This window comes from Ruegeria sp. BF8 (assembly GCF_056538625.1).
Genome location: NZ_JBQFTL010000001.1, coordinates 1,120,906 through 1,175,704, shown reverse-complemented (window position 1 = coordinate 1,175,704; position 54,799 = coordinate 1,120,906). Strand labels below are relative to the sequence as shown.

Sequence of the window (54,799 nt, the reverse complement as noted above, 5' to 3'; positions counted from 1 at the left end):
GGGTGCACATAGGATTAGCGCCACGGATGCCAGTCAGTCGGGCGCGTTGGAGCAAAACCGATATGTCGCGGGAACGGGAACGCGCTGGGGTCTGACGACCAGCGAAATCGCCTGTTTCGAAAGCCATAGATCGGTTTGGCAACGGATCGTCGATCGGAACCTTCCAGCCGCAGTCGTCTTTGAGGATGATGTGGAAATGTCCTCTGGCGCTGGCCGGGTGATCACCGAAGTGCTGAACCACCCGGAAGCCTATGATTGCGTCAAATTGGATTACTCGCCCCGGTCACTGCGCTTTGGGCCGGAGACCGGGATCGGAAATGTCCGCGTGCGCCCAATGTTGGAAATGGCGCCAAGTGCGGCGGCCTATGTTCTGTCACAGGCAGGCTGCCGCAAATTGTTGGCATGGTCGCAGAGATATTCTGACCATCTCGATGACTTTCTGTCCTTGCCGCGCAGGGATTGGAACATGTTTCAGTGCTTTCCGGCCGTGGGTGTCCAGATGATCTGGTCGGGACGGCAGGAGCAGATCGACGAACCGGTCAAAAGCAGCGAACGAACCCAAAGCGCAGCCACAAACAGCGGATTGGACAAGGGCCCTACGTGGTTTCGGCTGCGGCGCGAGCTTCAGTCGGCCGGCCGAAAACTGAAATGGAAGCTGGGCGGTCAGGAGCGGCTTGTCCAGCGCGGCGGCATGGTGGACTTCATTCCCTGTGCCGACGATCTGATCGTGCGCCCTTGGTCCTGAAGTCTTTGAGCCAGTGGTGAAAAACCAAGCGGTTCCAACCATCCGCGCCAGTCGCAAAGTGCATAAACGTTAACAAAACTCTCGATTTGATATAACCTCGCAGTGTTATTGCGCGATTTTTTGGGGTTTTGGTGTGGGTCAAACGATTTACGAGAAATACGGCGGGTTCAAAACCATCAGCCGGATCGTGATGACATTTTACGAAATGGCATTGGAATCGGACGAGATCGGAGGCTACTTCGAAGATATCGACATGCCACGGTTGATCGATCACCAAACCAAATTCGTTTCGTCTCTGGTGGGTGGTCCCGCGTCTTTCAGTGATGATCGGATCGAGGCCGTGCATCGGCACCTCAACATCAGCCACGATGATTTCGACGAGATGGCTACGCTGTTCGGCGAAGCCCTTTCAATTCATGGAATGACCGAAGATGACGTGCAGGTCGCGCTGGCTGCGATCGAAGGCAAAAGGGCGATCATCGTTGCCCGGGATGCGGCATGAGCATCCTGGCCATCAACGAGCATCTGCTGCGTGCCATCGGGGTCGGTATAGCGGTATTGCGGGCCTCGGACCTGACCTTCGTGTTCCACAATGGTCCATTCGCCGAATGGTTCGGCAAACCCGAGCCCGGCCAGACACTTTTGGATATATTGCCGGATCTCGACCAGCGCGAACTGGATGACGTCAAGCAATCGGGCCTGCGATACTCGGCCGAGCTGCAGATGAAGCCGAAACGCCGCACGCTGATCTTCGCGGTGACGATTTCCTTGGCCAACGGGATGGATGAGCAGGTTCTGGTTGTCGAGTGTCAGAACATCACGAAAATTCGTGAGCTGGAAAGCATGATCGACAGCTATTCGACCATGGTCGAGCGCAACACCCGGGAGTTGGAAAGAGAAAAGGAACGGGTCGAACGGCTTTTGCTGAACCTGATGCCGCGTGCGGTTTATGAGGAGTTCAAAACCTTCGGCGTAGTCACGCCTCAGCTGTATGATCAGGTTTCCGTGGTCATGCTGGATTTCGTCGGCTTTACGGATTTTGCGGCAAAAACAGACCCTACGGTCACCCTCAGTGAGTTGAATGACATCTTCACCGCCTTCGACCGGATCGTCGAACAGTTCGGGTGTGAACGGATCAAGACGATCGGAGACGCTTATCTTGCGGTCTCAGGCATGCCCGACGCCACGCCCGACCATGCCACGGCGGTTGCGCATTGTGCGGTCCGATTTCTGCGGTATCTGGAACGGCGCAACGAAAGTCATCCGCACAAATGGCAGGCCAGGATCGGGCTTGGCATGGGGCCCGCCGTAGGGTCAGTGGTAGGGATCCAGAAATACGTCTATGACGTTTTCGGACCGGCCGTGAATATAGCATCGCGGTTGCAGGTCTTTGCAAACCCCATGAACATCGTTGCCCCGGAAGAGATGAAATATGCACTGATCGATGAATTCCAGGTCTCGGACTTGGGTCCGGTCGACATCAAGGGGATGGGCATGATGGATCTGATCAATGTCACCTCACGGCTGAACGCACCGCATGCCAGCCGGATGTTTTGACGGTCATTCGTCGGGCGGAACCAGCCCCAACCCTCTGAGGTAAATGCCGATCCCGGATTCCAGAAGGTCTTCGGGCGGGAACGGCGAACTGGCCCCCGCATTGCGGGCATAAAGCTCGACTACACCATGGCTCATCGCCCAGATATGCGCGCTGAACATAGACGCCGGTGGTCGCTTTTCCGGCGGAATGTGTTCTGAAAGATCGGCCGCAGCCATTTCCAGAACCTCCTTTGCACGGTTGGCGGCCAGCGCCAGCTCGGGCGTCCGGTTGACCGAGATTCCGCTTTCGAACATCGAGATGTAATGGCCGGGATGCTTGCGCGCAAACGCCAGATATGCGCGCCCGGTCGCTTCGAAAGCGGCCAGCGCCGAGGGCTGCCCTTTGTCATAGGCATACTGCATGAGGTCCGCGAACATCTCGAACCCCTGACGGGCCGCCTCGGCGATCAGATCCTCGCGACCCTGATAGTGTCGGTAAACCGCGGCTGGGGTGACACCGGCCCGTTTTGCGGCCTCAGATAGGGTAAAGCCGGTCGGACCTTTTTCTTCGATCAGTGAGAGGGCGGCGTCGATCAGCGCCTGTTTCAGATTTCCATGGTGATAGCCGCGTTTGGTCATTCCGACGGCACCTGCCTGTGGTTGCGTGCTCTTTTACCAACCAGACATAATGCACGCGGCGCAGCAGGTCCAATCCCCGGGGCATGATCGGAGGGGCCACCGCTTGACCAAAGGCGCCCTAGACTACGCATCCCAGATTTCCGGTCCGCCACAAATCATCGGGTCGGGCTCTCCAACGGCTTCGGTGTCCTTTTCGTCATAGTCCAAGGTCGACAATACCGCCCGGATTGCCGCAAGCCGGGCGCGCTTCTTGTCGTCCGAACGGATGATCGTCCAAGGGCACAGATCGGAATGGGAGCGTGTCAGAGTTTCAGAAATCGACTGCGTGTATTCATCCCATTTGCCCAGACCGGCGATGTCTATAGGGCTCAGTTTCCATTGTTTCAGCGGGTCGTTCTCGCGCGCGAGAAACCGGCTGAGCTGTTCTGCGCGCCCGACGTTGAGCCAGAATTTGAACAGGTGAATGCCGTCATGAACAAGCCCGTTCTCCAGTGGCATGACCTGCCTGAAGAAGCGTTCCCGCTGGTCTGCGGTGCAAAATCCAAAGACGTTTTCGACGACCCCCCGGTTGTACCAGCTGCGATCGAAGAAAACGATCTCGCCAGCCGATGGCAGGTGCTGAATGTACCGCTGGAAGTACCATTGGCTGCGCTCGGCGTCGGAGGGCTTGCTGAGGGCGACATTGCGGGCGCCACGCGGGTTCAGGTTTTCCCGGAACCGCTTGATGGTACCGCCTTTGCCCGCTGCATCTCGACCCTCGAACACGATCGCGATGCGTTGTCCGGTTTCCTTGACCCATGCCTGCATCTTGACCAGTTCGATCTGCAGAGCCTCCATCTGCTTTTCATAGTCCTTGCGCTTCATCCTATCCTGATATGGGTAGCTGGGGTTCAGGATGTCGCCTTTTTCAGCGTCCTCGATGGCCTTTCGCACGCTCTCGGGAGCGTCGTTCCGAAAGTAGCTGTTGATTGCTCGGTCCGCTGCACGGGTCATGAGTTGCCTCGCCATAAAATCCAGTTTCTACTATGGATTACGGGCGGGGTTAACGCAAACCCGCTCGTTCCGCGGCACGTTCGACCGCAGCAGCAACTTCCGGAGCGTCCACCACCTGCGGCATGTGCCCCATGCCTTCAAGTTCGATCAGCTCAGCGCCGGGGATTTGTTCGATCAGCCGCTCGGAATGCCAGCCCAGACCAACTGTCGTATCTGCCGTACCATGCACGATTTCGGTGGGCACCGATATCTCAGGGTAGCGCGGTTGCAGTTCGGCAACTTCGTCAAGGAGGTTGGCCCGTTGCTTTGCGTTGGCATGCATCGACGACCGGCGGAGCGTCAGGGCCGGGCCAAAATGCTCGGCATAGCCTTCGGGTGCGGTCTGGGGGGCAAAGACCGTATCCAGGGCCTTGTTGACGTACCAGTCCGGAACGTAGGCGGTGATCAACGGCAGGACGAGAGCATTTCCCCAGGCGGTCGAGGCAATGCGGTTGAAGGAATCGAGCGGAGTTTCCCATGGCACCGCGGCCGGGGCGATCAGGACCAGAGCCGAGATGTTGTCCGGTCGCGTCACAGCCCAGGCCAGTGATACCGATCCGCCATAGCTTTGACCGGCGACGATGGGTTTGTCGGCCCCCAGCATCGCGGCAGCTTTCTGCAGGATTTCTGCCTGCTCAACGATGTTTTCGCCATCCGCCGAGAAGCTCTGAGAATAGCCCAGCCCCGGCCGGTCGAATACAATGACCCGAAAGGACTTTGCCAGCAACGGCGCCAGAGCAAACGTCATGTCCCGGGTATTGCCGCTGGACCCGTGGATCAGGACGACATCCGGGCCTTCGCCCATGACGACGGCATGTACAGCAACGCCGTCGACATCCAATACCTGACCCTCTGGCGGAAACGCGGCCTCGGCCCGTGCCTCATGGCGTACGGCAAGCCAAGCCGTTAAAGCCCCAAAAAGGGCCGCAAACAGGCCCATGTATATCAACGACTTAATGACCAATTTTCGTCATGTCGAATGGAGTGGTCTGGTAGATCTCGTTGATCCAGTTCCCATACAGGAGGTGCGCATGGCTACGCCACCGGTTCTGAGGCGTGCGGGACGGGTCATCGTCGGGGTAATAGTTGATGGGCACATTGATCGGAGTACCGTTGGCCACGTCCCGGTCGTATTCCTGTTTCAGCGTGTCACTGTCATATTCGAAGTGATTGAAGATATACAGCGCCCGGTTCTGCCGATCTTCAACAAGACACGGACCGACCTCGTCGCTGCCCAGAAGGGTCACAAGCCCTTCGGCAGCGTCGATTTCATCCTGACGGACTTCGGTCCAGCGACTGACCGGGATCACGCAGTCATCCGAGAAGCCTCGCAGGAAAGGCGAGGCCGGTGACAGGTTCCGATGCCGGAAACACCCAAACGCCTTGGCGTCCAACATATACTTTTTGACGTCATGAAAGTGATAGATCATCGCCATTCCACCCCAGCATACGCCGAAGGTCGAATGCACATTGGTTCGGGTCCATTCGAACACCTCGGTCAGTTCGTCCCAATAGGTGACGTCCCGAAACTCCAGATGCTCGATGGGGGCGCCGGTGATGATCAGGCCGTCAAATTTCTGGTCCTTCACGTCCTGAAAAGGGCGGTAGAACTCTTCCATGTGTTCGGCCGCGGTGTTTTTGGTTTGATGCTCAGTCATGCGGATCAGGGACAACTCGATCTGCAGAGGCGTCGCGCCGATCAATCGGGCAAACTGGTTTTCGGTCTGGATTTTTTTCGGCATCAGGTTCAGCAACCCGATCTTCAGGGGCCGGATGTCCTGCCGTGCGGCCTGATCCTCGGCCATGACCATGACGCCCTCTTTCGTCAGAACGTCAAAGGCCGGGAGGTCGGACGGAATCTTGATAGGCATGAGGCGGGTTTTTCCAGTTTCTTCTGAAGCGTTCTAGTTAGGTCGCCGCGGCGCGGGTCTCAAGTGTGCTCTCGATCAACTCATCGAAATCACGCGCATCCCGCACCTTTCCGATTGCGTCGGCGGTAACAGTGACCCCCCAATTCTCAGCCATGGATAGGTATCTGGGCTGACGGTGGGCCAGTGCGCGGGCATAGGTCCAGCGGATGAAGTCGTCGGGATTGACCTCTGCCTCGGCGCAGCCGTGCTGATCAAGGTATTCCTGCCAGGTGCGCGTCAGGAAATCGGCCTGATAAGACATCGGTTTGGGGGCCTTGTCGAACCGTCGGATCAGTTCGGCGGTGTGGTCGTCGTCGCCCTTGATCCAGACCATCAGGGTCTGGCGCGAGAGTTCCGACAAGACGTGGTCGGAAGGATTGTCAGGGTCCACCCATTCGCAGATTGACCCGCCGGTGTCACAGATGAAATGCGGGTACCCGTACAGACGCTGAGCGCGGTCAATGAAATATTCGGTGTCCAGCAGAGCGTGGATTTCGGCCTGCCGGAACTGCTCTTGTCGACGCCGAAATTCCGGCATCGCCAGCCCACCCAGCGCCGGGTTTCCGGGCTTGCCCAGATAGGCGGCGACCGGCGTCAGGTTTTCGAACGAAATGTTGGAACCGATATAGATCGAGTCAGAGAGCAGCAGATCCCGCAGAAAGGGAACCTTCATTGCCTCAGCCTTGGCGTTGTCGGTGATGTATTCACCCATGTAACGCGTGCCAATTCGATAATCGATCGAGTAGTGGAACCAGTCGCCCGAGTCGCGAAGGATGTTCGACACGTAAGTCTTGCCCAAGCCGGACATGCCGAAAAACAGCACCTTTTTGCGCGCCGCTTCGCGCCAGTCCTTTGCCGACCTATAGATCATGTGCAACCGTCCCTTGTTTTGTCCTAGCTAAATCGGCCCGGCGATGGCGTCAATCTCGGCCGCGGGCTCGGCTTAGGATCAATAATCCCAATGCAAGGATTGCAAAGCCGATGAAGGCATTCGGGGCAAGGGTTTCGTGCCGGACATAGGCGCCTAGCAGAATGGCGACCGGAGGGATGATCAGGGTGACCAGCAGCAGGTTGCCGCTGCCGGCAGCGGCCAGAACCCTGTAGTACAGCAGGTAGGCCCCAGCCGTAGCGACGAGTGCGTAATAAGCTACGGCGAGCCAAGTTGTCATAGGCAGGTCGAACGATGGCACACCGTCGACGACCAGCATTACCGGCAGCATGACGATGGTTGACCCGCTCAGCATTCCCGCCGCCGCAACCTGCGGCGCCAGGCCTGACAAGCGCAAACGGGCCCATACAGCCGCCAGCGCATAGGATACGGTCCCCGCCAGAATGGCCAGCTGAGCAGCGCTTTGCAGGCTGAACCCAAGGAAATTGTGCAATCCGATTGCGGTGGAAACTCCGCCAAAGCCAAGCGCAACACCCACGGCTCGGCGTTTGGTCAGTCGCTCGTCGGGAAAGAACGCAGCCGCAACCAGAACACCGAAGATTGCCGTGGCAGCGTTCAAGATCGAGGTCAGACCGGTGTCGACATACAATTGGCCCCAGGCCATCAGCGAGAAGGGCAATACGTTGTTCAACAGACCCATGACCAGAAAAGCGCCCCAAATACGCGGGTCCTTCGGTATCGTTTCTCGGCGGAGGAGAACGACGGCCCAAAGTGCAAGCGCGGCCCAGAAAACGCGATGAAACACGGCCGTCATCACAGGTATCGTGTCCAGTGCGACGCGGATCGCCAGGAAGGACGCGCCCCAGATCAGTCCAAGAAGAATGAGCTCGAACCAAGCAAGGGCGGAGAGGGATTTTTGTTGCGTCATGGCTATTTCTTGCATGTTTCTGTTTGCCTCAGGCGGAATACTTGCATTCGGCAATTCGGTAAGCGACCCGGATCATGCGAAAAACCCCGCCACAAGGGCGGGGTTTTCCAATTCTGTATGAGCGTATCCCTTAGTTCAGGGCGTAGGTCACCTGAATACCAACGCTCCACGCGCTGTTTCCAGAGAAGTTCGCCCGCGCCCCGGGGCCAGCACCGTCAGCGGTTGCGTCGCCCAGATCGGTATAGCGAACGCCGCCCGAAATTTTGGCGCGATCCATCGAGTAGGTGCCGCCAAGGCCGATGCTCCAGAACCCGTCGGTCGGACCCAGGTTGGAAACGGGCTCATTGGTTGCCGATTCATAGCCAAGGGTCACTGCGCCCGAGAACTGTTCGGAGAACTGGTAGCCAAGACCCAGCGAATAGGTCCAGGTCGGATCGTCATAGTCCACCAGCGCGCTGGTCGGCGGATAGTTCGGGGGATCGTAAACCGTTTGCGGCCAGTCAACCCAGCGGATCGATCCGAACAGCAGTGTCCTGGGGGCAACGCCGGTCTGGAAGTCCAGGTTCACCGATTGCGGAGAAACGACCTCGCTGGAAGTGTCGAATGTCGCCACGGTTCCAGGCGGGATCGGCGGGATCGGGATTGGGTTCACCGACTCCGTTTGCGACAGGTCATGGGAAATTTTCGAGTTGTAGGTCAGCGCCACGCGCGCTGCGATCTCGGGCTTTTCCCAAGCCACACCTACGACGTAACCCAGCGCGGTATCCTTGTCGGCATTCACCTCGTAACCAGCCGCCGCCGGCACGGCAACGTCAGCGCTGAGCCGCTGAATACGCAGACCACCGATGGCGCTGAAGCCGCCGTCGAACTTGTAGCGCAACAGGGCAGTAATTGCCTCTGTGTCGGCTTTCGCGCGCAGAACGTCAGTGCGACCACCCGGGATCGGGTTCTGCGAGAGCGGGTAGTTCGAACCGTAGGCGATATCGGCACCGAACGGTTCGTCATAGATCAGCGCAAAGTCGAGTTGGTCGGTGAAGGCGTGCTTGTACGCGAGATGAGGCGAGAAGAAGTCGTTTGCAACGTTGCCCGAGTCCACGCCCAGCATCGTGCCGCTTACGCTTGGGTTGGTGTAGCCCAGGCGAAACTGTACGACGGAACCTTCCTCAAAGATAATGTTGATGCCTTGCCCACTACGGTCGATACCGCCGGCATGAGCGGCGGTCGCCCCTGCACAGAGCACGCACGCCTGTAACAGCGCTTTCTTCATGTATTCCTCCCTTTTCACTATCCGGCGCCACAGTATTGTCTTGTGAGTGTCAGTGGCGGTGATTTCTGTGGCCATTATTCACGGGGAGTTTAAAAAAACGTCAACCACTGACCATACGTTAGTTTCTGCCAGTGACCGAACGTCAGTTTTTGTGTGTGGTTTTTGCCAGAGTGCCCGATCCCGCGCGGCCTTCGGACCAGACATTCAGGAATATGCCCGAGAAAATCACGACGGCGCCCAGCATGGTCCACTGATCCAGGGGTTCGTGATACAGCAGCATCCCAACAATGGCGATCGTCGGCAGGCGCGCGAAATCAAAGGGAATAACGACCGTGGCCGGAGCGATGGCAAGCGCGTTTGTAATGCAGAAATGGGCCAGCAGGCCGGCCAGCCCGACCAGCAACAACAGGGGCACGCTTTGAGCGGTTGGCAGAACGATCTGCCCGTCCGCTCCGGCAACAGCAAGACCCATTGCGGCCTGCATCGTAGTCAGCCAGAAAACGATGCATCCGATGCTGGCGAACCCTGTCAGTTTCTTCGTCGAAATCGTTGTAAGCGCAAAGAAAACAGCCGAGGAGGCCGCTGCAAGAACACCGGGCGTGAGCGGTGTGGCTCCGGGTCGGGCGACGATCAATATGCCTGCGAAACCTATGATTGCCGACATGACCCGCGTGGGTGTCAGGCGTTCGCCCAGCAGAAGCGGAGACAGGAGTACGACCCATATCGGTTGCGTAAATTCCAACGCAAAAACCTGCGCCAGCGGGATGACGCTGACAGCGTAGAACCACAGGTTTTGGCCCGCAAAATGCAACGAGTTTCGAACCGCGTGCAGACCCAGACGTTGTGTCGATACCTGGTGCCATTTGCCGGTTGCCGTCAAAACGGCCGAAACGACGATGACGCCGACAATGCTGCGGTACATCATGATTTCAAACGTGTCGTGCGTCAGGCTAAGCTCGCGCCCGGCAACGGCCATTGACGAGAAAGAAGCGATCGCCCCGGTCATCCACAGCGCGGTTTTGGCAATCATCGATTTGCTATCGCGCATGTTTCGATCCTTGGGCTGAGCGTGCGTTTGGCCACCGAACCAAAACCGACGCCGGTTCACAACAACAAAAAAGCCGGGTCAGCGCCCGGCTTTTGGTGTCATTCCCATTCGATCGTGCCCGGAGGCTTGGAGGTGATGTCATAGGTGCAACGGTTGATGCCCTTGACCTCGTTGATGATCCGGGTGGCGGTTTCGCCCAGGAATTCGTGGGTGAACGGGTAGTAATCGGCCGTCATTCCATCAACCGAGGTCACCGCCCGCAAGGCGCAGGCATAGTCATAGGTGCGCCCGTCGCCCATCACGCCGACTGTGCGCACCGGAAGGATCGCGACGAAGGCCTGCCAGATCTCGTCATACAGGCCGTGCTTGCGGATCTGGTCGATATAGATCGCGTCGGCCTCGCGCAGGATTTCCAGCTTTTCGCGGGTGATCTCGCCCGGGCAGCGGATGGCCAGGCCCGGTCCGGGGAAGGGGTGGCGGCCGATAAAGCTGGGCGGCAGGCCCAGTTCGCGGCCCAGCGCGCGCACTTCGTCCTTGAACAGTTCACGCAGCGGCTCGACCAGTTTCAGGCCCATCTTTTCGGGCAGGCCGCCGACGTTGTGATGCGATTTGATCGTGACTGACGGGCCGCCGGAAAACGACACCGATTCAATGACATCGGGGTACAGCGTGCCCTGGGCCAGGAACTCGGCGCCCTCGATCGTGTCGGCGTGTTTCTGGAATACGTCGATGAACAGCTTGCCGATGATCTTGCGCTTGGTCTCGGGGTCCGAAACGCCTTCGAGCTCGCCCAGAAACAGCTCGCTTTCATCCGCGTGGATCAGTTGGATGTTGTAGTTGTCGCGGAACATCGAGACGACTTCCTGCGCCTCGTTCTTGCGCAGCAGGCCGTGATCGACGAAAACGCAGGTCAGCTGGTCGCCGATCGCCTCGTGGATCAGGATAGCGGCGACCGAGCTGTCGACACCGCCCGACAGACCGCAGATCACCTTCTTGTCGCCGACCTGTTCGCGGATCTTGCGGATCATCTCGTCGCGATAGGCGCCCATGGTCCAGTCGCCCTTGAACCCGGCCAGCTTCACGAAATTCTCGTACAGTTTTGCGCCCTTGGGGGTGTGGTGCACCTCGGGGTGGAACTGAACGGCATAGAAATGGCGGTCGGTATCGGCGGTGATCGCGAAGGGCGCGTTGGGCGAGGTGCCGAACACCTCGAACCCTGGTGCGATTTGGCTGACATGGTCGCCGTGGCTCATCCAGACCTGTTCGTTGCCATCGGTGAACCAGCCCTCGAGCAGGTCGAGCTTGCCGCGCGGCGTCACGAATGCCCGTCCGAACTCGGCCGTGCCGTGGCCGCTTTCGACCTTGCCGCCCAGCTGGTGCATCATGACCTGCTGGCCATAGCAGATGCCCAGGATCGGAACGCCATAGTCGAAGATCTCTTGCGGGACTCGCGGTGATCCCTCGCGGGTCACGCTGTCCGGCCCGCCGGAAAAGATGATGGCGCGCGGGGCCATGTCCCGCACGAAATCCATCGTGACGTTCTGGTAGGGGTGGATTTCGCAATAGACGTTCAACTCGCGCAGGCGGCGGGCGATTAGCTGCGTTACCTGGCTGCCGAAGTCGATGATCAGAAGGCGGTCATGGGATGTCTCGGTCATACCCGGCCTTTAGGTCGGAAGCCTTGCATGTGCAAGCGCCTTGACGTCATTTGGCGGGAAAGAGTGACGCGGAGCGCATTGAATGACCGGAATTTCGCTCAGAAGGGCTGTGGCAACCGATGCGGAGCCCATCCGCCGATGTATCGAAGCGGCCTATGCCGCAGCGCGCCAGTCCATTCCCGACCTGCCGGATGTGACCGAGGGGGTCGAGGAGGACATTCGCGACCGGAACGTCGTTGTCGCCGCGGATGAAACATCCCTGCAGGGTGTCGTGGTTTTTGGTTTCGAAAGAGAAACCGCGATGATCTTTAATCTGGCCGTTTCACCGGATGCGCAAGGGCGGGGCATTGCTCGTCGGCTGCTCAATTTCGTCGCGACAGAGGCTCGCGAAAACGGGGTTCGGAACATGCGCCTGACAACCCACCGCCTGATGGCGGACACCCGCGCGATGTACCGTCATCTTGGGTGGCAGGAGACCGGGCACGAGGGGAACAAGGTTTATTTCAGCAAGCCAACCTGACGCCCCGTAAGGCCTGTTGCTGGTGCTGGATAGCGCGGAATATGTCGCTTTTCCCCCTATTGCGCCGGAATCCACATCTGGTGAAGTCGCGGCATCTTGTAACAAGCAATCCAATCTAAACTTTCACACGGGATCATCGCATGACAGAGGCAAGCACCCGACGCAGAGCGCGTGGTGGCGGAGGCGCCGCCCGCCGGGCCGAGCGTACCGCGGTTCGGATCGAAACGGCGAAGTATATCGAACGCAACATTCCGAACTTCGAGATCCTCAATGACGAAGCGTTGGAGATCATCGAGGCCAATGCGGAAACCGTGCTGGAGGAGGTCGGCGTCAATTTCGTCGACAACCCTGCGGCGCTGGAACGATGGCGCGGTGCCGGGGCCGACATCGATGGTGAGCGCGTTCGCATTCCGCGAGGTCTGGCCCGCGAACTGATCAAGACCGCGCCCAAGGAATTCACGCAGCACGCGCGCAACCCCGAAAAATCGGTGGTAATCGGCGGGCGCAACCTTGTGCTGGCGCCGGTCTACGGACCGCCTTTCGTGCGGGACGCACAGGGTGGCCGCCGCTATGCCACGATGGACGATTTCAACAAGTTCGTGAAACTGGCCTACATGTCCAAGTGGCTGCACCACTCGGGCGGCACGGTCTGCGAACCGACGGACGTTCCGGTGAACAAGCGGCACCTCGACATGCTGATGGCGCATATGACGCTGTCGGACAAACCCTTCATGGGGTCGGTAACCGATCCCAGCCGGGCGCAGGATTCGGTCGAGATGTGCGAAATCCTGTTCGGCAAGGAGTTCGTGCAGGAAAACACCGTGATGACCTCGCTCACCAACATCAACTCGCCGATGACGTTCGACGACGTGATGATGGGGTCGCTGGAAGTCTATGCGCGCAACAATCAGGCCTGCATCATCTCGCCCTTCATCGTGGGCGGCGCGATGGCCCCGGTTTCGGTTGCTGGTACTCTGACGCAGGTGCTGGCCGAGGTGCTGGCCGGCATCGCCTACAGCCAGATCATCCGCCCGGGTGCACCGGCCATTTTTGGCGCATTCGTGTCGTCGATCGACATGAACTCTGGTGCACCGACTTTCGGCACGCCCGAAGCCGCGCACATCACCTATGGCGCCGGTCAGTTGGCGCGCCGTTTGGGTGTTCCATACCGCTCGGCCGGGTCGTTCTGCGGGTCCAAGCTTCCGGACGCGCAGGCGGCTTACGAGACTGCGAATTCGCTGAACATGGGTCTGCTGTCAGGCGTCAACTTCATGTTGCATGCATGTGGCTGGCTCGAAGGCGGTCTGGTTGCGGACTTCGAAAAATTCGTCATGGATGCCGATCAGTTGGGAGCGCTTCATGCGTTGGCCAAAGGGGTGGCCTATGATGAAAACGCGCAGGCCATGGACGCGATTCGTGAGGTGGGGCCGGGTGGTCACTATCTTGGTTGTGCGCACACCCAGGCCAATTTCCAAAGCGCCTTCTGGAAGACCGACCTGCTGGACTACAAACCCTTTGAAACATGGGAAGAAGAGGGTGCGCGGGACACGCGCATGCTGGCCTCGGCCCGGGTCGAGCATCTGCTGGCCAACTACCAGCAACCGCAACTCGACCCGGAAAAACTGGCGGCGCTAACCGCCTATGTCGAGGAAAAGAAAGCGTCCATGCCCGACGCCTTCACTTGACGACATGAAGTTCCGGGGCGCGGCTGGCTTGATGCAGTCGCGCCTCACCAATCAGTGCGATCAGTAGATCAAGGTGGCGCACCAGCGAATACGCGGCGTCGCCCGAGCGTCGTTGGTCGTCGACGCTCCGCTCCATCTCCAACAGTCGCATCAAGGCCACTCCGGTTCCCGGTAGCGCGCCATAGCCAAACAGGCGCTGCAAGTGGCGGTCACGGTCGTATTCCTGTGCTCCGACCTTGGCTGCCCGAGACAGCAGCCGCGGGCGGCGGAGGGCGGTGATCATAGTCATCAGGTCCTGCATTTCGGCTTTCCTCTGTTCAATTTTGCCTGCAGCAATTTTGCACAACCCAAGCGGGTGTTGCCGTGAATGGGTTCGCGCCGAACGATGGTTTCACGACTGTTTATCTTTTTGAATCAATTCTGGTCAGAGCCGTTGGAGGTTAACGAACGAGTAACGAAAGCAACTCTAGGTAGATTTGGTTAACACTTTATCCGACGGCGGACAGTGGCAGTTTGATTGTCGACGAGGGCGAATAACGATGGAAAACAGCACCGCATTCACCGTTCCAGCTTGGGTTCCCGAAGGGGCACAGCGATACCTGGCCCATACCGAGGCGGGACGGTCGATCCGGGATCTGGCGCGGTCGGCAGGGTGTCACGCGTCAACCATTCTGCGACAGATTCGAAGGATCGAAATGCGCCGCGACGATCCCTTGGTGGATGCAGCACTGCAGTCACTTGCCGAAACACACTTTCCCGGTGCGGGGAATGAAGTCGCCTCTGGTCCCTTGTTTAGCGTCGGCGATGATCCTCATCGCATTCCCAATGCCGAAGACGAGGCGTTCGAGCGCGAGGCTTTGCGGGTGCTGCGGCGCCTTTGCGAAACGGGTGCGGTTCTGGCCGTGGCCGAGGACATGGAAAAGGCGGTCGTTGTCCGCGACAGCGGCGAGGGCGGTACAACTCGGACCGCCGTTGTTGATTGCAAGACCGCTCAGGCTCTGGCTCTGAAGGACTGGATCGTTTGTGACAATGCGGGGCGTGTGTCGCGTTACCGGATCACGCAAATGGGCCGAACCGCATTAAGCCAGTTGATTGCCGATGCCGAAAACCGCGCGCGGACACAGACTGAATATGGCATGGCCGAGGCACCGGCGAAGTTCAAAACGCGCAGTCAAGCCGACGAGAAGCGTCCACGGCGCATCCGTTATTGCGCAGCGGAGAGCCCCCTGATTGCCTTGTCGCGCCGGCGCGACCGGGATGGAAAGCCGTTTCTGGACGAAAGCCTGGTACGCGCCGGAGAGCGACTGCGCGAGGATTTCGAGCTGGCCCAGATCGGACCGCGGGTCACGCAGAACTGGGACCGGTTCCTTACCGCTGGCGGTCGTGCGGGTTTCGAAGGCGATGCTCAGGTTGCGCGCGGGTCGTCCGAGGCGCGTGATCGCGTGGCTCGGGCTTTGTCGGATCTGGGTCCGGGGTTGAGCGACGTTGCGCTGCGGTGTTGTTGCTATCTGGAAGGCCTGGAACTGGCCGAGAAACGGATGGGCTGGTCAGCACGTTCTGGGAAGATCGTGCTGCGCATTGCGTTGCAGCGCCTCAAGCGCCATTACGAGAAGCAAGCAGAGTGTGACAGATTGATCGGTTGGTCCAACTTGAGTCCGATTGGCCGGAGTTGCGGAAAACGCAACAGGTGATAATCAAGGGTTATGAATTTTACCCTCAGACAGCTGCAATACTTCCGCGCCGTGGCCGAGCAGCGCAACTTTGGCCGGGCCGCTCAGGTGTGTCATGTGTCTCAACCGGCACTATCGGTGCAGATACGGGCTTTGGAAGACATCATGGGCGGGCCGCTATTTGAAAGGCGCGCCCGAGATGTTCTGCTGACACCGTTGGGGCGCGACGCGCTTGAGCACGCACGGCGCATTTTGGGCGCGGCCGAACGGTTGGATCGGTTTGCGCGTGACAACTCCACCGGGCATCGCAGTCTGTCGGTCGGCTTGATCCCGACGGTCGCACCGTATCTGCTGCCGGGTGTCTTGGCTGGTCTGCGGTCGGCGGATGTGTCCCTGCGCGTACAGGTACGCGAGGCACGCACCGAGCGGTTGCTGTCGATGCTGAAAGCGGGCGAGATCGACGCCGCCGTGCTGGCCCTGCCGGTGGGCGCGCGCGGCCTGGATGAGTTGCCCCTGTTCGAGGACCGTTTTCTGCTGGCTGGCAGCGAGACGCGCCTGAACAGCCTGACCGTCAGCCCCGACGCTCTGCGCCCGATCGACCTGAACGCGGCCCAACTGATGCTGCTAGAAGACGGGCACTGCCTGACGGATCAGGCACTTGAGGTGTGCGGGCAGGACCGGACCAGCGCCCATATCAACATGGGCGCGTCGTCTTTGGCCACGCTGTCGCGGTTGGTGGCGGAGGGGTTCGGCCTGACCTTGATTCCGGAATTGGCGGCGCGTTCCGAGGCCGATGCCGTGCCGGGGCTGAAGCTGCTGCGGTTCGGCGCCCCGGAGCCCGCGCGGCAGATCGGCCTTGTGCGGCGCGATTCGTCGGATGGGGCGGTGTGGTTCGATCAACTGGCCCAGGTGATCCGGCAGGTCGGCGAAAACATCGTTTCAGAAACTCGGAACTGAAAAGGGCCCGCGCGCGGCGAGCCCTTCGAGTGGAGGCGGGTTGACGGCTCAGGCCATTTCGGGCTGTTGCGCTTCTTCCAAGTGCTTCATCAGGTTTTCGGGCGACGAAACGCCATAGGGGTCCTCGGGGCAGTTGTCCATCAGGCCGGGCTCTTCGAACCACGCCTCGACCACACCGTCGTTGATGATGGCTGCATAGCGCCACGAGCGCATACCAAATCCCAGATTGGACTTGTCGACCAGCATACCCATCTTGCGAGTGAACTCACCCGACCCGTCGGGGATGACCTTGACGTTCTTCAGCCCTTGATCCTGCGCCCATTTGTTCATGACAAAGCTGTCATTGACCGACATGCAGTAGATCTCGTCGACGCCCTTGGCCTTGAACGCCTCGTAGTTGTCCTCGAACCCCGGCAGTTGGTAGGTCGAGCAGGTGGGCGTGAATGCACCGGGCAGCGAGAACAGGATGACCCGCTTGCCTGCGAAGTAGTCGGTCGTGGTCTTGTCTTCCCAGCGGAACGGGTTGGGCCCTTCGATCGAGTCGTCGCGCACGCGGGTGTGGAATGTCACGTCGGGCAGCTTGGCGCCGGTTTTCATGGGGCATCTCCTGTGATTCACATTTGTTCGGCCCGTGGGTTAAAACGATTCCAAACCGGCTTCAACACGGGATGTGCTGCGTTTGCGAATATCCTCTTATCTATCGAAATCATGTAGAAATTTGCGTTGATCCCCTAGAAAATCGCCCTCCTATTTTGCATCTGCGAAACGCTGACGCATGGCTGCTATGCACGGCTGGCGTAATACATCCGACCGGTTTATGTTATGCACCAACCAAATTGACCCAAAGTCAGGAAACCGGCCCCGTGCGCGATCTGAAAATCCCTGAACAACGTCACCCGGAAAAGGCGCATAAGCCCGACAATGCGCAGCCGAAAAAGCCCAACTGGATCCGGGTGAAAGCGCCCGGCGGCAAGGGCTATGCCGACACGCGCCGGATCATGCGCGACAACAACCTGGTCACCGTCTGCGAAGAGGCCGGCTGCCCGAATGTGGGCGAATGCTGGAGCCAGGGCCACGCGACCATGATGATCATGGGCGAGATCTGCACCCGCGGCTGCACCTTCTGCAACATCGCCACCGGTCGCCCCGATGCGTTGGATGCGTTCGAACCGGGCCGGGTGGCCCATGCGGTGGAAAAGCTGGGCCTGAACCATGTCGTCATCACCTCGGTCGACCGTGACGACCTGGCTGATGGCGGGGCCGAGCATTTCGCTCAGACTATCCGCGCGGTGCGTCACCGCTCGCCCAAGACCACGATCGAGATTCTGACCCCGGATTTCCTGAAATGCGATCCGTCGGTTCTGGAAACCGTGGTCGCGGCCAAGCCGGACGTGTTCAACCACAACCTTGAAACTGTGCCGGGCCTGTACCCCGAGGTGCGCCCGGGCGCGCGCTATTTCCACTCGCTGCGTCTGCTGCAGAGGGTCAAGGAACTGGACCCGTCGATCTTCACCAAGTCGGGTATCATGGTCGGACTGGGCGAGAACGAACAGCAGGTGCGCCAGGTCATGGACGACATGCGCGCCGCCGATATCGATTTCCTGACCATCGGCCAGTATCTGCAGCCCACGCCGAAACACCATCGCGTGGACCGCTTTGTCACGCCCGAAGAGTTCGCAGCCTATGAAAAAGCCGCCTACGGTAAAGGGTTCCTGATGGTTTCGGCCACGCCCTTGACCCGGTCGTCTTACCATGCGGGCGATGATTTCGCGCGTCTGCGGGCGGCACGACAGAAAAAGCTGGGGCAGGCGTGACGCCCGAACGGCTCGCGCAACTGACTGCGTTGCGCCACGCTTTGCACCAGCGGCCCGAGGTCTCCGGTGAAGAGGCTGAAACAGCGGCATTCATAGCCGAGCAATTGCGCGGTGTGACCGGCCGGGTTCTAACCGCAATCGGTGGGCACGGGGTCGCGGCCGTGTTCGACTCGGGCCAGCCGGGGCCGACCGTGGGCATCCGCTGCGAACTGGACGCGCTGCCGATATTGGAGATGTCGGGCAAACCCTGGTACTCGCAGGTTCCGGGCAAGGGTCATCTGTGCGGGCATGACGGCCATATGGCCATGGTTCTGGGCGTCGCGCAGGACCTGGCGCAAACGCCCGTTCCACGCGGCCGGGTCGTGCTGATCTTCCAGCCCGCCGAAGAGATCGGGAAGGGCGCACGCGACTTTCGGAACGATCTGCAATACGCTGAAATACAGCCGGATTTCCTGTTCTCCCTGCATAACCTGCCGGGGCTGGAGCTGGGCGCGGTCGAGCTGTGCTCTGGCCCGACCAATTGCGCTTCACGCGGGATGCGGGTGCGGCTGACGGGTAAAACCTCGCACGCGGCGGCGCCGCAGGACGGCCTGTCGCCGGCCTCGGCCATGGCGCAGTTGATGCCGGCCCTCACCGCCTTGGGCTCTGGCGGAGAGCTGACCGAGGATTACGCGCTGACCACCGTCACCCACGCCCAACTGGGGGCCCCGACATTCGGCGTGGCGCCCGGTGAGGCCGAGATATGGGTCACGCTGCGCACCGTCTCAGATGCGCGCATGGCGCAACTGGTCGATCGGGCCGAGGCGCTGGTCCGCGAGGCCGCCGCCGACCAGGGGCTAGGTGTCGAGATCACCTTTGACGACGTTTTCGAGGCCTGCGTCAATCACCCTGAGGCCGTGCAGATCTTGGCTCAAGCCTGCGCGCAGGCCGGGGTACAACCGCGCCTGACTACCTTGCCTCAAAGGTTTTCGGAGGATTTCGGGCAATTCGCCAAGGGGTCGAAAACCGCGATGTTCTGGCTGGGGTCCGGGGTTGACCATCCGCAACTGCACAACCCCGACTATGATTTCCCCGATGCGCTGATCCCTGTCGGCGCGGGTATCTTTCTTGCGGCAATCCGTCAGGTTCTGGACGCGCCGGTCACGGTCTGAGCTTGCGCGGCTGGCTGGTTGCCCATTCGGGCCACCAGCCCATGTATTCAACACCGGCAATCACCAGACACAGCACGATCAGGCCCAGCACCAGCTTGACCCGCTGGTCCGAAGGCGGATTGCGCGCCCATCGGGACATTCGCAGAAGGTGGCGCAGGATCATGGGGCCTCGAATCCGCGGCGGGATCAGTCTTCGGTAAAGCGGACCTTGCCGATGAAGGGCAGGTTGCGGTTGCGTTGCGCATAGTCGATGCCATAGCCCACGACGAATTCGTCCGGGATTTCAAAGCCGATCCAATCGGCGCGAAAATCAACCTCGCGGCGGCTGGGTTTGTCCAGCAAGGCAATCGACTTGAGACGTTTCGGCTGGCGGCTGCGCAGCAGGTTGGTGACGTGGTTCAGCGTGTGACCCGTGTCGACGATATCTTCGACCACCAGCACGTCGCGGCCTTCAATTGCGCCGCGCAAGTCCTTGAGAATGCGAACTTCCCGGCTGCTTTCCATTGAATCGCCATACGAGGACGCCTCGAGGAAATCGACCTCGATCGGCAGGTCCAGTTCGCGCACCAGATCGGCGATGAACACGAAGCTGCCGCGCAGCAGGCCCACGACCACCAGCTTGTCGGTATCGCCGAATTCGCGGGTAATTTCGCGGCACAGTTCCTCGATCCGCGCCGCGATGGCCTTGGCCGAGATCATCTCATCTATCACATATGCGCGCTGGCTCATGGCTGCCCCCTTGATCTTTGGCGCGCAACATACGACATGACGCGCCATTGTCACGTTTCAAATGCCCAGGTTGCCATGCCCACTCATTCGGAAACCCGCCACCTCCCATACAGCGCGCAGCAGATGTATGATCTGGTTGCGGATGTGGCGAAATACCCCGAGTTTCTGCCCTGGTGCGCGGCCGCGCGGATCCGGCGGACCTATGCGGCGGGCGAGGCGCAGGTGATGGAGGCCGACTTGGTGATCTCGTTCAAGGTGTTCCGCGAACGGTTCGGCAGTCGGGTGACGCTGTTCCCCGAGCAGAAGAAGATCGACACCGAATACCTGGACGGTCCATTCAAATACATGAAATCCGACTGGCATTTCGAAGACGCCCCCGAGGGCGGCTGCAACGTATCCTTCCACGTGGATTTCGAGTTCAAGAACGCCGTGTTGCAGGGCATCATCGGCGTGGTCTTCAACGAGGCGATGCACCGGATCGTGCGCGCTTTCGAACAGCGCGCGGTCAGCCTCTACGGCTGAGGGTTTACCCGGCGCGGGCGCACGTTAGACTGCGCCGCATGACTGAATTCACACGCACTCTTTCCGAATTCGCCGCAGGCGCGGTCAAGACAACCGCGCAGGCGCGGATCGTTACGTCTTTGTCCGCGCTGGACTGGCTGGCGGTCGGGCGCGCAGGCGTCAACGAACCGGTCTCTCGCCTCCTGCGAGGGATGGTGCTGGACGAAGGCGGGTCCGGACAGGCCACCTTGTTCGGCGGCGGGGCCGCGCCGATGCGCGCGGCGGCTTTGGTCAACGGCACGGTGTCGCACGCGCTGGACTATGACGACACGCATTTCGCCCATATCGGCCACCCCTCCGTGGCGGTGTTTCCCGCCGCGCTGGCCGTGGCCGAATGGCAGGATCAGCCCATCGTCGATTTGCTCGAGGCGGCCTTGGTGGGGATGGAACTGTCCATCCGCATTGGCCTGTGGCTGGGGCGGGGGCATTATCAGGTCGGGTTTCACCAGACCGCGACGGCGGGGGCGTTCGGAGCGGCCGTGGCGGCCGCCCGCCTGCTGGGATGCGATCCGGCGGCCATGCGCCGGGTTCTGGGGCTGACCGCGACCCGGGCGGCGGGCCTCAAGGCGCAGTTTGGCACCATGGGCAAGCCCTACAATGCGGGGCAGGCGGCTTCGGTCGGGGTCGAGGCCGCGCTGCTGGTGCAGCGGGGGTTCGTTCCCAATCCCGATGCCCTGACCGGGCCGTTCGGGTTTGGCGCGACGCATCACGGTGCCGATGACACAGCCACAGCGCTGTCGGGGCTTGGGGATGAGTGGCTGTTCGAAAGCGTCAGCCACAAGTTCCACGCTTGCTGCCACGGGCTGCACGCCGCGCTTGAGGCTGCGCGCGATCTGGACATCGCCGAACCCGAGGTGGCCGAGATCAAAATCCGCACCCATCCGCGTTGGATGAGCGTCTGCAATCAGACCGCTCCGACAACCGGGCTGGGCGCCAAGTTTTCCTATCGGACGGTGATCGCCATGCAGGCGCTGGGATACGAAACGGCCCTGCCTGAAAGCTACACGGACAAGGTCTGCGCCGATCCGCGCCTGCAATCGCTGAGCGACCGGATCACGGTCGAAGCGGACGAAACGCTGTCCGAGACCGAGGCCCGCGTGGCGCTGCTGCGGCGGGACGGAGTACGGCGCGAGGCGACCCACGATTTGGCCGCACCGATAGCCTTGTCCGACCGCGAGGATCGCGTGCGCGGCAAGGCCGCCAAGCTGATCGGCGCGGACGAGGCCGATGCGATCTGGTCGATGCTGCGCACCGGCGGGCGCGCAGCGGATCTGGCAAAACGACTGGTTGATTAGACCACGCGCCAGTGAAGCGGGAAGCCGGGGTCGAACACGGTGACCGGGCCATCGCGTGTTTCGATCTTGTCGGGGTAGGTGACCGGTTCGCCCCTCTGCAGGGTGATGGTCTGATCGTTGACGGGCAGCCGATAGAACCTGGGCCCGTTGACCGAGGTGAACCCTTCCAGTTTGTCCAGCGCACCCGCGCGGTCAAAGACCTCGGCCACCAGCGACATGGTGTTGGTCGCGGTGAAACATCCCGCGCAGCCGCAGGCCATTTCCTTGTTGGCATCCGTATGCGGGGCGCTGTCAGTCCCCAGAAAGAACCGTTCGTCGCCCGAAGTCGCGGCATCAACCAGTGCCGTGCGGTGCTCTTCGCGTTTGGCGACGGGCAGGCAGTAGTAGTGAGGCTTGATCCCGCCCACGAGGATGTGGTTGCGGTTGATGATCAGGTGATGTGCGGTGATCGTTGCGCCCAGGTCAGTTTCGTTCGCGCGCACATACTCCACGCCGTCGACGGTGGTGATATGCTCCATCACCACGCGCAGGCCCGGCGTGGCCTTGCGGATCGGGTCCAGAACGCGGTCGATGAACACCGCCTCGCGGTCGAAGATGTCGATCTCGGCATCGGTGACCTCGCCGTGCACGCAGAGCGGCAGGCCGATCTCGGCCATCCGGTCCAACACGGGGCGCACCTTGTCGAAATCCCGCACGCCCGAGGCCGAGTTGGTCGTGGCCCCCGCCGGGTACAGCTTGACCGCCTTGACCAGACCGCTTGCGTGGGCCGCGGCCATGTCGTCGGGGTCGGTATCCTCGGTCAGGTACAGGGTCATCAACGGCTCAAAGCTCATGCCTTCGGGCAGGGCGGCCAGGATACGGTCGCGGTAGGACGCGGCCTGAGCGCCGGTGACCACAGGGGGCACAAGGTTGGGCATGATGATGGCTCGCGCGAAATGGCGGGCGGTTTCGGGCAGGACGGCCTGCAGCATGGCGCCATCGCGCAGATGCAGGTGCCAGTCATCGGGGCGGCGGAGCGTCAGAGTATCGGTCATGGCGCCGGGCTAGCACAGGCCGGCCGCACGGGAAAGTGACAACAAACCTTGTCAGGCGACCAGATTGCCGCAAGTCCCGGAAAGATCACGGTCTTGACGCGCAGCGGCAGCCATGACCTGTTGTGCCAAGGGAGATTGAGACACATGAGCCAGCCAGATTCCATCGACGCCGTTCAGAAGATGCTGGGCGAACAGAGCTATGTCTGTGGCCGCGCCCTGGCCACCGTGGTGTTCCTGTCGCTGAAACTGGGCCGGCCGCTGTTTCTGGAAGGTGAAGCGGGCGTCGGCAAGACCGAGATCGCCAAGGCCCTGGCCGCTGGACTGGGTCGCCGCCTGATCCGGCTGCAATGCTATGAAGGGCTCGATGCGTCCTCGGCCGTCTATGAATGGAACTTTCCTGCGCAGATGGTGGCCATCCGCACCGCCGAGGCGGTCGGCGGGTCCGACCGGAAGGGTCTGCAGGAGGAATTGTTCAGCGGCGACTATCTGATCCGCCGCCCGCTGCTCGAGGCGATGGAGCCCGACCCGGCTGGCCCGCCGGTGCTGCTGATCGACGAGTTGGACCGCACCGACGAACCGTTCGAGGCCTTCCTGCTGGAGGCGCTGAGCGATTTCCAGGTGACAATCCCCGAGATCGGCACGATCAAGGCGCCCGAACCGCCCATCGTCATCGTCACGTCGAACCGCACGCGCGAGGTACATGACGCGCTCAAGCGCCGCTGCCTGTACCACTGGGTCGACTACCCCGATTTCGACCGCGAGCTGGAGATCCTGCACGCCCGCGCGCCCGAGGCCGCCGAGGCGCTGAGCCGTGAAGTGGTGGCCTTTGTCCAGCATCTGCGCACCGAGGACCTGTTCAAGAAACCCGGCGTGGCCGAAACCATCGACTGGGCAAAGTGCCTGCTGGCGCTGGACGTGATCAACCTCAGCCCCGAGGTGATCGGCGACACGCTGGGCGCGATCCTGAAATACCAGGACGACATCCAGAAACTGCAGGGCTCTGAGGCCAAGCGCATTCTGGATCAGGCCAAAGCCACGCTCGAACCGGTCTGATGTCGTCGCGGCGCCAAAACACTCCGGGGGCCTAGCGATGGCCGAACAGCTTCCGCTGGAAATTCCGGCCGATCCGAAACTGGCGCAGAACATCACCCATTTCGCGCGCGCCTTGCGCAAGGCCGGGTTGCCGATCGGCCCCGGTCGCGTGGTCGACGCCATCCGCGCGGTGCAGGCGGCGGGCTTTACCCGCAAGCAGGATTTCTATTGGACCCTGCACGCCTGTTTCGTGAACCGGCCCGAGCATCGCACCGTGTTTGCCCAGATCTTCCGCTTGTACTGGCGCGACCCGCGGTATCTTGAGCACATGATGTCGATGATGCTGCCAGCCATTCGCGGCGTTCAGGAGGAACGCATGGCCGAGGCGGGCGAAAGACGCGCGGCCGAGGCCCTTCTGGACGGTGTCGAGCGGGATGAACCACAAGGCGTCGAGCAAGAAGGCGAAAGCGAAATCGAGATTGACGCCACGCAGACCGCCTCGTCCGAGGAACGGCTGCGGTCGCTGGATTTCGAACAGATGAGCACTGCCGAAACCGCACAGGCCAAGCGCATTCTGGCGCGGCTGCAACTGCCGGTGGACCCGATCGCCTCGCGCCGGGGACAGGCCAGCCATCTGGGCCAGCGGATCGACCGGGCGCGCACCTTGCGCGCTGCCATGCGTCAGGGCGGCGAGATGCGACAGATCGCACTCGTCAAACCGAAACCGCGCTGGCCCAATCTGATCGCGCTGTGTGACATCTCGGGGTCGATGAGCCAGTACAGCCGGATCATCCTGCACTTCCTGCACACGGTCTCGAACGCCAAGGGGGCTGGCTGGGCCAAGGTGCATGCGTTCACCTTCGGCACGCGGCTGACGAACATCACGCGGCACCTGCATCAGCGCGACGTCGATGCCGCGCTGGCCGCCGCCGGGGCCGAGGCTCAGGATTGGGAGGGCGGCACGCGCATCGGCGAATGCCTGCACCAGTTCAACCGCGACTGGTCGCGCCGGGTGATGGGGCAGGGGGCCGTGGTGCTACTGATCACCGACGGGCTGGAACGGGGTGACCCCGATCTGCTGGAAAAAGAGATCGAACGCCTGCATCTGTCGGCCCGGCGGTTGATCTGGCTGAACCCGCTGCTGCGCTGGGACGGGTTCGCGCCAAAGGCGCAGGGCGTCGCCACCATGCTGCCGCATGTGGACAGCTTCCGTGCCGGTCATTCGATTGCATCGCTTGAGGATCTGGCCGCCGTGATTTCACGACCCGACGACCAGGGAGAGAAAGCGCGGTTGTTGGCCGCGCTTTCAGGCTAACGTTACTGCAGTTGCTTTTCGTTGCACTCGCGCGCCATTTCCATGGCCTTGTAGGTGCCGGTCAGATCGACGGTGAAGCCAAAGGACTTCTCGGGAAACACCGCCATGACCTTTTGCTTGGCCAGGTCGTCGGCGAATTGCGGGTCGTCCGACAGGACATAGCCGCCCGAATACCCCTTGGTGATGTTGCCCTTCATGCCGGTCGCCTCGCCGACATACAGGTTGTCGCCCAACAGGATCGCGACGGCCTCCTTGTCTCCGCGCTTGATGTCGGTTTCCGCCTTGGTAAACACACCGACATATCCAACGCTGCGGTCTTCGGTCAGACCCATCTGCACCACGTTCTCGGCATCATCGACCGCTTCGATCAGGCATGACTTTTTGTCCTTGTCGACAAAGACCTTCCAGCCCTCGACCTCTCCGTAGCGTTCGAAAGTGTCGGCCCAGGCGCTGCCTGCAATCAATGCCGCTGCGCCGATGGTTAGTGTAAATATCTGTTTCAAGACATTGTCTCCTTTACGAAATCTCTTGCGTCAATTCGGCCGCAAGTCGGGCCTGTCCGCAGGCTAGTCGGCGTCCGAAAAACAATCAAATGTTTGATTGTCTGTCGCGGACTTCGGCCGAAACCTGCCTTCTGCGTCACGTGAAGAACCAAGTTGGCAGGGTCGGTGCTCGAGATAATCCACCCGAGAACGCGCTCCTTGCTTTTCATCGCGTCAATCCTGCTTATGTTGATGCGAACCACCGCGGGAGGGTCCGATGGACAGATTTGACAACAGTCCGGAAACGGCATTGGCGTGGTTTCGCGAGGGTCGCGGCGCGGTTCTGGCGACGGTCGTCGAAACCTGGGGCAGCGCGCCCCGGCGGGTGGGGGCCCAGCTGGTCATCGGCGGCGACGGCCGGATCGAAGGCTCGGTCTCGGGCGGTTGTGTCGAAGGCGCGGTGATCGTCGAGGCGCTCGAGGCCATGCAAGAGGGAGAAGCGCGCCTGTTGGAATTCGGGGTCAGCGACGAGGATGCCTTTGCCGTCGGGCTGGCCTGCGGCGGCACGATCCGGGTTCTGGTCGAGCCTGTGGGCTCGGTCCTGCCCGAGCCGATGCTGGCCGAACTGGTGGCAGCGCGGGCGCGGCGAGACCCTGTGGCCTATGAGGTCAATATCGAGACCGGCCACCGTGCGCTGCGGCGCAACGCCTATGCGGACCGGTTGCGCATGGATCGTTCAGGGTTCGAGGAAGACGGTCAGACCTTCGTGGCCGTGCACAACCCGCCCTTGCGGCTGATCGTGGTGGGCGCGGTCCATATCGCGCAGGCGCTGGTGCCGATGGCGCGGATTGCGGGTTATGACCCGATCATCATCGACCCGCGCGAGACGTTTGCGTCCAAATCTCGTTTTCCCGGTGAAAAGTTGCTGACCGACTGGCCGGACGAGGCCGTGGCCAGCATCGGACTGGATGCGCGTACGGCGGTTGTGCTGCTGACCCACGACCCCAAGCTGGATGATCCCGCCCTGCAGGCCGCGTTGAACTCGGACGTGTTCTATATCGGCGCGCTGGGGTCGTCGCGCACCCATGCCAAACGGGTGCAGCGGATGACAGAGGCGGGCTTCTCGACCGAGCAGTTGCAGCGCATCCACGGGCCGATCGGTCTGGACATCGGCGCGGCCGGACCGGCCGAGATTGCCGTTGCGATCATCGCGCAGATGACGGCGGTGCTGCGGGGCAAGGCATGAAATTCGGCTCGGTGCCGGTTGCGGACGCGAAGGGCGCGATCCTTGCGCATTCGGTCATGGCTGGCATGAAAAAGCTGCGCAAGGGACTGATGCTGGACGACACGCATGTCGCCCTGTTGGCCGAGGCGGGCGTGTCCGAGGTGGTCGTCGCGCGGCTGGATCCCGGCGACTGTCACGAAGACGAGGCCGCGCGCCATTTGGCTGCGGCACTGACCCCGGATCCGAAGGGGGCCAATTTGCGCGTGACCGAGCCGTTCACGGGGCGCGTCAACCTGATTGCGGATCAAGCTGGTGTTGCCCTTCTGAACGTTGAGGCTCTGCTGGCGTTCAATCAGGTCAACCCGATGATCACGGTGGCCACCGTTCCTCAACATCAGCAGATGGGTGTCGGTGGCATGGTCGCCACGATCAAGGTCATTTCCTACGCGGTGCCGCTGGCGGACGTTCTGCGCGCGGCGGAGCTGGCAAAGGGGGCCATTGGCCTAGCAGCGCCGATATTTGGCAGCGCCGGGTTGGTGGTGACCGACATCCCCGGCGGGCCGCCCAACGACAAGGGCATCGCTGCGATGCGCGGCCGGGTCGAGGCCCTGGGGCTGAGCCTGGACGACGTGCAGGTCGTTCCGCATGCGGTCGACGCTTTGGCGCAGGCAGTGTCCCGGATGAATACCGATATCGTGATGATCCTGACCGGCTCGGCCACATCCGATGTCGAGGACGTGGCGCCGCAGGCCGTTCGGCGCGCGGGTGGGCAGGTGGACCGCTTCGGCATGCCGGTTGATCCGGGCAACCTGTTGTTTCTCGGAGCTTTGGGCAAGCGGCCGGTCATCGGTTTGCCGGGATGCGCACGTTCTCCCGCGTTGAACGGGGCCGACTGGGTGCTGTCTCGGGTCGCCTGCGGCATCCCGACCACGGGAGCCGATATCGCGGCGATGGGCGTCGGTGGTCTGCTCAAGGAAATCCCGACCCGTCCGCAACCTCGGGCCAAACGCAAAGTGACGTAACGGCAGTTTTGCCCCGTTGGCGACCTGCAATACATGTTGGCAGTTTGCTCCTAAGGGACGGGTTGGAAACGGCCAAGTTTTTTGTTCTCAAACGACTTTTCCCGTGTTTAACTCGGGCCAAGGATAAATACGAAAATGGGAGGAACTTATGACACAGGTCTCAATGACCGTGAACGGAAAGACCGTGAGCGGTGATGTCGAAGGCCGGACGCTGCTGTCCAGCTTTCTGCGCGATCACCTGTCGCTGACCGGTACCCATGTGGGCTGTGACACGGCCCAATGCGGCGCCTGCGTGGTTCATGTGAACGGCGAGGCGGTGAAGTCCTGCAACATGCTGGCGCTCGAGGCGGACGGGGCCGAGGTCGGTACCATCGAAGGGCAGGCCAACCCGGACGGCTCCTTGAATGTGATCCAGCAGGCGTTCCAGGATCATCATGGCCTGCAATGCGGTTTCTGCACGCCCGGCATGGTGATGTCGGCAGCGGCCCTGCTGAAGGAAAACCCGCGCCCGACCGAGGCTGAAATCCGCAAATACCTGGAAGGCAACCTGTGCCGGTGCACCGGGTACCACAACATCGTCAAGGCGATCATGGCCGCGTCCGGCCAAGACGTCAGCCACATCGCCGCCGAGTGATGCCGCTGCGGGCGTGACTGAGAACGCCCGTGGGATGACTGGGATGCACGCAAGCATCCGTTTATGGGAGGAGAACAAGCTATGCCCAAAGACAGTGGCATCGGAGCCAGTTCCAAGCGCCGCGAGGACGTGCGCTTTTTGACCGGAGCGGGCAATTACACCGACGACATCAACGTACGTGGTCAGGCCTATGTGTATTTCCTGCGATCCGACATCGCGCATGGCCGGATCAAAAGCATCGACACGTCCGTCGCCGAGTCCATGCCCGGCGTGGTCCGGGTGTTTACCGGCAAGGATTTCGAAGGCGTGGGCGGCATGCCCTGCGGCTGGGAGGTGACCGACAAGCACGGCGCGCCCATGCAGGAACCGCCGCACCCGATCCTGGCGCAAGGCAAAGTGCGCCATGTGGGCGACCCGATCGCGGCCGTCGTGGCCGACAGTCTTGAGCAGGCCCGTGACGCGGCCGAGGCGATCGACGTGGATATCGAGGAACTGCCCGCGGTTCTGGACATGAAAGCCGCCGCCGAAGAGGGCGCGCCGCTGGTCCATGACGATCTGAAAAACAACATCTGCTATGACTGGCAGTTGGGCGAGGCCGACGATGCCAAGGTGAACGAGGTGTTCGCCAATGCGGCGCATGTCACCACCTTGGAACTGGTGAACAACCGTCTGGTCGCCAACCCGATGGAACCGCGCGTGGCCGTGGCGGAATACAGCCGGGGCACGGATGAATACACGCTCTATACCACGTCGCAGAACCCGCATGTGATCCGGCTGTTGATGTGCGCCTTCGTGCTGGGCCTGCCCGAGCACAAGGTCCGCGTCGTGGCGCCGGATGTGGGTGGGGGTTTCGGCACCAAGATCTTCCACTACGCAGAAGAGGCGTTCTGTACCTTCGCGGCCAAGGCCTGCAATCGCCCGGTCAAGTGGACGGCCAGCCGTTCCGAGGCGTTCATGTCGGACGCACAGGGCCGCGACCATGTCAGCAAGATCGAACTGGCGCTGGATGCCGACAACAATTTCGTCGGGCTGCGGACAAACACTTTTGCCAACCTTGGGGCGTATCTGTCGACATTTTCCAGCTCGGTACCCACTTGGCTACACGGGACGCTGATGGCGGGCAACTACAAGACGCCGGTCATTCAGGTGAACGTGCGGGCGATGTTCACCAACACCGTGCCGGTGGATGCCTATCGCGGCGCAGGCCGCCCCGAGGCGACCTATCAGCTGGAGCGCGTGATCGACAAGGCCGCGCGCGAGCTGGGCGTTGACCCGGTGGCGCTGCGTCGGCAGAACTTCATCACGCAGTTCCCCTATGACACGCCGGTGGCGCTGACCTATGACACCGGCGACTACAACGGCACCATGGACAAGCTGGAACAGGCCGCCGATTTCGCGGGCTTCCCGGCGCGTCGCGCCGAAAGCGAGGCGCGTGGCAAGCTGCGCGGCCTGGGCGTGAACTGCTATATCGAGGCCTGCGGCATCGCGCCCTCGAACATCGTGGGGATGCTGGGGGCGCGTGCGGGTCTCTATGACGCGGCGACCGTGCGGGTGAATGCCACCGGCTCGATCAGCGTAATGGTGGGTGCGCATAGCCACGGGCAGGGGCACGAAACGGCCTTTCCGCAGGTCGTGGCCGACATGATTGGCATCGACGAGTCGATGGTCGAGATCGTGCACGGCGACACCTCGAAGATCCCGTTCGGCATGGGCACCTATGGGTCGCGCTCGCTGGCTGTCTGTGGATCGGCCATGGTCAAGGCGACCGAAAAGGTGATCGACAAGGCCAAGAAGATCGCGGCGCATCTGCTGGAGGCGTCCGAGGCCGATATCGAGCTGAAGGATGGCCAGTTCACCGTGGCCGGCACCGACAAGTCGGTGGCCTGGGGAGATGTGACCCTTACGGCCTATGTGCCGCACAATTTCCCGCTGGAGGTCGAGCCGGGCCTGGAAGAGACTGCGTTCTATGATCCGGCCAACTTTACCTTCCCGGCCGGCGCCTATGCCTGCGAAGTCGAGGTTGACCCCGAGACCGGGCAAGTGACCATCGAACGGTTCACCGCAGCGGATGATTTCGGCAACATCATCAACCCGATGATCGTTGACGGTCAGGTGCATGGCGGCATCGGACAGGGGATCGGTCAGGCCTTGCTGGAGAACTGCGTCTATGACGAAAACGGCCAGCTGCTGAGCGCGTCCTTCATGGACTATGCCATGCCGCGGGCCGATGACGTGCCGTTCTATACCGTCGATCATTCCAGCCAGACGCCCTGCACGCACAACCCGCTGGGTGTGAAGGGCTGCGGCGAGGCCGGGGCGATTGGATCGCCGCCTGCGGTGGTCAATGCCGTGATCGATGCGCTGAACTCGGGTGGCAAGGCGGTGGACCACATCGACATGCCGGTCAGCCCGTCGCGTGTTTGGGCGGCGATGAACAGCTGAGTGGAGAGGTTGGTGTGCGAGGGGCCAGCCCCTCGCGCTCCCTGGTCAATCAAATGCCAGATGAAGGGCGGTTCCGCGCCTTTCGGAAAGGAAAAGCGAAATGTACAATTTCGAGTTCAAGAACCCCTCGACCATTGCTGATGCGGTTGCCGCGTTGGCGGGAGAGGATGCACAGGCGTTGGGGGGCGGTCAGACCCTGATCCCGACGATGAAGCAAAGACTGGCCTCACCCGCGACGCTGGTGAGCCTGGGTGCCATTCCCGAGTTGAAGGGCGTCTGCATCGAAGATGATGGGTCGATTTCGATTGGAGCGGCGACCACGCATGCCACGGTAGCAGCAGAAGTTGCGGGCAAGTATCCCGCGCTGGCTGATCTGGCGGGGCATATCGGTGATCCTGCCGTTCGCAACAGAGGCACGATAGGCGGGTCACTGGCCAACAACGATCCGGCGGCCTGCTACCCCGCAGCTGCATTGGGGTCAGGCGCGACCATTCGAACGAATGCGCGCGAAATCGCCGCGGATGACTTCTTTCAGGGCATGTTCACGACAGCGCTGGACGAGGGCGAGCTGATCACGACGGTCCGGTTCCCGGTACCGCAGGCAGCGAGTTACCAGAAGTTTCTGCAGCCTGCCTCGCGCTTTGCGCTGGTGGGTGTTTTCCTTGCCCGCTTCGCGGACGGGGTGCGCGTTGCCGTGACCGGAGCCAACGAAGACGGCGTGTTCCGTTGGAGCGAAGCCGAGCAGGCGCTGAGCAAGGAATTCCGGCCCGATGCCCTTATGGATCTTCGGGTCAACCCGATGAACATGATCGGAGATCTGCACGGCAGCAAAGACTACCGCGCGCACTTGGTGGGTGTCATGACCCGGCGGGCGGTTCAAGCCTGCATGTAACGCGGTCGCGGTGACTGCTTTGGGCCCCGGACGTGTTCCGGGGCCTATTTCTTTTTCGCGACACGCGGAAGCCTTTTGGGCTGCCAGTAGGCTCCGGCATCCTCGCGCGCTTTCTGATAGTCCTGAACCCGGTGATAAGCCGCGTCGCCCTTGACTGCGAAAAGGTGGCTTAGAAGAACCTCGAGAACGGCCATCGCTCCGGAGAAGCTGGAGAACTGATGCTGTGATCGGGTGCTGACGGTCAAGGTCACGTCCGCCTCGACCCCCGGAGCAATGACATCGCTGTCGGCCAGCAGAACAACACGCATACCCTTTTCCCGGGCAAACCGGATGGCACGTATCGTGTCGGCCGAATAGGGATGAACGGTGATTGCGAACAGGCAGTCGGTTTCGCCCGCGCTCAGAAGATCGTCGATGGCCGATCCCATATGCCTTGGGATCAACTGCATTCCCGGGTGGGCCATACGTCCGGCGTAGTGGAAGTAATAGGCCAAGGCATAGCTTGCGCGGGTTGCGGTGACCAAGCACTGGGGAGCATCGGACATCAGGGTGACCGCGGATCTGACCTTGACCGGATCCAGCTGGCGTAACGAACGTGACACTACGTTCACTTCGTTGCGGGCATAACTGGCCTGTGCCGACGCAAAGGCATCGCCGGCATTCAACTGGGTCAGCCAATCCCGGCTGAGGCGGTCTTCGCTGTCTGTCACAAGATCCCTGCGGAAAGGGCGGCGAAAGGCTTCGAAGCCATCAAAACCAAGATGCTGTGCCAGGCGAACGATCACGTTTGTGCTGACGCCGATCTTTTTGGCCGACACGCGGATGGAGTCGATTCCGAAATCGCCCGGATGGTCGATGATGTATTTTGTTGCGGCCTGCAATTGGGCCGGCAAATGGTCGATCTCTCGGCGCAGCCGATCCATCAGCTGGTGAGTTGAGGGTGTCATGATGGGAGAAAAACAAATGTTATGATTATTACAAGAGAAAAACATCCTCACACGAGCTAAGCACGCAAGAAACCGATAGGATGATTCAATGTCTGACACACAGGCTTCGTCGCTTCCGTATGTTTTGGTCGCACCGAACGGTGCGCGACGCAGTCATGCGGATCACCCCGCCTTGCCGGTTTCGACCGGTGAGATTGTGGAGACGGCCATTGCCTGCCACGCGGCCGGGGCAAACGGGTTGCACCTGCATGTCAGGGATGGGCATGGCGCGCATTCTCTGGATGCAGGGCGCTATCGGGAGGCTATGGCCGAGCTTGCCGGAACCGTGCCCACTATGGATGTTCAGATCACGACCGAGGCCGCCGGTATCTACGACGTTTCTGCGCAGTTGGAGTGCCTGCAGCAGGTGGCCCCGAAATGGGCCTCGATCTCGGTTCGGGAAATTGCGCGCGCGCCCGATCTGGCCCCGCGGGTCTATGCGCTGTGTGCGGAACAGGGAACTCGGGTGCAGCATATCCTCTACGATTCGACGGATGCGGATCTGCTGGAGCGATGGCAGTCGGATGGGATCGTGCGGCGCGAGCAGGAAGACCGCTTGCTGGTGCTGGGACGCTACGCCACCGGGCAGGAATCCGAACCGGCGGACCTCGAGGCCTTTCCCGCTGCTCGTACGCCTTGGATGGTTTGTGCTTTCGGGCGTCTGGAACACGCCTGTCTGGCGGCTGCGGCCGCTCGTGGCGGCGATGTCAGGGTCGGTTTTGAGAACAGCCTGACGAACTCGGATGGAACCCGATGGACGGACAACGCGACCTCGGTCGCGGCGTTGATCGCTTTGCTGAAAGGGAAATGATATGAGCCATGTTTTTCCGCGCCACACCAAGGCGGAATTGCCGGTCGCTGTCGGCGGTGACGGGTGCTATTTGATCGACGCACAGGGCAAACGGTATCTCGACTGCGGGGATGCGGCCGTGTCGTGTCTGGGACATTCAAACCCGGCAGTGATCCACGCGGTGCGGGAGCAGGTCCAGAAGATCGCTTTTGCCCATACTGGTTTCATGACCTCGGAACCGGCCGAAGCCCTGGCGGATCTGCTGATCCAGCACGCGCCCGGATCGTTGGACCGGGTCTATTTCGTGTCCGGCGGGTCCGAGGCGACCGAGGCCGCGATCAAGCTGGCGCGCCAGTACTTCCTTGAAATCGGGCAGCCCGAGCGGTCTCGGGTTATCGCACGGCGGCAGAGCTATCATGGCAATACGCTGGGCGCGCTTTCTGCGGGCGGAAATGCATGGCGACGGGCTCAATTCGCGCCAATGCTGATCGAGATGAGCCATATCGCGCCCTGCTACGAATACGCCGAAAAACCCGAAGGCGAGAGCAGCTATGACTATGGCCAACGCGTGGCGAACGAGCTTGAGGTGGAGATCCAGCGGCTGGGGCCCGAGACCGTGATGGCGTTTATGGCGGAACCGGTGGTCGGGGCCACGTTGGGCGCCGTCCCCGCGGTCGAGGGGTATTTCAAGCGGGTCCGCGAAATTTGTGATCAATACGGCGTGTTGTTGATCCTAGACGAGGTCATGTGCGGCATGGGCCGAACCGGCCATCTGTTTGCCTGCGACCACGATGGGGTGGCGCCGGATATTCTTTGCATCGCCAAGGGCTTGGGGGCTGGATATCAACCCATCGGTGCCACGCTGTGCACCGATCGGATTTATGTCGCCATCCGAAATGGCTCGGGTTTCTTCCAGCACGGCCATACCTATGTCGGACACCCGGTGGCCACGGCGGCAGCCCTGGCTGTTGTGACAGAACTTACCTCGCGCGATTTGCCGGCCCGTGCCCGCGACATGGGTGACAAACTGCAAGCCAAACTCGAGGCGGCCTTTGGCCAGCATCCCAATGTCGGGGACATCCGTGGTCGCGGCCTGTTCCGAGGCATCGAACTGGTGGCTGACAGAGATACGCGGGAACCGTTTGACCCGGCCCGGGGGGTGGCGGCCAAGATCAAGAAAGCCGCCGTCGAAGCGGGTTTGATCTGCTATCCGATGTCCGGAACACGCGACGGCAGGAAAGGCGACCATGTGCTTCTGGCCCCGCCATTCATCATCGAAGAGCCGCAGTTGGACGAAATGGTGGACAAGTTGTCGGTTGCGATTTCCAAAGCAATCTGACACGCCGCCCTGACTTTGACCCACAAAAAAAGCTCCCTCGAACGAGGGAGCTTTGGTCACTCGGATCCATGTGCCGTCACTTCTGGGGAAGCGGTCCGATCATCATGATCATCTGGCGGCCTTCCATCTTCGGCATGTTTTCGATCTTGCCGATTTCCTTGACGTCTTCCGCCACGCGCTCAAGCAGTTCACGTCCAAGGTTCTGGTGCGCCATTTCCCGGCCGCGGAAGCGCAGGGTCACTTTGACCTTGTCGCCATTCTCGAGAAACTTGAAAACGTTCCGCATCTTGACGTCGTAATCATGCGTATCGGTGTTGGGCCGGAACTTGACCTCTTTCACCTCGATGATCTTCTGTTTCTTGCGGGCTTCGCTTTCGCGTTTCTGCTGCTCGTACTTGAACTTGCCAAAGTCCATGATCTTGCAGACCGGCGGATTCGCGTTGGGCGAGATCTCGACCAGATCAAGACCGGCATCGGCTGCCATCTGCATGGCCTTGGCGGGATGAACCACCCCGACATTCTCACCTTCGGCGCCGATCAGGCGAATTTCGGGGGCACGGATCTTTTCATTGACGCGCGGGCCGGTATCACGTTGTGGCGGCGCGTTGTGAGGTCTGCGGGCTATGGGTTCATTCCTTTGATAATTGCCGATTTCCGAGCCGGGAACTTAAACTGAGACGAAGGTTCTTTCAAGCGCCATATAGGTGCTATGACACGAAATTCGCACGTGTCGACGCGGTGCTCGGGCCGGCGGAACGGGCGTTCGCCGGCCCGGATCTCGGCTCAGCCGACAAAGGCTTTTTCGATCACGAATTCCTTGGGGTCCGAGTTCGCGCCTTCGCGCAAGCCGAACTCTTCGAGAATGGCCTTGATGTCGTGGTTGAAGGCCAGGCTGCCGCAGACCATCGCTCGATCGGTCTCGGGCTTGATGCCGCCTTCGATGCCCAGGTCCTTGAAGACGGTTCCGTCCTTCAGCAGGTCGGTGATCCGGCCCATCTTGGGGCTCTGTTCGCGGGTGGTGGTCGGGTAATAGCGGATCTTGTCGGCGAAACCTTCGCCGATCAGTTCGGCCAGCAACTCGTCCTTGCGGATGTTCTCGATCAGCTGGCGGCCATATTCCAGTTCCGCCACTTCGCGGCAGGTGTGGGTGATGATGACCTCGTCGTAGTCCTCATAGGTCTGAGGCTCGCGCAGCAGCGAGGCAAAGGGGGCAAACCCGGTTCCGGTGGCAAAGAACCACAGGCGCTTGCCCGGCAGCAGTGCATCATGCACCAGCGTACCCACAGGTTTGGGCCGCAGAATGATCTGATCGCCGGGCTGGATGTGCTGCAGTTTCGAGGTCAGCGGGCCGTCCTGCACCTTGATCGAATAGAATTCCAGTTCCTCGTCCCACGACGGCGACGCGATCGAATAGGCGCGCAGCAACGGTTTTCCGTTGTCGCCCAAAAGGCCGATCATAACGAATTCGCCCGAGCGGAAGCGCAGCGATTGCGGACGCGTGACCTTGAACGAAAACAGGCGGTCGGTCCAGTGTTTCACTTCCAGAACGGTCTGGGCGTCCGGCAGGACGGGGGCCTTCACGGCGGTTGCTTCGGTCACGGGCTTCATCTCTGTCATCGTTTCACTACCGGTCTGGTAAACCGGCATCTCCGTTTAAGCTTTGATCCAGGTCAGGAAAAGGGGGCAGATTGCCCCGATCGTCGCGTCAGCCGCGCAGGCGGGCCTGATAATCGTTGTCCTGCCAGTTGGCGCGGGCCAGCCAATGGTCCTCGGGCTGGCGGGCGGCAAGGTCCGCGTCAATCTCGACTTCATCGAAGCCGCTGCGCCGGGCCATCGCGTATTGGTCGGCCAACACATGTCCCTTCGCGCGCAGACGGCCATCATAGCCCTTCAGGCGCAGTGCACGGGCAATGGTAAAGCCTCGGCCATCGGCAAAGGACGGAAAGTCGACGCGCACCATGCGCGTGTTTCCAAGCCGTTCGAACAATTCGTCGGGGTCCGTATCCGAGGTGACGTCCAGTGCGATCACATCGTTTGCGGCATCCTCAAGGGTGACAAATCCGTCGGTCCAGTCATCAGGGGCAAAACCCCGGTCATTCACGATCACGTTCATGTTTTCTCTCCGCTGCGTACCATTTTGCCGTCGACGAAATGGATGCCGCATTCTTCCTTGTTCTGATCGCGCCAGCGTCCGGCGCGGGGATCTTCGCCATCCTTCACCGGCGAGGTGCAGGGCGCACAGCCGATCGAGGGATAGCCCTTTGCCACCAACGGATGCCGGGGCAGGCGGTTTTCTTCCATGTAGGCGCGCACGTCCTGAGGCGCCCAATGCGCCAGAGGGTTCACCTTGATCCGGCCGGTGCCGTCCTCGACCTCGAAGAACTCGAGCGTGGCGCGGGTACCGGATTGGAACCGCTTGCGCCCAGTAATCCAGCCTTCATAGCCCGCCAAGGCCCGCTGCAAGGGGAAGGTCTTGCGCAGGTTGCAGCAGGCATCCATGTCGCGCAGCCGCAGTGCGCCATAGGGGTCTTCGCGCTGAATATCCTCGTCATCCGCGCGGATGATCTGGACGTTCTTCAGACCCAGACGCTCGCTGACCTCATGTTGATATTCTAGCGTCTCGGCAAACAGCATCATCGTGTCGATGAACAGGACCGGCGTGGCCTTGTCGACCACGGCAGCCATGTGCAGCAACACCACCGACTCGGCACCGAAGCTGGAAACCAGCGCCAGGTTGCCCGCCTCCTCAAGCGCACCATGCATGACGTCATGTGCGCTGTGGTGGCGGAACCGGGCGTTCAGCGCCTCGACCTTTTCGGTCAGTTCGCGTCGTTCCCGGCCCAGTTCCGTCTGGATCAGGTCAAGCGGCATTGGCCCGCGCCTCGGGGTAGAGGGCCGCCTTGAACGGGGCCATTCCAACACGGCGGTAGGTTTCCAAAAAGGTCTCCTCGGCGCTTGCGCGCTGTTCCAGATAGGTTTCCACGATCCGTTCGACCGCGGGCACGATTTCGTCATAGGCAAAGCCCGGACCGGTGCGGTCGCCGATGGCGGCCGTTTCGGTGGCGTCCCCGCCCAGCGTGATCTGGTAGTTCTCGACGCCCGCGCGATCCAAGCCCAGGATGCCGATGTGACCCACGTGGTGATGCCCGCAGGCGTTGATGCAGCCCGAGATCTTGATCTTCAGGTGGCCGATGTCGTGCTCCAGCTTCAGCTCGTCGAACCGGGTCGCGATCTGCTGGGCCACCGGGATCGAGCGGGCCGTCGCCAGTGCGCAATAGTCCATGCCGGGGCAGGCGATGATGTCGCTGATCAGACCGATATTCGCGGTGGCCAGACCGTGCTCTTTCAGCTTGGCATGGATCGCGGGCAGGTCCGATTTGTGGACATGCGGCAGGATCACGTTCTGCTCGTGGCTGATGCGCAGCTCGTCATAGGAATATTGCTCGGCCAGATCGGCCATCACGCGCATCTGCTCGGCGGTTGCATCACCCGGCGTCTGGCCGTGCTTCTTGATCGAGATCGTGACGATCGCGTGATCCGCCTGCTTGTGCGGCGCGATGTTGGTGTCGATCCACGAGCGGAACACCGGGTCGTTCGAATAGGCGCTCTCGAACGCCGCGACCGAGCCTTTGCGGAAGGCGGGCGGGGCGAAATGCGCCTTGATCTGATCCAGCAGCGCCATGTCGGCACCCTTGAACTGCGGGCGGACCTGCAGGAAGCGCTCGTTCACCTTGGAGCGGATCGCGTCGATGCCATGCTCATGCACGGTGATCTTGATGCGGGCCTTGTACTTGTTGTCGCGGCGGCCAATCTGGTTCCACACGGAAACTGTGGCCTCCAGATAAGCCAGCAGGTCGTCGAAGGCGACGAAGTCAGACAGCTCCTTGCCGATCATCGGCGTGCGGCCCAGACCGCCGCCCACCAAGACGCGGGCGCCCAAAACGCCGTCGCGCTCGATCAGTTGCAGGCCGATGTCATGGGCCTTGATCACGGCGCGGTCATGCTCGGACCCGGTGATGGCGATCTTGAACTTGCGCGGCATGAACTGAAATTCCGGGTGGTCGGTGGACCACTGGCGCAGCAGCTCGGCATAGGGGCGCGGATCGGCGACCTCATCCGCGGCGGCACCGGCGAAATGGTCGGCGGTCACGTTGCGGATGGTGTTGCCGCTGGTTTGGATCGCGTGCAGGCCGACCTCGGCCAGCGCGTCCAGCATGTCAGGCACGTCGCGCAGCTTGGGCCAGTTGTACTGGATGTTCTGGCGCGTGGTGAAATGGCCGTAGCCCTTGTCCCACTTCTCGGCCAGCAGGGCCAGTTGGCGCATCTGGGCGCTGTTTAGCGTGCCATAGGGGATGGCCACCCGCAGCATGTAGGCGTGCAGTTGCAGATACAGGCCGTTCATCAGGCGCAGGGGCTTGAACTCGTCCTCGGTCAGCGAGCCGTCGATGCGGCGTTCGACCTGGGCGCGGAACTGTGCGTTGCGCTCGGCCAGGAATGCTTTGTCAAACTCGGAGTAGCGGTACATCTTTGGCTGTCCTTTGTTGCAGCCCCGGATCCGGGGCCTTTTTACGGGGAGAGAGGGGCCTGAGGTCAGACCCGGGGCTGCGGGGAAGATTCCTGTTTGCCGTGGGCATAGTTGGACGGACCAGTCCGGCGGAAGTCTTCCCGAAAATGGGTGGGTTCAGGACCGTTTTCGCCTGCAACGACGTCGGCGAGATAGGCACCTACGATCTTGTCGACTTGCTTCTGTGCATCCAGAAGACGCAGCTGAGCGTGCGCTTCGTCGGTGATCAGCTCGGCCTCGCGCAGATCGCGCGACCAACGGTCATCGGCGGTCAGATAGATCACGTCGCCTTCCAGCAGGTCATTTGCGGTAACGACTTTGGGGGTGAAAGCGCGGGCCATCAGGCAAGCTCCTTGTTGAATTCGGTGACGGCTTTGGCCGCGTCGCGCGGGGCCAGGCCATAGAATGTGAGTGCAGGACCGTCGAGGCCGGCAGCGGCGAGGTCTGCAGACAGTTGATCCAGCGTCGTGGCGACAACGCGCTGATCAGGTCGCGAGGCGTTTTCGACCAACGTGACCGGCGTGGCGCGATCGGCGCCGTGCATGATCAGGCGTCCTTGAATGAAGCGCGCGGATTTCTTGCCCATGTAGATGGCTGCAACAGACCCCGGTCGGGCCAGCGCAGCCCAGTCGTGATCGGCAAAGCCCTGCATGTCGTGCCCGGTCAGAAACCGGACCGAGGAGTTTCGGCCGCGTCGGGTCAAGCTTTGGCCAATTCCGGCCACCGCCGCCGAGGCAGCCGTAATGCCGGGAACGATCGTCCACGGGATACCGGCTGCGTCCAGTGCATCGATCTCTTCGTCCAGCCGGCCGAAAAGGGTCGCGTCACCGGATTTGAGGCGAACGACCCGTTGTCCCTTGAGCGCGTAGTCAACCAGCAATGCGTTGATGTCATCCTGCTTCCAGGACGGACCAAAGCCGGCCTTGCCCACGTCGACCAGCCGGGTGTTCTGGCCGGCCAGTTGCAAAACCTCTGGGCTGATCAGGCGATCATGCAAAACAACCTCGGCCCGCTGGAATGCGGACAGGGCCTTGAGAGTCAGCAATTCAGGATCACCGGGTCCCGCGCCGACGAAGTCGACCTGTCCCGTTTGTCCTTTTGTCTGCGTGGCCTTCATTGGGTAGCCCTGGCTGTTGTTTGACTTGGCCCTCAATATAGGAAATATTCCCGACCAGATGCCATATTGTCGAATAAATAAGGACAAGCGTTCTGAATTGCGCGGCAGGCGGAACAAGGGTTTTCATTCGGAAGGAAAATTGGAATGTCGGTTCGAATAGACGACACGGATCGGAAAATTCTGGCCGAGCTGCAGCGAGACGCCAGTCAATCGCTGGACGAAATCGCGGCCAAAGTGGGCAGTTCAAAGACACCCGTTTGGAATCGGATCCGCAAGATGAAAGGGGCCGGAATCATCGGTCAGCAGACCGTTCTGCTGGACGCAGAGGCGCTGGGTTTCGAGGCGACGTTCTTTGTTCTGATCCGAACCTCCGAGCATGAGGCGGATTGGCAACGCAAGTTCCTGCAGGCCCTGCGTGATCGTCCCGAAGTTCAAGAGGCGCACCGCCTGGCTGGCGACATCGACTACATTCTGAAGGTTCGGGTCAGGAACGCACGGGCCTACGATGCGTTTTATCAGGCGCTGATCTCGGAAGTGCGCGTGCACAACGTCACGGCGCTGTTGTCGATGGAAGAAATCAAGTCGACCACCATGCTGCCCCTGAACGCCCTGGCAGACACCTGATCGGCGCTCAGGCTTGGACCATTAGTCGTGTCAGCCCGTGGAAGTGGTAGGTGTTCGCATATTCCGGAGATTCGGCCAGTCGCAGGCCCGGACAGCGGTCAAAAAGAACCGGCAGAGCGATCCGCATTTCCAGCCGGGCCAGCGGAGCGCCGACGCAGAAATGCAAACCACCGCCAAAGCTCGTGTTGGCCTGAATGCTGCGGGTGGGGTCGAATTTGTCCGGGTCGGTCCAGACGTCGGGGTCACGGTTGGCGGCCCCAAGCATCAACGCCACCTGATCGCCGCGGGCAAACCGATGGCCAAAAATCTCGACGTCCTCATAGACATAGCGCGTGAACATATGTAGCGGCGGGTCGAAGCGCAGGATCTCCTCGACCGTCATGTCGATTGTGTCCGGGCCCAGGGCATCAGGGCTGGTTCCGGACTCCAAAAGCGTTTTGACGCCGTTGCCCAGCGAATGAACGGTCGCCTCATGGCCGGCGTTCAACAAAAGGATGCAGGTTGCGATCAATTCGTCGCGAGACAGTTTCTCACCGTCTTCCTCTGCCGTGATCAAACGGGTGATCAGATCGTCTTTCGGTTCGGATCGGCGGTGAGAGACGTAGTCGTTCAGAAATGCGGAGAACTCGGCGGAGGCCTGTGCTGCCTGATCTTCGGTCTCACGGGTGCGGCTGGCCTGATACATGGCGACCATGGCGTGGGACCACTGCAACAACTGCGGTGCCATGCTCTCGGGCACACCCAGCAGCCGGCAGATCGTGATCACCGGAACTTGCGTGCAATAGGCATCCAGAAGGTCGAATAAAGCATCGGGGAATGCGTCGATCAGGTCGTGACACAGCCTTTCGATGTCCGGTGCAAGCGCTCCGATAGCCCGCGAGGTAAAAGCGCGCAGAACCAGAGCGCGAAGGCGGGTATGGCGCGGAGGTTCGGCTTCGAGCAGCGAATGCGCTTCGACCGTCAGCCACGGTGCAAGGTGATCAGGACCTTTTGTGGCCATCTCCGGCGGTACTTCACGTCCGAAACGCCGATCCCGCAAAAGCGCCTGAACCGCCGCGTGAGACATCGCCGCGGGCATGTCGTAGTCCTGCCAGTACACCAGGTCACCCTGACCGCGCGCCACCCGGTAGAAAGGGTAGGGGTTCTGAACAAATTCGGGCTCGGTCGGAGATTGGTGAACGGTCTTCATGCGGCGCAGACTTGCCATGCGGCGCTGTGAATGCAAGACCCTGTTTCATGCAAAGGGTTTGGGTCACGATTGGTTTCCTGTTCGCGGTCGCGCTGTTGTCGGCGGCCGTCTGGTCTTATGGGTACCGGCAGGCGCTCTCTCAGCTAAGCGAGAAAGCCGAAGCCGATCTGGAGTTGGCGTCGGATCGTCTGAGCACTCAGTTGCAGGTCTATCAGGAACTTGCAGTGCTGATGGCCGAGCATCCCGCATTGCGGGCGTTGGACACCAGCGACCGGCGGCGGGCGGCGCAGGCGCTTCTGCTGGAGGTCGCGGACAAGACCTCGGCTGTGGATGTGCTTTATGCGGACAAGACCGGGCGCGTTCTGGCCGCTGCGCGGGACGTGGTGAATGGTAACATGGCTGACCAGCCCGCGTTTCAACGCGCGCTACACGGCGCTCTCGGCAGCTCGCACGGGGTTTTGCGCGACACAGGAAACCGCATCTATTCCTATGCGGCGCCTGCGTTTTCCAAAGATGGTCAGGTAACCGGTGCCCTGATGGTCATCGCGGATGTCGAAGATGTTGAAAGCACGTGGCGCGGCAGTACCGAGGCGGTGTTCTTCGTGGATCGTGCTGGCTCGGTCTTCATTTCCAACCGGTCCGAACTGCTGTTCTGGCAACGTCCGCCGGGCCAGATCGGCTTGCAGCCTGCTGATGGCAAGCCGGGCGCGTTTTCGTCTACGCGCATGGGCCCGCACGAACTATGGTCGATCGGCTGGAGCCCGTACCTTCCGGATCGTGCCCTGCACCTGACCCGCGATCTGCCGGTAATCGGAATGACCGGCGAAGTCTTGATGGATGTGACGCCGGCACGACGGCTGGCCGGACTGCAGGCTGCCGCGGTCGCGGCGATCTGCCTAGCCTTTGGCGCGTTGCTGTTTTTGGCGACCGAGCGGAGGCGTACGTTGGCCGAAGCCAATGCGGTGCTGGAGAGCCGGGTGGCCCAGCGGACCCGCGCGTTGACGGCCGCCAACGTGGCTCTGCGCCGCGAGGTGGCCGAGCGGCAAGAGGCCGAAGCGGCGTTGAAACGCGCGCAGGACGATCTGGTTCAGGCCGGCAAGCTGAGCGCTCTGGGGAAAATGTCGGCGGGCATCAGCCACGAATTGAATCAGCCGCTGATGGCGATCCGGCAATACGCCGACAATGGCACTGCCTTTCTGGCGCAGGGCAAGCCCGAAAAGGCCCGCGAAAACCTGGGGCGAATCTCGGACATGGCGGCCCGTATGGCACGCATTATCAAGAACTTGCGAGCCTTTGCCCGCAATGAGAGCGAGCCGATGGGCAAGGTCGATCTGGTTCAGGTGCTCAATACGGCCGTCGAACTGACTGACGGTCGGTTGCGCTCGGACGGGGTCACGTTGATCTGGCAGCCACCCAATGCACCTGTCTTTGCCTGGGGCGGAGAGGTGCGGCTGGTGCAGGTCTTCGTCAATCTGATCACCAATGCCGCCGACGCGATGACAGGTCGCGAAACCCGAAGCCTGACGATCACGCTGACCCGTGGCGAGCGGTTGATGGTCGCGGTGCGCGATACCGGCCCGGGCATTCAGGATCCCGATCGCGTTTTTGAGCCATTCTATACGACCAAAACCGTAGGCTCATCCGAGGGAATGGGCCTTGGCCTTTCGATCTCATACGGTCTGGTCCAGAGTTTCGGAGGAGAGATACGCGGCGCGAACATGCCCGACGGAGCAGAATTCACCGTTGAGTTGGAACCATTTGAGAAGGAAGCCGCGGCATGATCCGAACGGTTCTATTGGTCGATGATGACGCCGCCGTGCGCGAGGCGCTGGCCCAGACTCTGGAACTTGCGGACTATTCCGTAATTCCCGCTGGATCGTTTGTGGCTGCCAAAGACCATATCCGGGAAGATTTCCCAGGTGTGATTGTCTCGGATATTCGGATGCCGGGACGGGATGGGTTTCATCTTCTGTCCTATGCCCGCGAGGTCGACTCGGAGTTGCCGGTCGTTCTGCTGACCGGCGAAGGCGACATACCGATGGCGGTGCAGGCTATGGGGCAGGGCGCGTTCGACTTTCTTGAGAAGCCCTGCGCCGCCGCCGATCTGCTTGCGGTTCTCAGCCGAGCGTTTGCCGCGCGCAGTCAGGTATTGGACCATCGGGCAGCCAAGCGCGAACTGGAGAAGGGCGATCCTGCGGCCCGCTTGTTGTTCGGATTGTCACCGCAGGCTGATGCATTGCGGAACAGGGTGCGCAGCGTTGCCCCAACTCAGGCCGAAGTTCTGGTCACCGGACCGCCGGGCAGCGGTATTTCGAAAGTCGCCGAAGTCATCCATTTGATGTCACCCCGCGCGCAGGGGCCGTTCGTCAAGCGCCCGGCATCAGGTCTGGGGGCGGATGCCCTGCAGGCGATATGCAAGGATGCGGCAGCCGGATCGTTGTTTCTGGATGAAGTCTCGGCCATGCCCGAGTCGACGCAATATGCGGCCCTGGAGATGATCGAAAACGGGCCCGGGGTCCGCATCATCGCCGGAACAACCGCGGATCTGGCCGAGATGGCGGCCGAGGGTCGGTTCAACGCAGACTTGTTCTATCGGTTGGACGTGATGCGGGTGCGCGTACCGTCTTTGGCCGAACGCCCCGAGGACATCCCGGTGATCTTTCGCCACTACGTCGCCCAGGCGGCCGAGCAGGCCGGGATCGCGGTACCTGATGTCTCGTCCGAACACTTGGCGTCATTGATGGCACGGGACTGGCCCGGCAACGCGCGTTCACTGATGTCAGCTGCGATGCGTTTTGTTCTGGGGATGCCCGAGGATGTTGCCGCCGCGGCCGATCTTGGGCTGAACGAACAGATGGCGCGCGTTGAGCGCTCGTTGCTGATTGCGGCCTTGGGTCGTCACAACGGAAGGGCGTCGGATGCGGCCAAGTCCCTGAAACTGCCGCGTAAGACGTTCTACGACAAATTGGCCCGCTACGGCATACGCCCTGAAGACTATCGGCGCTGACGCGGAACGATTCGCCCGATGATTCGATGTATGTGCGGTTTTTCGCACACTCGCGCATTTGGGTGTGCGGTTTCCCGCACAAATGTCTGCGATAACAAAATACTCATTGCGGATGTTCTATTTAAGCCAATGAAAAGTAATTAGAAAATCTGTCTTCTGCCAGTCGTTTTCGAATTGTTGAACGGTGACCGTCGATTCGTTTCACTCTTGCGCATCCGGCATCCGCATGGATGTCAAAGGAAGTTTCTTTGGAAGTCTGGGAGGAAAAGACAGATGAAATTCCTGGCAACAGCCGCCACCGCGCTTGCGCTTTCCGTTACCGCAACAGCGGGCTTCGCTGCCTGCGACGATGGCGAGATCGTCGTCAAGTTCGCGCATGTGACGAACACCGACAAGCACCCCAAGGGCATCGCCGCATCGCTGCTCGAGCAGCGTGTGAACGACGAGATGAACGGCGTCATGTGCATGGAGGTTTATCCGAACTCGACCTTGTACAACGACGACAAGGTGCTTGAGGCGATGCTGCAGGGCGATGTGCAACTGGCCGCCCCGTCGCTGTCGAAGTTCGAGAAGTTCACCAAGCAGTTCCGTCTGTTCGACCTGCCGTTCATGTTCAAGAACATCGACGCGGTTGATGCGTTCCAGGCCTCGGCGGATGGCCAGGCAATGAAAGACAGCATGCAGCGCCGCGGCCTGCAGGGTCTGGCGTTCTGGCACAACGGCATGAAGCAGATGTCGGCCAACAAGCCGCTGATCGATCCTTCGGACGCCAATGGCCTGAAATTCCGCGTTCAGTCTTCGGACGTGCTGGTTGCGCAGATGGAAGCCATCGGCGGCAGCCCGCAGAAAATGGCCTTCTCGGAAGTCTATGGTGCTCTGCAGCAGGGCGTTGTGGACGGTCAGGAGAACACCTGGTCGAACATCTACGGCAAGAAGTTCTTCGAAGTTCAGGATGGCATCACCGAAACCAACCACGGCATCATCGACTATCTGGTCGTGACTTCGGTCGACTGGCTGGACAGCCTGGATCCGGAGGTGCGCGAGCAGTTCCTGACGATCCTGGCCGAGGTGACCGAAGAGCGCAACAAAGAGGCGTTTGCGGTCAACGAAAAGGCCAAGCAGGCCATCATCGACGCGGGCGGAACGATCCGCGAGCTGACACCCGAGCAGCGTCAGGCCTGGGTCGACGCGATGAAGCCGGTTTGGGACAAGTTCTCCGGTGACGTCGGTCAGGACAAGATCGACGCCGCTCAGGCGATCAACGCCGGGTTCTGATCCGACACGCAGGTGTGCTCCGACGGTCGCAAGCCCGCCGGAGCACATACCAGGTGGGCCCAATCGCGCCCGCCACCTCGATAAATCAACAAAAATGGGGACAGAAAGATGTCTGGTGCGAAAACCGGCCCCGGTGGGCTGGTCGACCGAATCGAAGAAACCCTGATCGCGTTGCTTCTTGGCCTGATGACGGCCGTGACCTTTGCCAACGTGATCGCGCGTTTCGTCTTCAACTCCAACATCCTTTGGGCGCTAGAGCTGACCGTATTCACTTTCGGATGGCTGGTATTGCTGGGGGCGTCCTACGCCGTCAAGAAACACGCGCATCTGGGTGTGGATGCCATCCTGAATATGCTGCCTCCGGCACCGCGCAGGGTATTGGCACTGATCGCGGTGGGGTGCTGCCTCGTATTCTCGTTGCTGCTGCTGAAAGGGTCCTACGACTACTGGGCGGTCTTTGCCGACCTGCCTCCGACCTCTGGACGCTGGTTCCCCACGGGCTTTGATTTCGACGCTCGTAGTCAGAGCTTCTACGAGGTGGACGACATCCCCATGGTCGCGCCGCTTCGCTTCCTCGAAGACCTCATCAACTATGGCGAGTACTACGAGAAGCTGCCCAAGGTCGTGCCGTATTTCGTTCTGCCGCTGTCGATGCTGCTGCTGGTGATCCGCTTTGCCCAGGCCGGGCTGCAGATCCTGCGCGGTGAGGCCGACCGTATTGTCGCAAGCCACGAGGTTGAGGACGAGATCGAAGAAGTCCGGGCCCTTCAGGGAGAACACGACTGATGGATGTAGTACTACTTTTTGCCATGGTCGTGGGCCTGCTGCTGATCGGCGTTCCGATCGCGGTCGCCCTAGGGCTGAGCTCGACCCTGTTTCTTCTGATCTACTCGGACAGCTCGCTGGCTTCGGTTGCCGGGACCCTGTTCGAGGCGTTCGAGGGCCACTTTACCCTGCTGGCCATCCCGTTCTTCATCCTTGCATCGTCCTTCATGACGACCGGAGGGGTGGCACGCCGGATCATTCGGTTCTCGATCGCCTGCGTTGGTCACCTGCCTGGCGGTCTGGCAATCGCGGGCGTGTTCGCATGTATGCTGTTCGCCGCGCTGTCAGGATCGTCCCCGGCCACCGTTGTTGCGATCGGTTCGATCGTGATCGCCGGTATGCGTCAGGTCGGCTATTCCAAGGAATTCGCAGCTGGCGTCATCTGTAACGCCGGTACGCTGGGAATCCTGATCCCGCCGTCGATCGTTATGGTTGTCTACGCGGCCGCGGTCGAAGTCTCGGTCGGCAGGATGTTCCTTGCCGGTGTCATTCCGGGACTCATGGCCGGGTTCATGCTGATGGTCACAATCTATGTGATGGCCAAGGTCAAGAACCTGCCGAAAGGTGATTGGAAAGGCTGGGGCGAGATATTTGCGTCGGCACGCGAGGCCGGTTGGGGTCTGTTCCTGATCGTCATCATCCTTGGCGGCATCTATGGCGGTATCTTCACACCGACCGAAGCAGCAGCGGTCGCGGCTGTATACGCCTTCTTCATTGCCAGCTTCGTCTACAAGGACATGGGGCCACTCAGCACCCAGGATGGTGAGCAAAACCTCTCGCTTGTGAAAAAGCCGCTGGCGCTGATCACGGCCTTTTTCCACCCCGACACCAAACATACGCTGTTTGAGGCCGGCAAGCTGACGGTCACCCTGCTTTTCGTCATCGCCAACGCGCTGATCCTCAAGCATGTTCTGACCGATGAGCAGGTGCCGCAACACATTGCCGGCGCAATGCTGTCGGCGGGTCTGGGGCCGATCACTTTCCTGATCGTGGTCAACGTAATCCTTCTGATCGGCGGTCAGTTCATGGAGCCCTCGGGCCTGCTGGTCATCGTGGCGCCGCTGGTGTTTCCGATTGCCATCGAACTGGGCATCGACCCGATCCATCTGGGCATCATCATGGTGGTGAACATGGAAATCGGGATGATCACGCCTCCGGTCGGTCTGAACCTGTTCGTTACGTCGGGCGTCGCGGGAATGCCGATGATGGCCGTCGTGCGCGCAGCACTGCCGTTCCTGGCCGTTCTGTTCGTCTTCCTGATCATGATCACGTACATCCCGTGGCTGTCGACGGTGTTGCCAAACACCTTCATGGGCCCCGAGATCATTACGAACTAAACCGTCGCAATCGATCCGAACCGGGCAACCGGTTCGGGTCACTTTTTGCGCGGTCGGCCGGCATCTGCCAGGCCGCCTCGCTGAATGGCCGGGCTTGAACTCACCATCGGTTCTTCCCACATATTGAACGAGGACGACCTCCCCACCATGGGTGATCATTCGGGACGACCCGAAGTTGATAGAAGTGTCCCCGATGTCCTGGATCTTTCTTCTTTTTGCCGGTTTGCTGGAAATCGTCTGGGCAGTTGCCATGAAGCAGTCTGCTGGATTCACGCGGCTCTGGCCGACCGTTGTCATGGGAGGCGCAATGGTCGGTTCGTTCGGTTTGCTGGCCCTGGCCATGCGCTCCTTGCCACTGGGAACCGCCTACGTGCTGTGGACGGGTATTGGCGCGGTCGGTGCGTTCCTGGTTGGTGTGATGTTTTTGGGCGAGGCACTGACCCCGCTGCGTGTCATCGCAGCGACACTGATCGTGTCCGGCATGGTCGCAATGAAACTTGCGTGACCGGCCCGTTGTTGACGCAGGCACCCGCGGTGGGCAGGCTGGAACCACCCTGATCACCGCAACCAACGAGTGCCGAAACATGCTGACCGATGATGACAAGCGCCTGATGCGCGTTGCCTACCAAGAAGCCAAAGCCGGTTTCGATGAGGGCGGTTGCCCGATCGGATCTGTACTGGCTCGGAACGGCACGATCATCTCGCAGGGTCGAAACCAAAGGGTTCAGCAGGGGGATCCGATCGCCCATGGCGAGATGGATGCGCTGCGCAAGGCAGGCCGGCAGAAGACGTACCGAGATACCGTTCTGTATACCACCCTGTCTCCGTGCATGATGTGCGCCGGAACGATCGTTCAGTTCGGCATCCCACGCGTGGTCATCGGTGACACGGAAAACTTCGGCGGCAACGAAGACTTCCTGCGCGATCATGGGGTCGAGGTTGTTTTGGCCGAAGACCCGGACTGCATTGCCCTGATGTGCAGGTTCGTGACCGAACAGCCTGAGCTTTGGGCCGAGGACATCGCGGACTGAGTGTGCGTGGACCGGTCAGGCCTGTTCCAGCGCTGAAATGATGCCCGAGAAATCGCGTGCCTTCAGGCTTGCACCGCCGACCAGCGCGCCGTCCACGTTTGACACTCCGAAAATCTCCGCCGCGTTGTCCGGCTTGACCGAACCGCCATAGAGCAAACGAACCGACCGGCCGACACCTTCGCCAAATCGCCGTTCAAGTCTGGCGCGAATGAAATCGTGGACTTCTCCGATTTCTTCCAAGGTGGGAACCTTGCCGGTGCCGATGGCCCAGATCGGTTCATAAGCCACGACGAGGTTCTCTCCGGTAGCAAGATCCGGGATCGATCCGGACAACTGTCCGCCAATGATATCGAGCGTATTGGCCGCTTCGCGCTGTTCAAGGCTTTCGCCGACGCAGATGATTGCTGTCAGGCCCGCGTTCATGGCTGCCCGGGCCTTGGCGCGGATATCGTCGTCTTTCTCGCCGTGGTCTTCTCGCCGTTCCGAATGCCCGACGATTACGCTGGTCGCGCCGGCGTCTTTCAGCATCTCGGCGCTCAGATCACCCGTATGGGCGCCCGAAACTTCGGCGTGGCAATCCTGTCCGCCGATGGCGACGCCCGAGCCTTGCACGGCTTGTGCGGCCCGGTGGATCAAAGTTGCCGGAGGGCAGATCAGAATATCGACTGTCGGAGAAGGGTGCGTCGCAGTCAGCGTGTCCAACTCGGAAAGAGCAGCCCCGGTTCCGTTCATTTTCCAGTTTCCGGCTGCCAGTCTGCGTCGCATAGCGGGGTCTCCGTGATCTTTCGTGCGTTTCTATCCAGTTAGCACTCGGATCAAGGTCTGACAATTGCGCTTGGGTGGCCGCGCGCTGGCGAGTCGCGCGACGGATCGATCTGGGTGGACTCAACCAGACGGCGCCGGCGGCAGTTCACCTGCCCACAAACGTTGCAGGCTTTTGGTGACTCAGCGCTGTTCGGCCAGGTTTTCGTCGAACTTGATCGACTCGCCGCAGCCACAGGCATCGACGACATTGGGATTTTTGAACTTGAACCCGGATTCCAGCAGCGAAACCTCGTAGTCGATCTCGGTTCCGAACAGAAACATCTGAGCCATCGGAGCGATCATGACCCGCGCCCCATCCTGTTCGACCACTTCGTCATGCGGATCCGGCTGATCGACATACTCCATGGTATATTCCATACCGGCGCAGCCACCTTTCTTGACGCCAATCCGCAGACCGGCATGGCCACCCGACGTCATCAGGCGGAGGATCTGCTCTGCAGCTTTGGGCGTCATCGTCACGGCCTGTTTGCCGGGAATGCCGAACATCGTCGTCTCCATTTTCGCGCGTTAAACCTAATCTAAGGCCGCAAGGGCCCGGGCTCAAGAGAGCGCGGAGCCCCAAGTTTGCTCATCGCCAGTTTTGACCGTACCGTACGGGCAGTGGGCAGGGTTTGCCGATGAGTTCGAATTGACAGCAGAACAAGGTGGGTTTCGATGATGTTGCGGATTTCAAATAAGATTGGCTTGTGCCGGCAGGTTGCGTTTCTGGCTCTTCTGGTGGCCGGCAGTGCCGTTCATGCAGCGGGCGATCACAAGCGGCACCCGGTGAATTGCTCGACCGCCGAAGGTGACCTGCGTGCAATTGCGGCGGAAAAGAAACATGCCGAGGATCAGCAGGCGGAAAGTGTGGTCGCGATCACGCCAGCCGGGGCGCTGCTTGGATTGATCTCTGGAACAGAACAGAAGCGGTTGCAGATGCTGTCGGGTGACTATGTCAAGAAACTGGACGACCGCGCCGCCGAGATCAAAGCGCAGTGCAACGTGAAGTAAGTGCACCTCAGCGAGTAAAATAGGGCCGCTCTCGGGCAAGAACGGCCCAGTATTGCAGAGCCTCGGCAGGGGGGCGGTAGACGCTCCAACGTGGTCGCCATTGACTGCTGGAGCGATATTTGAGTTGCCGAGTTCCTGTGACGGGTCCGACTGCGAAGCCCGCGTTGTAGTTGTTGCGCATCAACGTAACGGTTCGACGACCGATCCGTGACAGCTGGGTTTCAGGTTTGTGACAATTCCCGTGCGTTCAGTACGGCAGGCCCTTACATGAAGCCAAGTTCCAGCCTGGCTTCGTCGGACATCATCTCCATGCCCCAGGGTGGTTCCCAGGTCAGTTCGACATCCACCTCCTTGACCCCGGCAACGGGCTCGATGGCCTCGACGATCCAGCCTGGCATATCACCGGCCACCGGGCAGCCCGGAGCGGTCAGGGTCATGATGACTTTGACTGCGTTGTCGCTGCTGATGTCGATCGTGTAGATCAGTCCAAGGTCATAGATATTGACCGGAATTTCAGGGTCATAGACAGTCCTGCAGGCCTCGACCACGGATTCGTACAGAGGGTGCTCAACGGTCGAAGGCGCAATCAGGGGCGTGCCTTCAAGCTGTTCGCTGGGGTGGGTCATGAATGCCTCGGGTTGTTACCTGAGCAATTATATAGGGAAAGCTGAAGGCAGCGTCCAGAGGGGGTAGGGCGCCCCGCTACAGGGCGCCGCACCGGTCAGTCGTTGATATCATGGTCAAACGTCCTGACTTGCCCATGTGGCAGCGCGAACATGCGCCGCAGAACTAGCCATGCGATCAACGACAAGGTGGCGAAGATCAAAAGCAGGACGGGCAGGTTCGGGGCCAAGCCGGGGATGACCAGAAGGATTCCGGTGATAGCCGCGCCGATAGCGAAGCCAAGGAAGATGAAACCTGGCAAGGCCACTTCCAGAATGCCCAGCGCCAGTGCGGCTGCCAGCCATACCCACCACGTCAGCCAGAACGGATCTGCCATCATTTGCCTCCCTTGAGCATTTTGAAGGCGTCGCCAAACGCTTCGAGCGCATTTGCGGGCACAACAATCGTCTGGCTGCCTCCGCTTTTGCCCATCGCATTCAATGCCTCAACTTGTTTCAGCGCAACCTGATACTGGGCGGCTTCGATCCCATTGTCCTGGATGGCCTTTGCGACGACGCCGGTTGCATAGGCTTCCGCGTCCGCCTGAACGCGACGCGCCTTGGCGGCTTGTTCCGCAGCATACAGCTCGGCGTCGGCTTGGAGTTCGACCGCGCGTTTCTGGCCCTCGGCTTCGGTTACCTGAGCGCGACGGGCGCGTTCGGCATTCAACTGCTGCAGCATGGCGTCGCGGGTCGCCTGATCCAGGTTTACGTCCAGAATTTCGGCGCGGGTTACCTCGATCCCCCAGTCGTCAACTGCGGTTTCGACGCTTTCTTGAATGCGTTCAATCAGTTGCGCGCGATTTGACTGAACTTCGTCCAAGTCCATTTTGCCGATTTCAGCCCGCACGATACCAGCGACGGTCGTTGCGATGGCGCCGTCGACGTCCCGAATGCGGTAGACGGTCTTTTCAGGCTCGAGGATACGGTAGAAGACCGAAGTATCGATCTGCACCAACACGTTGTCCTTGGTGATTGCATCCTGCGTCGCATTGGGCAGCTGACGTTCCAAGATGGATATCTTGTGGCGTGCAACGTCCAGAAAAGGAACGATAAAGTTGATCCCGGGGCCCAGCACAGAGTGGAGGCGTCCGAACCGTTCGACCACGTATTTCTCGGATTGTGGAACGATCTTGATACCCTTGAGGATGATGACGACGACCAAAGCCGCCCCAAGCAGGTAGATGATGTTCGATGATAGCAGTCCGATGATCTGGTCTTCGGTCATTTCTGTCCTCATTTTTTGTGTACGATGGTATACATTTGGGGATTGAAGGTCTGAATTTCAACTCAGCTATGAAATGAACCGAACAGGATAACCATGCAAGGTAATTGGGACAAAGCACGGAGATTTCGGGTTGTGGCTGCTTTGCATCCGCCGTTGATTGCGCTATCGGGGCGAAATGAAACTGATTATCGACACTGACCCCGGCATCGACGATGCCATGGCGATCGCATATGCCGCCGCCGCCCCGGAAATTGACCTGATCGGCCTGTCTACGGTCTTCGGCAATACGCATGTCCAGCAGTCCAGCCGGAACGCACGGTTTCTGGCTCACAAGCTGGGGTTGGACATACCTGTGGCGCAGGGCGCAGCGTTTCCACGGGAAGCTGACGCACACACGCCCTCTAAGCACGTGCATGGGGATGAGGGTTTTGGCGATGTGGTCGATGTGCCCGAGATCGGCGCGAACCACGACCTGAGCGCAGCCGAGTTTCTGGTCGAGATGGCCCGGCGCCACAAGAAGGACCTGACGGTGTGTGCGGTTGGGCCGCTGACCAACATTGCCGATGCGATGCGTCTGGATCCGGATTTTTCTCAGAACATCGGCCAATTGGTCATCATGGGCGGTGCAGTCTTCTGTCCAGGCAACATCACCGAACACGCCGAGGCGAACATCTATCACGATGCGAGAGCTGCAGATGAGGTGTTCGCCCAGTCCGCTCCGACGGTTCTGGTAGGGCTGGATGTGACCTTGAAAACGCTCTATCGCGCGGCTGATTTCGAGGAACTGGCACGACGTGCGCCTCAAATCGGTGGATTTCTGAACGATATCTCTCAGTTCTATCTGAATTTCTACCGCGATGTTGCCGGGTTGGACGGCTGCGGTCTTCATGACTCGACG

Annotated in this window: 58 protein-coding genes and 1 pseudogene (2 of these 59 running past the window's edge); 30 read left to right on the top strand and 29 right to left on the bottom strand. The window is 60.8% G+C overall.

The features are described 5' to 3' along the window. The 3 genes from ACR0LD_RS05890 to ACR0LD_RS05880 form a co-directional block, all read left to right on the top strand. Window positions 1–745: the 3' portion of a glycosyltransferase family 25 protein gene (locus ACR0LD_RS05890; RefSeq protein ID WP_480635942.1), read on the top strand. It extends 110 nt beyond the left edge of the window; 745 of the gene's 855 nt are visible here — the last part of the coding sequence; its start codon lies off the left edge, out of view; its stop codon occupies window positions 743–745. Window positions 746–878: 133 nt separating this feature from the next. After that, window positions 879–1,247 (top strand): group I truncated hemoglobin, encoded by a 369-nt coding sequence (locus ACR0LD_RS05885; RefSeq protein WP_170338900.1) that lies wholly within the window; start codon window positions 879–881, stop codon window positions 1,245–1,247. Next, window positions 1,244–2,302 (top strand): adenylate/guanylate cyclase domain-containing protein, encoded by a 1,059-nt coding sequence (locus ACR0LD_RS05880; RefSeq protein ID WP_170403492.1) that lies wholly within the window; start codon window positions 1,244–1,246, stop codon window positions 2,300–2,302. The genes ACR0LD_RS05885 and ACR0LD_RS05880 overlap by 4 nt, the downstream gene beginning before the upstream one ends. Window positions 2,303–2,305: 3 nt before the next feature. Here the strand turns inward: ACR0LD_RS05880 and ACR0LD_RS05875 are convergent, their stop codons facing one another. From ACR0LD_RS05875 to guaA, 9 genes are all read right to left on the bottom strand, one after another. Next, a complete protein-coding gene (locus ACR0LD_RS05875; protein ID WP_093961897.1) occupies window positions 2,306–2,920 on the bottom strand; it encodes a TetR/AcrR family transcriptional regulator in 615 nt (204 codons plus the stop codon). Between the two features lie 123 nt (window positions 2,921–3,043). After that, entirely contained in the window at window positions 3,044–3,913 is an 870-nt protein-coding gene (gene ppk2 / locus ACR0LD_RS05870; RefSeq protein ID WP_480635939.1) for a polyphosphate kinase 2, read from the bottom strand. A 49-nt stretch (window positions 3,914–3,962) separates the two neighbouring features. After that, on the bottom strand, window positions 3,963–4,892 hold the full coding sequence (locus tag ACR0LD_RS05865; RefSeq protein WP_480635938.1) for an alpha/beta fold hydrolase: 930 nt from the start codon (window positions 4,890–4,892) through the stop codon (window positions 3,963–3,965). A gap of 13 nt (window positions 4,893–4,905) precedes the next feature. Then, the gene (gene metA, locus ACR0LD_RS05860; protein WP_480635937.1) at window positions 4,906–5,823 is read right to left on the bottom strand and encodes a homoserine O-acetyltransferase MetA; all 918 of its coding nucleotides are present in this window, start codon (window positions 5,821–5,823) and stop codon (window positions 4,906–4,908) included. Window positions 5,824–5,860: 37 nt separating this feature from the next. Beyond that, complete coding sequence (locus ACR0LD_RS05855; protein ID WP_480635935.1) at window positions 5,861–6,733, bottom strand: ATPase; 873 nt, start codon at window positions 6,731–6,733, stop codon at window positions 5,861–5,863. 49 nt (window positions 6,734–6,782) lie between these two features. Continuing rightward, a complete protein-coding gene (locus ACR0LD_RS05850) occupies window positions 6,783–7,679 on the bottom strand; it encodes a DMT family transporter (protein ID WP_170523991.1) in 897 nt (298 codons plus the stop codon). A gap of 130 nt (window positions 7,680–7,809) precedes the next feature. Next, complete coding sequence (locus tag ACR0LD_RS05845) at window positions 7,810–8,946, bottom strand: OmpP1/FadL family transporter (protein ID WP_480635933.1); 1,137 nt, start codon at window positions 8,944–8,946, stop codon at window positions 7,810–7,812. A 142-nt stretch (window positions 8,947–9,088) separates the two neighbouring features. Then, window positions 9,089–9,994, bottom strand: a complete 906-nt coding sequence (locus tag ACR0LD_RS05840; protein ID WP_170371167.1) for a DMT family transporter — start codon at window positions 9,992–9,994, stop codon at window positions 9,089–9,091. Window positions 9,995–10,092: 98 nt separating this feature from the next. After that, on the bottom strand, window positions 10,093–11,652 hold the full coding sequence (gene guaA / locus ACR0LD_RS05835; protein ID WP_480635931.1) for a glutamine-hydrolyzing GMP synthase: 1,560 nt from the start codon (window positions 11,650–11,652) through the stop codon (window positions 10,093–10,095). A gap of 82 nt (window positions 11,653–11,734) precedes the next feature. On the opposite strand from guaA, the gene ACR0LD_RS05830 reads away from it, so the two are divergent. After that, complete coding sequence (locus ACR0LD_RS05830; protein WP_170442569.1) at window positions 11,735–12,172, top strand: GNAT family N-acetyltransferase; 438 nt, start codon at window positions 11,735–11,737, stop codon at window positions 12,170–12,172. A gap of 140 nt (window positions 12,173–12,312) precedes the next feature. Then, window positions 12,313–13,857, top strand: coding sequence for a trimethylamine methyltransferase family protein (locus ACR0LD_RS05825; protein WP_170432942.1), 1,545 nt, complete (start codon window positions 12,313–12,315; stop codon window positions 13,855–13,857). On the opposite strand, the gene ACR0LD_RS05820 is transcribed toward ACR0LD_RS05825, so the two are convergent. Further along, on the bottom strand, window positions 13,850–14,158 hold the full coding sequence (locus ACR0LD_RS05820) for a DUF6477 family protein (protein WP_170439405.1): 309 nt from the start codon (window positions 14,156–14,158) through the stop codon (window positions 13,850–13,852). The two genes, ACR0LD_RS05825 and ACR0LD_RS05820, sit on opposite strands and share 8 nt — an antisense overlap. Before the next feature lie 238 nt (window positions 14,159–14,396). Between ACR0LD_RS05820 and ACR0LD_RS05815 the strand changes: the two genes are divergently transcribed. Beyond that, window positions 14,397–15,548, top strand: a complete 1,152-nt coding sequence (locus ACR0LD_RS05815) for a DUF6456 domain-containing protein (protein WP_480635929.1) — start codon at window positions 14,397–14,399, stop codon at window positions 15,546–15,548. Window positions 15,549–15,560: 12 nt separating this feature from the next. Next, entirely contained in the window at window positions 15,561–16,484 is a 924-nt protein-coding gene (locus ACR0LD_RS05810; protein ID WP_480635928.1) for a LysR substrate-binding domain-containing protein, read from the top strand. A gap of 48 nt (window positions 16,485–16,532) precedes the next feature. Here ACR0LD_RS05810 and ACR0LD_RS05805 read toward each other — a convergent pair whose 3' ends face one another. Continuing rightward, a complete protein-coding gene (locus ACR0LD_RS05805; protein WP_170357637.1) occupies window positions 16,533–17,081 on the bottom strand; it encodes a peroxiredoxin in 549 nt (182 codons plus the stop codon). Window positions 17,082–17,347: 266 nt separating this feature from the next. Between ACR0LD_RS05805 and lipA the strand changes: the two genes are divergently transcribed. Continuing rightward, the gene (gene lipA, locus ACR0LD_RS05800; protein ID WP_005983549.1) at window positions 17,348–18,298 is read left to right on the top strand and encodes a lipoyl synthase; all 951 of its coding nucleotides are present in this window, start codon (window positions 17,348–17,350) and stop codon (window positions 18,296–18,298) included. Then, entirely contained in the window at window positions 18,295–19,449 is a 1,155-nt protein-coding gene (locus ACR0LD_RS05795; RefSeq protein ID WP_480635925.1) for an amidohydrolase, read from the top strand. Before lipA ends, ACR0LD_RS05795 begins: the two co-directional genes overlap by 4 nt. On the opposite strand, the gene ACR0LD_RS05790 is transcribed toward ACR0LD_RS05795, so the two are convergent. Together ACR0LD_RS05790 and hpt are read right to left on the bottom strand one after the other, a co-directional pair. Next, complete coding sequence (locus tag ACR0LD_RS05790) at window positions 19,439–19,612, bottom strand: hypothetical protein (protein ID WP_005983545.1); 174 nt, start codon at window positions 19,610–19,612, stop codon at window positions 19,439–19,441. The genes ACR0LD_RS05795 and ACR0LD_RS05790 overlap by 11 nt on opposite strands. A 23-nt stretch (window positions 19,613–19,635) precedes the next feature. Next, on the bottom strand, window positions 19,636–20,178 hold the full coding sequence (gene hpt / locus ACR0LD_RS05785) for a hypoxanthine phosphoribosyltransferase (protein ID WP_005983543.1): 543 nt from the start codon (window positions 20,176–20,178) through the stop codon (window positions 19,636–19,638). Between the two features lie 75 nt (window positions 20,179–20,253). Here hpt and ACR0LD_RS05780 point away from each other — a divergent pair, with 75 nt between their 5' ends. Both ACR0LD_RS05780 and ACR0LD_RS05775 read left to right on the top strand, forming a co-directional pair. Further along, window positions 20,254–20,700: a type II toxin-antitoxin system RatA family toxin gene (locus ACR0LD_RS05780; protein ID WP_170357640.1), complete on the top strand. Its 447-nt coding sequence runs from the start codon at window positions 20,254–20,256 to the stop codon at window positions 20,698–20,700. A 38-nt stretch (window positions 20,701–20,738) separates the two neighbouring features. After that, complete coding sequence (locus tag ACR0LD_RS05775; protein ID WP_480635922.1) at window positions 20,739–22,034, top strand: MmgE/PrpD family protein; 1,296 nt, start codon at window positions 20,739–20,741, stop codon at window positions 22,032–22,034. On the opposite strand, the gene pyrC is transcribed toward ACR0LD_RS05775, so the two are convergent. Beyond that, the gene (pyrC, locus tag ACR0LD_RS05770) at window positions 22,031–23,068 is read right to left on the bottom strand and encodes a dihydroorotase (RefSeq protein ID WP_480635920.1); all 1,038 of its coding nucleotides are present in this window, start codon (window positions 23,066–23,068) and stop codon (window positions 22,031–22,033) included. The two genes, ACR0LD_RS05775 and pyrC, sit on opposite strands and share 4 nt — an antisense overlap. Before the next feature lie 144 nt (window positions 23,069–23,212). On the opposite strand from pyrC, the gene ACR0LD_RS05765 reads away from it, so the two are divergent. Together ACR0LD_RS05765 and ACR0LD_RS05760 are read left to right on the top strand one after the other, a co-directional pair. Further along, window positions 23,213–24,121, top strand: a complete 909-nt coding sequence (locus ACR0LD_RS05765; RefSeq protein WP_480635919.1) for an AAA family ATPase — start codon at window positions 23,213–23,215, stop codon at window positions 24,119–24,121. Window positions 24,122–24,158: 37 nt separating this feature from the next. Next, window positions 24,159–25,415: a vWA domain-containing protein gene (locus ACR0LD_RS05760; RefSeq protein ID WP_480635917.1), complete on the top strand. Its 1,257-nt coding sequence runs from the start codon at window positions 24,159–24,161 to the stop codon at window positions 25,413–25,415. A 2-nt stretch (window positions 25,416–25,417) separates the two neighbouring features. Here the strand turns inward: ACR0LD_RS05760 and ACR0LD_RS05755 are convergent, their stop codons facing one another. After that, window positions 25,418–25,918: a hypothetical protein gene (locus tag ACR0LD_RS05755; protein WP_170338859.1), complete on the bottom strand. Its 501-nt coding sequence runs from the start codon at window positions 25,916–25,918 to the stop codon at window positions 25,418–25,420. Between the two features lie 256 nt (window positions 25,919–26,174). Here ACR0LD_RS05755 and ACR0LD_RS05750 point away from each other — a divergent pair, with 256 nt between their 5' ends. The 5 genes from ACR0LD_RS05750 (at window position 26,175) to ACR0LD_RS05730 (ending at window position 32,112) form a co-directional block, all read left to right on the top strand. Further along, entirely contained in the window at window positions 26,175–27,143 is a 969-nt protein-coding gene (locus ACR0LD_RS05750) for an XdhC family protein (RefSeq protein WP_480635914.1), read from the top strand. Next, window positions 27,140–28,144, top strand: coding sequence for a molybdopterin-binding protein (locus ACR0LD_RS05745; protein ID WP_480635912.1), 1,005 nt, complete (start codon window positions 27,140–27,142; stop codon window positions 28,142–28,144). The genes ACR0LD_RS05750 and ACR0LD_RS05745 overlap by 4 nt, the downstream gene beginning before the upstream one ends. 148 nt (window positions 28,145–28,292) lie before the next feature. After that, window positions 28,293–28,778, top strand: coding sequence for a (2Fe-2S)-binding protein (locus tag ACR0LD_RS05740; RefSeq protein WP_149775244.1), 486 nt, complete (start codon window positions 28,293–28,295; stop codon window positions 28,776–28,778). Window positions 28,779–28,859: 81 nt separating this feature from the next. Beyond that, window positions 28,860–31,220, top strand: coding sequence for a xanthine dehydrogenase family protein molybdopterin-binding subunit (locus tag ACR0LD_RS05735; protein ID WP_480635910.1), 2,361 nt, complete (start codon window positions 28,860–28,862; stop codon window positions 31,218–31,220). 100 nt (window positions 31,221–31,320) lie between these two features. Further along, the gene (locus ACR0LD_RS05730) at window positions 31,321–32,112 is read left to right on the top strand and encodes an FAD binding domain-containing protein (protein ID WP_170432911.1); all 792 of its coding nucleotides are present in this window, start codon (window positions 31,321–31,323) and stop codon (window positions 32,110–32,112) included. A gap of 44 nt (window positions 32,113–32,156) precedes the next feature. On the opposite strand, the gene ACR0LD_RS05725 is transcribed toward ACR0LD_RS05730, so the two are convergent. Next, window positions 32,157–33,059, bottom strand: coding sequence for a MurR/RpiR family transcriptional regulator (locus tag ACR0LD_RS05725; protein WP_480635907.1), 903 nt, complete (start codon window positions 33,057–33,059; stop codon window positions 32,157–32,159). Window positions 33,060–33,147: 88 nt separating this feature from the next. Between ACR0LD_RS05725 and ACR0LD_RS05720 the strand changes: the two genes are divergently transcribed. Next, window positions 33,148–33,909 carry a beta-keto acid cleavage family enzyme gene (locus ACR0LD_RS05720; protein WP_480635905.1) on the top strand — a complete coding sequence of 254 codons (762 nt, stop codon included), beginning with the start codon at window positions 33,148–33,150 and terminating at the stop codon, window positions 33,907–33,909. A 1-nt stretch (window position 33,910) separates the two neighbouring features. Continuing rightward, entirely contained in the window at window positions 33,911–35,227 is a 1,317-nt protein-coding gene (locus ACR0LD_RS05715) for an aspartate aminotransferase family protein (RefSeq protein WP_480635903.1), read from the top strand. Window positions 35,228–35,303: 76 nt separating this feature from the next. Here ACR0LD_RS05715 and infC read toward each other — a convergent pair whose 3' ends face one another. From infC to cobA, 7 genes and pseudogenes are all read right to left on the bottom strand, one after another. Then, the gene (gene infC / locus ACR0LD_RS05710; RefSeq protein WP_260066269.1) at window positions 35,304–35,765 is read right to left on the bottom strand and encodes a translation initiation factor IF-3; all 462 of its coding nucleotides are present in this window, start codon (window positions 35,763–35,765) and stop codon (window positions 35,304–35,306) included. 245 nt (window positions 35,766–36,010) lie between these two features. Further along, window positions 36,011–36,844, bottom strand: coding sequence for a ferredoxin--NADP reductase (locus ACR0LD_RS05705; protein WP_170339407.1), 834 nt, complete (start codon window positions 36,842–36,844; stop codon window positions 36,011–36,013). A gap of 88 nt (window positions 36,845–36,932) precedes the next feature. After that, window positions 36,933–37,340 (bottom strand): DUF934 domain-containing protein, encoded by a 408-nt coding sequence (locus ACR0LD_RS05700; RefSeq protein ID WP_480633013.1) that lies wholly within the window; start codon window positions 37,338–37,340, stop codon window positions 36,933–36,935. Then, window positions 37,337–38,098, bottom strand: a complete 762-nt coding sequence (locus tag ACR0LD_RS05695; RefSeq protein WP_170442598.1) for a phosphoadenylyl-sulfate reductase — start codon at window positions 38,096–38,098, stop codon at window positions 37,337–37,339. Before ACR0LD_RS05695 ends, ACR0LD_RS05700 begins: the two co-directional genes overlap by 4 nt. Further along, complete coding sequence (locus tag ACR0LD_RS05690; protein WP_170442600.1) at window positions 38,088–39,752, bottom strand: nitrite/sulfite reductase; 1,665 nt, start codon at window positions 39,750–39,752, stop codon at window positions 38,088–38,090. The genes ACR0LD_RS05695 and ACR0LD_RS05690 overlap by 11 nt, the downstream gene beginning before the upstream one ends. A gap of 65 nt (window positions 39,753–39,817) precedes the next feature. Continuing rightward, on the bottom strand, window positions 39,818–40,132 hold the full coding sequence (locus ACR0LD_RS05685; protein WP_093961929.1) for a DUF2849 domain-containing protein: 315 nt from the start codon (window positions 40,130–40,132) through the stop codon (window positions 39,818–39,820). Next, a pseudogene (gene cobA, locus ACR0LD_RS05680) lies at window positions 40,132–40,878 on the bottom strand (uroporphyrinogen-III C-methyltransferase); the annotation flags it as partial. The pseudogene cobA and the gene ACR0LD_RS05685, both read right to left, overlap by 1 nt. Window positions 40,879–41,052: 174 nt before the next feature. Here cobA and ACR0LD_RS05675 point away from each other — a divergent pair. Then, entirely contained in the window at window positions 41,053–41,532 is a 480-nt protein-coding gene (locus tag ACR0LD_RS05675) for an Lrp/AsnC family transcriptional regulator (protein WP_093961931.1), read from the top strand. 7 nt (window positions 41,533–41,539) lie between these two features. Here the strand turns inward: ACR0LD_RS05675 and ACR0LD_RS05670 are convergent, their stop codons facing one another. Continuing rightward, on the bottom strand, window positions 41,540–42,721 hold the full coding sequence (locus ACR0LD_RS05670; RefSeq protein WP_480635899.1) for a cytochrome P450: 1,182 nt from the start codon (window positions 42,719–42,721) through the stop codon (window positions 41,540–41,542). Between the two features lie 47 nt (window positions 42,722–42,768). Here ACR0LD_RS05670 and ACR0LD_RS05665 point away from each other — a divergent pair, with 47 nt between their 5' ends. The 7 genes from ACR0LD_RS05665 (at window position 42,769) to ACR0LD_RS05635 (ending at window position 50,196) form a co-directional block, all read left to right on the top strand. After that, window positions 42,769–44,502: a sensor histidine kinase gene (locus ACR0LD_RS05665; protein ID WP_170459276.1), complete on the top strand. Its 1,734-nt coding sequence runs from the start codon at window positions 42,769–42,771 to the stop codon at window positions 44,500–44,502. Next, window positions 44,499–45,728, top strand: coding sequence for a sigma-54-dependent transcriptional regulator (locus ACR0LD_RS05660; protein ID WP_170339397.1), 1,230 nt, complete (start codon window positions 44,499–44,501; stop codon window positions 45,726–45,728). The genes ACR0LD_RS05665 and ACR0LD_RS05660 overlap by 4 nt, the downstream gene beginning before the upstream one ends. A gap of 273 nt (window positions 45,729–46,001) precedes the next feature. Then, window positions 46,002–47,003, top strand: coding sequence for a DctP family TRAP transporter solute-binding subunit (locus ACR0LD_RS05655; RefSeq protein WP_170338828.1), 1,002 nt, complete (start codon window positions 46,002–46,004; stop codon window positions 47,001–47,003). Window positions 47,004–47,111: 108 nt separating this feature from the next. Next, the gene (locus tag ACR0LD_RS05650) at window positions 47,112–47,789 is read left to right on the top strand and encodes a TRAP transporter small permease (RefSeq protein WP_170338826.1); all 678 of its coding nucleotides are present in this window, start codon (window positions 47,112–47,114) and stop codon (window positions 47,787–47,789) included. Beyond that, entirely contained in the window at window positions 47,789–49,165 is a 1,377-nt protein-coding gene (locus tag ACR0LD_RS05645) for a TRAP transporter large permease (protein WP_170338824.1), read from the top strand. Before ACR0LD_RS05650 ends, ACR0LD_RS05645 begins: the two co-directional genes overlap by 1 nt. Window positions 49,166–49,358: 193 nt before the next feature. Beyond that, window positions 49,359–49,670, top strand: a complete 312-nt coding sequence (locus ACR0LD_RS05640; protein WP_170357657.1) for a DMT family transporter — start codon at window positions 49,359–49,361, stop codon at window positions 49,668–49,670. Between the two features lie 79 nt (window positions 49,671–49,749). After that, entirely contained in the window at window positions 49,750–50,196 is a 447-nt protein-coding gene (locus ACR0LD_RS05635; protein WP_170357950.1) for a nucleoside deaminase, read from the top strand. Between the two features lie 15 nt (window positions 50,197–50,211). Here ACR0LD_RS05635 and tpiA read toward each other — a convergent pair whose 3' ends face one another. Beyond that, window positions 50,212–50,961: a triose-phosphate isomerase gene (gene tpiA / locus ACR0LD_RS05630; RefSeq protein ID WP_170338818.1), complete on the bottom strand. Its 750-nt coding sequence runs from the start codon at window positions 50,959–50,961 to the stop codon at window positions 50,212–50,214. 180 nt (window positions 50,962–51,141) lie between these two features. Continuing rightward, complete coding sequence (locus ACR0LD_RS05625; RefSeq protein ID WP_170338817.1) at window positions 51,142–51,507, bottom strand: HesB/IscA family protein; 366 nt, start codon at window positions 51,505–51,507, stop codon at window positions 51,142–51,144. 168 nt (window positions 51,508–51,675) lie between these two features. Here ACR0LD_RS05625 and ACR0LD_RS05620 point away from each other — a divergent pair, with 168 nt between their 5' ends. Then, window positions 51,676–52,011, top strand: a complete 336-nt coding sequence (locus ACR0LD_RS05620; protein ID WP_254434967.1) for a hypothetical protein — start codon at window positions 51,676–51,678, stop codon at window positions 52,009–52,011. A 263-nt stretch (window positions 52,012–52,274) separates the two neighbouring features. On the opposite strand, the gene ACR0LD_RS05615 is transcribed toward ACR0LD_RS05620, so the two are convergent. The 3 genes from ACR0LD_RS05615 to ACR0LD_RS05605 all read right to left on the bottom strand — a co-directional run bounded on the left by ACR0LD_RS05615 (window position 52,275) and on the right by ACR0LD_RS05605 (window position 53,901). Beyond that, entirely contained in the window at window positions 52,275–52,637 is a 363-nt protein-coding gene (locus ACR0LD_RS05615) for an SUF system Fe-S cluster assembly protein (protein WP_170339389.1), read from the bottom strand. Window positions 52,638–52,732: 95 nt separating this feature from the next. After that, complete coding sequence (locus ACR0LD_RS05610) at window positions 52,733–53,011, bottom strand: NfeD family protein (RefSeq protein WP_093962948.1); 279 nt, start codon at window positions 53,009–53,011, stop codon at window positions 52,733–52,735. Continuing rightward, complete coding sequence (locus tag ACR0LD_RS05605; RefSeq protein WP_170338815.1) at window positions 53,011–53,901, bottom strand: SPFH domain-containing protein; 891 nt, start codon at window positions 53,899–53,901, stop codon at window positions 53,011–53,013. Before ACR0LD_RS05605 ends, ACR0LD_RS05610 begins: the two co-directional genes overlap by 1 nt. Before the next feature lie 175 nt (window positions 53,902–54,076). Here ACR0LD_RS05605 and ACR0LD_RS05600 point away from each other — a divergent pair, with 175 nt between their 5' ends. Continuing rightward, window positions 54,077–54,799 carry the 5' portion of a nucleoside hydrolase gene (locus ACR0LD_RS05600; protein WP_480635895.1) on the top strand. The gene runs 189 nt beyond the window's last position, so 723 of the gene's 912 nt are visible here — the first part of the coding sequence; the start codon lies at window positions 54,077–54,079; the stop codon falls past the right edge of the window.

Bases quoted from the DNA above. Each gene is read 5' to 3' on its own strand.
- ACR0LD_RS05880 (WP_170403492.1), top strand. From the start codon at position 1,244: ATGAGCATCCTGGCCATCAACGAGCATCTGCTGCGTGCCATCGGGGTC.
- ACR0LD_RS05875 (WP_093961897.1), bottom strand. From the start codon at position 2,920: ATGACCAAACGCGGCTATCACCATGGAAATCTGAAACAGGCGCTGATC.
- ppk2 (WP_480635939.1), bottom strand. From the start codon at position 3,913: ATGACCCGTGCAGCGGACCGAGCAATCAACAGCTACTTTCGGAACGAC.
- ACR0LD_RS05865 (WP_480635938.1), bottom strand. From the start codon at position 4,892: ATGGGCCTGTTTGCGGCCCTTTTTGGGGCTTTAACGGCTTGGCTTGCC.
- metA (WP_480635937.1), bottom strand. From the start codon at position 5,823: ATGCCTATCAAGATTCCGTCCGACCTCCCGGCCTTTGACGTTCTGACG.
- ACR0LD_RS05855 (WP_480635935.1), bottom strand. From the start codon at position 6,733: ATGATCTATAGGTCGGCAAAGGACTGGCGCGAAGCGGCGCGCAAAAAG.
- ACR0LD_RS05850 (WP_170523991.1), bottom strand. From the start codon at position 7,679: ATGACGCAACAAAAATCCCTCTCCGCCCTTGCTTGGTTCGAGCTCATT.
- ACR0LD_RS05845 (WP_480635933.1), bottom strand. From the start codon at position 8,946: ATGAAGAAAGCGCTGTTACAGGCGTGCGTGCTCTGTGCAGGGGCGACC.
- ACR0LD_RS05840 (WP_170371167.1), bottom strand. From the start codon at position 9,994: ATGCGCGATAGCAAATCGATGATTGCCAAAACCGCGCTGTGGATGACC.
- guaA (WP_480635931.1), bottom strand. From the start codon at position 11,652: ATGACCGAGACATCCCATGACCGCCTTCTGATCATCGACTTCGGCAGC.
- ACR0LD_RS05830 (WP_170442569.1), top strand. From the start codon at position 11,735: ATGACCGGAATTTCGCTCAGAAGGGCTGTGGCAACCGATGCGGAGCCC.
- ACR0LD_RS05825 (WP_170432942.1), top strand. From the start codon at position 12,313: ATGACAGAGGCAAGCACCCGACGCAGAGCGCGTGGTGGCGGAGGCGCC.
- ACR0LD_RS05820 (WP_170439405.1), bottom strand. From the start codon at position 14,158: ATGCAGGACCTGATGACTATGATCACCGCCCTCCGCCGCCCGCGGCTG.
- ACR0LD_RS05815 (WP_480635929.1), top strand. From the start codon at position 14,397: ATGGAAAACAGCACCGCATTCACCGTTCCAGCTTGGGTTCCCGAAGGG.
- ACR0LD_RS05810 (WP_480635928.1), top strand. From the start codon at position 15,561: ATGAATTTTACCCTCAGACAGCTGCAATACTTCCGCGCCGTGGCCGAG.
- ACR0LD_RS05805 (WP_170357637.1), bottom strand. From the start codon at position 17,081: ATGAAAACCGGCGCCAAGCTGCCCGACGTGACATTCCACACCCGCGTG.
- ACR0LD_RS05790 (WP_005983545.1), bottom strand. From the start codon at position 19,612: ATGATCCTGCGCCACCTTCTGCGAATGTCCCGATGGGCGCGCAATCCG.
- hpt (WP_005983543.1), bottom strand. From the start codon at position 20,178: ATGAGCCAGCGCGCATATGTGATAGATGAGATGATCTCGGCCAAGGCC.
- ACR0LD_RS05780 (WP_170357640.1), top strand. From the start codon at position 20,254: ATGCCCACTCATTCGGAAACCCGCCACCTCCCATACAGCGCGCAGCAG.
- ACR0LD_RS05775 (WP_480635922.1), top strand. From the start codon at position 20,739: ATGACTGAATTCACACGCACTCTTTCCGAATTCGCCGCAGGCGCGGTC.
- pyrC (WP_480635920.1), bottom strand. From the start codon at position 23,068: ATGACCGATACTCTGACGCTCCGCCGCCCCGATGACTGGCACCTGCAT.
- ACR0LD_RS05765 (WP_480635919.1), top strand. From the start codon at position 23,213: ATGAGCCAGCCAGATTCCATCGACGCCGTTCAGAAGATGCTGGGCGAA.
- ACR0LD_RS05760 (WP_480635917.1), top strand. From the start codon at position 24,159: ATGGCCGAACAGCTTCCGCTGGAAATTCCGGCCGATCCGAAACTGGCG.
- ACR0LD_RS05750 (WP_480635914.1), top strand. From the start codon at position 26,175: ATGGACAGATTTGACAACAGTCCGGAAACGGCATTGGCGTGGTTTCGC.
- ACR0LD_RS05745 (WP_480635912.1), top strand. From the start codon at position 27,140: ATGAAATTCGGCTCGGTGCCGGTTGCGGACGCGAAGGGCGCGATCCTT.
- ACR0LD_RS05740 (WP_149775244.1), top strand. From the start codon at position 28,293: ATGACACAGGTCTCAATGACCGTGAACGGAAAGACCGTGAGCGGTGAT.
- ACR0LD_RS05735 (WP_480635910.1), top strand. From the start codon at position 28,860: ATGCCCAAAGACAGTGGCATCGGAGCCAGTTCCAAGCGCCGCGAGGAC.
- ACR0LD_RS05730 (WP_170432911.1), top strand. From the start codon at position 31,321: ATGTACAATTTCGAGTTCAAGAACCCCTCGACCATTGCTGATGCGGTT.
- ACR0LD_RS05725 (WP_480635907.1), bottom strand. From the start codon at position 33,059: ATGACACCCTCAACTCACCAGCTGATGGATCGGCTGCGCCGAGAGATC.
- ACR0LD_RS05720 (WP_480635905.1), top strand. From the start codon at position 33,148: ATGTCTGACACACAGGCTTCGTCGCTTCCGTATGTTTTGGTCGCACCG.
- ACR0LD_RS05715 (WP_480635903.1), top strand. From the start codon at position 33,911: ATGAGCCATGTTTTTCCGCGCCACACCAAGGCGGAATTGCCGGTCGCT.
- ACR0LD_RS05705 (WP_170339407.1), bottom strand. From the start codon at position 36,844: ATGACAGAGATGAAGCCCGTGACCGAAGCAACCGCCGTGAAGGCCCCC.
- ACR0LD_RS05700 (WP_480633013.1), bottom strand. From the start codon at position 37,340: ATGAACGTGATCGTGAATGACCGGGGTTTTGCCCCTGATGACTGGACC.
- ACR0LD_RS05695 (WP_170442598.1), bottom strand. From the start codon at position 38,098: ATGCCGCTTGACCTGATCCAGACGGAACTGGGCCGGGAACGACGCGAA.
- ACR0LD_RS05690 (WP_170442600.1), bottom strand. From the start codon at position 39,752: ATGTACCGCTACTCCGAGTTTGACAAAGCATTCCTGGCCGAGCGCAAC.
- ACR0LD_RS05685 (WP_093961929.1), bottom strand. From the start codon at position 40,132: ATGGCCCGCGCTTTCACCCCCAAAGTCGTTACCGCAAATGACCTGCTG.
- ACR0LD_RS05675 (WP_093961931.1), top strand. From the start codon at position 41,053: ATGTCGGTTCGAATAGACGACACGGATCGGAAAATTCTGGCCGAGCTG.
- ACR0LD_RS05670 (WP_480635899.1), bottom strand. From the start codon at position 42,721: ATGAAGACCGTTCACCAATCTCCGACCGAGCCCGAATTTGTTCAGAAC.
- ACR0LD_RS05665 (WP_170459276.1), top strand. From the start codon at position 42,769: ATGCAAAGGGTTTGGGTCACGATTGGTTTCCTGTTCGCGGTCGCGCTG.
- ACR0LD_RS05660 (WP_170339397.1), top strand. From the start codon at position 44,499: ATGATCCGAACGGTTCTATTGGTCGATGATGACGCCGCCGTGCGCGAG.
- ACR0LD_RS05655 (WP_170338828.1), top strand. From the start codon at position 46,002: ATGAAATTCCTGGCAACAGCCGCCACCGCGCTTGCGCTTTCCGTTACC.
- ACR0LD_RS05650 (WP_170338826.1), top strand. From the start codon at position 47,112: ATGTCTGGTGCGAAAACCGGCCCCGGTGGGCTGGTCGACCGAATCGAA.
- ACR0LD_RS05645 (WP_170338824.1), top strand. From the start codon at position 47,789: ATGGATGTAGTACTACTTTTTGCCATGGTCGTGGGCCTGCTGCTGATC.
- ACR0LD_RS05640 (WP_170357657.1), top strand. From the start codon at position 49,359: ATGTCCTGGATCTTTCTTCTTTTTGCCGGTTTGCTGGAAATCGTCTGG.
- ACR0LD_RS05635 (WP_170357950.1), top strand. From the start codon at position 49,750: ATGCTGACCGATGATGACAAGCGCCTGATGCGCGTTGCCTACCAAGAA.
- tpiA (WP_170338818.1), bottom strand. From the start codon at position 50,961: ATGCGACGCAGACTGGCAGCCGGAAACTGGAAAATGAACGGAACCGGG.
- ACR0LD_RS05625 (WP_170338817.1), bottom strand. From the start codon at position 51,507: ATGTTCGGCATTCCCGGCAAACAGGCCGTGACGATGACGCCCAAAGCT.
- ACR0LD_RS05620 (WP_254434967.1), top strand. From the start codon at position 51,676: ATGATGTTGCGGATTTCAAATAAGATTGGCTTGTGCCGGCAGGTTGCG.
- ACR0LD_RS05615 (WP_170339389.1), bottom strand. From the start codon at position 52,637: ATGACCCACCCCAGCGAACAGCTTGAAGGCACGCCCCTGATTGCGCCT.
- ACR0LD_RS05610 (WP_093962948.1), bottom strand. From the start codon at position 53,011: ATGGCAGATCCGTTCTGGCTGACGTGGTGGGTATGGCTGGCAGCCGCA.
- ACR0LD_RS05605 (WP_170338815.1), bottom strand. From the start codon at position 53,901: ATGACCGAAGACCAGATCATCGGACTGCTATCATCGAACATCATCTAC.